Source organism: Burkholderia sp. LFS061 (assembly GCF_047978125.1).
Classification (GTDB): Bacteria; Pseudomonadota; Gammaproteobacteria; order Burkholderiales; family Burkholderiaceae; genus Burkholderia; species Burkholderia pyrrocinia_C.
In genome coordinates this window covers 56,319-111,801 of the sequence record NZ_JBFPFS010000020.1, presented here as the reverse complement: position 1 = coordinate 111,801, position 55,483 = coordinate 56,319, and the positions used below count along the sequence as shown (strand labels likewise).

General features: G+C 67.7%; 53 protein-coding genes (2 of these 53 only partly in view). 37 read left to right on the top strand and 16 right to left on the bottom strand.

All coding sequences use genetic code 11. The annotated features are described in order from the left end of the window. Positions 1-179, top strand: partial view of a hypothetical protein gene (locus ACNQQL_RS19275; protein WP_347065118.1) — the 3' portion only. Its footprint begins 109 nt before the window's first position; only the last 179 of its 288 coding nucleotides appear in the window; the start codon falls outside the window, past its left edge; its stop codon occupies positions 177-179. A gap of 41 nt (positions 180-220) precedes the next feature. Here ACNQQL_RS19275 and ACNQQL_RS19270 read toward each other — a convergent pair whose 3' ends face one another. Further along, on the bottom strand, positions 221-859 hold the full coding sequence (locus ACNQQL_RS19270; RefSeq protein WP_072442127.1) for a LysE family translocator: 639 nt from the start codon (positions 857-859) through the stop codon (positions 221-223). A 152-nt stretch (positions 860-1,011) separates the two neighbouring features. On the opposite strand from ACNQQL_RS19270, the gene ACNQQL_RS19265 reads away from it, so the two are divergent. After that, a complete protein-coding gene (locus tag ACNQQL_RS19265; protein WP_347065117.1) occupies positions 1,012-1,677 on the top strand; it encodes a hypothetical protein in 666 nt (221 codons plus the stop codon). Between the two features lie 227 nt (positions 1,678-1,904). Beyond that, a complete protein-coding gene (locus tag ACNQQL_RS19260; RefSeq protein ID WP_347065116.1) occupies positions 1,905-3,284 on the top strand; it encodes an FAD-containing oxidoreductase in 1,380 nt (459 codons plus the stop codon). A gap of 240 nt (positions 3,285-3,524) precedes the next feature. Here ACNQQL_RS19260 and ACNQQL_RS19255 read toward each other — a convergent pair whose 3' ends face one another. Continuing rightward, positions 3,525-4,418 carry an SDR family oxidoreductase gene (locus ACNQQL_RS19255; protein WP_347065115.1) on the bottom strand — a complete coding sequence of 298 codons (894 nt, stop codon included), beginning with the start codon at positions 4,416-4,418 and terminating at the stop codon, positions 3,525-3,527. 95 nt (positions 4,419-4,513) lie between these two features. Between ACNQQL_RS19255 and ACNQQL_RS19250 the strand changes: the two genes are divergently transcribed. After that, a complete protein-coding gene (locus ACNQQL_RS19250; protein ID WP_347065114.1) occupies positions 4,514-5,371 on the top strand; it encodes a helix-turn-helix transcriptional regulator in 858 nt (285 codons plus the stop codon). Between the two features lie 286 nt (positions 5,372-5,657). On the opposite strand, the gene ACNQQL_RS19245 is transcribed toward ACNQQL_RS19250, so the two are convergent. Continuing rightward, complete coding sequence (locus tag ACNQQL_RS19245; RefSeq protein WP_347065113.1) at positions 5,658-7,919, bottom strand: EAL domain-containing protein; 2,262 nt, start codon at positions 7,917-7,919, stop codon at positions 5,658-5,660. A 1,259-nt stretch (positions 7,920-9,178) separates the two neighbouring features. Here ACNQQL_RS19245 and ACNQQL_RS19240 point away from each other — a divergent pair. The 3 genes from ACNQQL_RS19240 to ACNQQL_RS19230 all read left to right on the top strand — a co-directional run bounded on the left by ACNQQL_RS19240 (position 9,179) and on the right by ACNQQL_RS19230 (position 12,778). Beyond that, positions 9,179-11,434, top strand: coding sequence for a glycosyltransferase (locus ACNQQL_RS19240; RefSeq protein WP_347065112.1), 2,256 nt, complete (start codon positions 9,179-9,181; stop codon positions 11,432-11,434). Further along, positions 11,355-12,074, top strand: coding sequence for a cellulose biosynthesis protein BcsS (bcsS, locus tag ACNQQL_RS19235; protein WP_347065111.1), 720 nt, complete (start codon positions 11,355-11,357; stop codon positions 12,072-12,074). The genes ACNQQL_RS19240 and bcsS overlap by 80 nt, the downstream gene beginning before the upstream one ends. A 245-nt stretch (positions 12,075-12,319) precedes the next feature. Then, positions 12,320-12,778: a hypothetical protein gene (locus ACNQQL_RS19230; protein WP_347065110.1), complete on the top strand. Its 459-nt coding sequence runs from the start codon at positions 12,320-12,322 to the stop codon at positions 12,776-12,778. Positions 12,779-12,947: 169 nt separating this feature from the next. On the opposite strand, the gene ACNQQL_RS19225 is transcribed toward ACNQQL_RS19230, so the two are convergent. Together ACNQQL_RS19225 and ACNQQL_RS19220 are read right to left on the bottom strand one after the other, a co-directional pair. Next, positions 12,948-13,331: a hypothetical protein gene (locus ACNQQL_RS19225; protein WP_072442138.1), complete on the bottom strand. Its 384-nt coding sequence runs from the start codon at positions 13,329-13,331 to the stop codon at positions 12,948-12,950. Positions 13,332-13,676: 345 nt separating this feature from the next. Continuing rightward, a complete protein-coding gene (locus ACNQQL_RS19220) occupies positions 13,677-14,567 on the bottom strand; it encodes an IclR family transcriptional regulator (protein ID WP_310131256.1) in 891 nt (296 codons plus the stop codon). Between the two features lie 294 nt (positions 14,568-14,861). Here ACNQQL_RS19220 and ACNQQL_RS19215 point away from each other — a divergent pair, with 294 nt between their 5' ends. From ACNQQL_RS19215 to ACNQQL_RS19180, 8 genes are all read left to right on the top strand, one after another. Then, positions 14,862-15,944: an ABC transporter ATP-binding protein gene (locus ACNQQL_RS19215; RefSeq protein ID WP_047901618.1), complete on the top strand. Its 1,083-nt coding sequence runs from the start codon at positions 14,862-14,864 to the stop codon at positions 15,942-15,944. Beyond that, on the top strand, positions 15,945-16,895 hold the full coding sequence (locus ACNQQL_RS19210; RefSeq protein WP_347065109.1) for an ABC transporter permease: 951 nt from the start codon (positions 15,945-15,947) through the stop codon (positions 16,893-16,895). Next, on the top strand, positions 16,892-17,686 hold the full coding sequence (locus tag ACNQQL_RS19205; protein WP_347065108.1) for an ABC transporter permease: 795 nt from the start codon (positions 16,892-16,894) through the stop codon (positions 17,684-17,686). Before ACNQQL_RS19210 ends, ACNQQL_RS19205 begins: the two co-directional genes overlap by 4 nt. Beyond that, positions 17,686-18,033 carry a (2Fe-2S)-binding protein gene (locus ACNQQL_RS19200; RefSeq protein ID WP_347065107.1) on the top strand — a complete coding sequence of 116 codons (348 nt, stop codon included), beginning with the start codon at positions 17,686-17,688 and terminating at the stop codon, positions 18,031-18,033. Before ACNQQL_RS19205 ends, ACNQQL_RS19200 begins: the two co-directional genes overlap by 1 nt. Next, a complete protein-coding gene (locus ACNQQL_RS19195) occupies positions 18,030-19,463 on the top strand; it encodes an NAD(P)/FAD-dependent oxidoreductase (RefSeq protein ID WP_347065106.1) in 1,434 nt (477 codons plus the stop codon). Before ACNQQL_RS19200 ends, ACNQQL_RS19195 begins: the two co-directional genes overlap by 4 nt. Then, positions 19,456-20,607, top strand: coding sequence for an FAD-binding oxidoreductase (locus tag ACNQQL_RS19190; protein ID WP_347065105.1), 1,152 nt, complete (start codon positions 19,456-19,458; stop codon positions 20,605-20,607). Before ACNQQL_RS19195 ends, ACNQQL_RS19190 begins: the two co-directional genes overlap by 8 nt. Beyond that, entirely contained in the window at positions 20,604-21,650 is a 1,047-nt protein-coding gene (locus ACNQQL_RS19185) for an ABC transporter substrate-binding protein (protein WP_347065104.1), read from the top strand. The genes ACNQQL_RS19190 and ACNQQL_RS19185 overlap by 4 nt, the downstream gene beginning before the upstream one ends. Before the next feature lie 166 nt (positions 21,651-21,816). Next, positions 21,817-23,160 (top strand): MFS transporter, encoded by a 1,344-nt coding sequence (locus ACNQQL_RS19180; protein ID WP_347065103.1) that lies wholly within the window; start codon positions 21,817-21,819, stop codon positions 23,158-23,160. Positions 23,161-23,282: 122 nt separating this feature from the next. Here the strand turns inward: ACNQQL_RS19180 and ACNQQL_RS19175 are convergent, their stop codons facing one another. Then, positions 23,283-24,293, bottom strand: a complete 1,011-nt coding sequence (locus ACNQQL_RS19175) for a 3-hydroxybutyryl-CoA dehydrogenase (RefSeq protein ID WP_347065102.1) — start codon at positions 24,291-24,293, stop codon at positions 23,283-23,285. Then, entirely contained in the window at positions 24,290-25,396 is a 1,107-nt protein-coding gene (locus ACNQQL_RS19170; RefSeq protein ID WP_347065101.1) for an NAD/NADP-dependent octopine/nopaline dehydrogenase family protein, read from the bottom strand. The genes ACNQQL_RS19175 and ACNQQL_RS19170 overlap by 4 nt, the downstream gene beginning before the upstream one ends. 149 nt (positions 25,397-25,545) lie before the next feature. Here ACNQQL_RS19170 and ACNQQL_RS19165 point away from each other — a divergent pair, with 149 nt between their 5' ends. Further along, on the top strand, positions 25,546-26,520 hold the full coding sequence (locus ACNQQL_RS19165; protein ID WP_263343818.1) for an AraC family transcriptional regulator: 975 nt from the start codon (positions 25,546-25,548) through the stop codon (positions 26,518-26,520). After that, on the top strand, positions 26,517-27,554 hold the full coding sequence (locus ACNQQL_RS19160; protein WP_347065100.1) for a LysR family transcriptional regulator: 1,038 nt from the start codon (positions 26,517-26,519) through the stop codon (positions 27,552-27,554). The genes ACNQQL_RS19165 and ACNQQL_RS19160 overlap by 4 nt, the downstream gene beginning before the upstream one ends. A gap of 41 nt (positions 27,555-27,595) precedes the next feature. Here ACNQQL_RS19160 and ACNQQL_RS19155 read toward each other — a convergent pair whose 3' ends face one another. Continuing rightward, the gene (locus ACNQQL_RS19155; RefSeq protein ID WP_347065099.1) at positions 27,596-28,714 is read right to left on the bottom strand and encodes a porin; all 1,119 of its coding nucleotides are present in this window, start codon (positions 28,712-28,714) and stop codon (positions 27,596-27,598) included. A 410-nt stretch (positions 28,715-29,124) separates the two neighbouring features. Between ACNQQL_RS19155 and ACNQQL_RS19150 the strand changes: the two genes are divergently transcribed. Continuing rightward, complete coding sequence (locus ACNQQL_RS19150; protein WP_347065098.1) at positions 29,125-30,522, top strand: MFS transporter; 1,398 nt, start codon at positions 29,125-29,127, stop codon at positions 30,520-30,522. A 267-nt stretch (positions 30,523-30,789) separates the two neighbouring features. Beyond that, positions 30,790-31,782: a PDR/VanB family oxidoreductase gene (locus ACNQQL_RS19145; protein WP_347065097.1), complete on the top strand. Its 993-nt coding sequence runs from the start codon at positions 30,790-30,792 to the stop codon at positions 31,780-31,782. 37 nt (positions 31,783-31,819) lie between these two features. Here ACNQQL_RS19145 and ACNQQL_RS19140 read toward each other — a convergent pair whose 3' ends face one another. After that, positions 31,820-32,740: a LysR family transcriptional regulator gene (locus tag ACNQQL_RS19140; RefSeq protein ID WP_347065096.1), complete on the bottom strand. Its 921-nt coding sequence runs from the start codon at positions 32,738-32,740 to the stop codon at positions 31,820-31,822. A gap of 139 nt (positions 32,741-32,879) precedes the next feature. Between ACNQQL_RS19140 and ACNQQL_RS19135 the strand changes: the two genes are divergently transcribed. The 3 genes from ACNQQL_RS19135 (at position 32,880) to ACNQQL_RS19125 (ending at position 35,115) form a co-directional block, all read left to right on the top strand. Then, positions 32,880-34,163 carry an aromatic ring-hydroxylating oxygenase subunit alpha gene (locus tag ACNQQL_RS19135; RefSeq protein ID WP_174420711.1) on the top strand — a complete coding sequence of 428 codons (1,284 nt, stop codon included), beginning with the start codon at positions 32,880-32,882 and terminating at the stop codon, positions 34,161-34,163. Then, positions 34,160-34,663 carry an aromatic-ring-hydroxylating dioxygenase subunit beta gene (locus tag ACNQQL_RS19130; protein ID WP_347065095.1) on the top strand — a complete coding sequence of 168 codons (504 nt, stop codon included), beginning with the start codon at positions 34,160-34,162 and terminating at the stop codon, positions 34,661-34,663. The genes ACNQQL_RS19135 and ACNQQL_RS19130 overlap by 4 nt, the downstream gene beginning before the upstream one ends. Positions 34,664-34,728: 65 nt before the next feature. Continuing rightward, positions 34,729-35,115 carry a 2-hydroxymuconate tautomerase family protein gene (locus ACNQQL_RS19125; protein ID WP_347065094.1) on the top strand — a complete coding sequence of 129 codons (387 nt, stop codon included), beginning with the start codon at positions 34,729-34,731 and terminating at the stop codon, positions 35,113-35,115. Between the two features lie 83 nt (positions 35,116-35,198). On the opposite strand, the gene ACNQQL_RS19120 is transcribed toward ACNQQL_RS19125, so the two are convergent. Continuing rightward, on the bottom strand, positions 35,199-36,752 hold the full coding sequence (locus tag ACNQQL_RS19120; RefSeq protein ID WP_347065093.1) for a sensor histidine kinase: 1,554 nt from the start codon (positions 36,750-36,752) through the stop codon (positions 35,199-35,201). Between the two features lie 174 nt (positions 36,753-36,926). Between ACNQQL_RS19120 and ACNQQL_RS19115 the strand changes: the two genes are divergently transcribed. The 5 genes from ACNQQL_RS19115 to ACNQQL_RS19095 all read left to right on the top strand — a co-directional run bounded on the left by ACNQQL_RS19115 (position 36,927) and on the right by ACNQQL_RS19095 (position 41,088). Continuing rightward, the gene (locus tag ACNQQL_RS19115) at positions 36,927-38,120 is read left to right on the top strand and encodes an acyl-CoA dehydrogenase family protein (protein ID WP_347065092.1); all 1,194 of its coding nucleotides are present in this window, start codon (positions 36,927-36,929) and stop codon (positions 38,118-38,120) included. A gap of 102 nt (positions 38,121-38,222) precedes the next feature. After that, complete coding sequence (locus ACNQQL_RS19110; RefSeq protein ID WP_011660268.1) at positions 38,223-38,600, top strand: hypothetical protein; 378 nt, start codon at positions 38,223-38,225, stop codon at positions 38,598-38,600. A 7-nt stretch (positions 38,601-38,607) separates the two neighbouring features. Then, positions 38,608-39,129 (top strand): nuclear transport factor 2 family protein, encoded by a 522-nt coding sequence (locus ACNQQL_RS19105; RefSeq protein WP_347065091.1) that lies wholly within the window; start codon positions 38,608-38,610, stop codon positions 39,127-39,129. Between the two features lie 31 nt (positions 39,130-39,160). Continuing rightward, on the top strand, positions 39,161-40,285 hold the full coding sequence (locus tag ACNQQL_RS19100; RefSeq protein WP_347065090.1) for an amidase: 1,125 nt from the start codon (positions 39,161-39,163) through the stop codon (positions 40,283-40,285). 59 nt (positions 40,286-40,344) lie between these two features. Beyond that, positions 40,345-41,088, top strand: coding sequence for an SDR family NAD(P)-dependent oxidoreductase (locus ACNQQL_RS19095; RefSeq protein WP_347065089.1), 744 nt, complete (start codon positions 40,345-40,347; stop codon positions 41,086-41,088). A 67-nt stretch (positions 41,089-41,155) separates the two neighbouring features. Here the strand turns inward: ACNQQL_RS19095 and ACNQQL_RS19090 are convergent, their stop codons facing one another. Continuing rightward, positions 41,156-41,788 carry a response regulator transcription factor gene (locus ACNQQL_RS19090; RefSeq protein ID WP_347065088.1) on the bottom strand — a complete coding sequence of 211 codons (633 nt, stop codon included), beginning with the start codon at positions 41,786-41,788 and terminating at the stop codon, positions 41,156-41,158. 351 nt (positions 41,789-42,139) lie between these two features. Here ACNQQL_RS19090 and hpaC point away from each other — a divergent pair, with 351 nt between their 5' ends. Next, positions 42,140-42,703: a 4-hydroxyphenylacetate 3-monooxygenase, reductase component gene (gene hpaC / locus ACNQQL_RS19085; protein WP_347065087.1), complete on the top strand. Its 564-nt coding sequence runs from the start codon at positions 42,140-42,142 to the stop codon at positions 42,701-42,703. A gap of 11 nt (positions 42,704-42,714) precedes the next feature. Here hpaC and ACNQQL_RS19080 read toward each other — a convergent pair whose 3' ends face one another. After that, complete coding sequence (locus tag ACNQQL_RS19080) at positions 42,715-43,965, bottom strand: YbfB/YjiJ family MFS transporter (protein WP_347065086.1); 1,251 nt, start codon at positions 43,963-43,965, stop codon at positions 42,715-42,717. A gap of 276 nt (positions 43,966-44,241) precedes the next feature. Further along, positions 44,242-44,787, bottom strand: coding sequence for an RBBP9/YdeN family alpha/beta hydrolase (locus tag ACNQQL_RS19075; RefSeq protein ID WP_347065122.1), 546 nt, complete (start codon positions 44,785-44,787; stop codon positions 44,242-44,244). 117 nt (positions 44,788-44,904) lie between these two features. On the opposite strand from ACNQQL_RS19075, the gene ACNQQL_RS19070 reads away from it, so the two are divergent. The 3 genes from ACNQQL_RS19070 to ACNQQL_RS19060 all read left to right on the top strand — a co-directional run bounded on the left by ACNQQL_RS19070 (position 44,905) and on the right by ACNQQL_RS19060 (position 46,742). After that, positions 44,905-45,360, top strand: a complete 456-nt coding sequence (locus ACNQQL_RS19070) for an Lrp/AsnC family transcriptional regulator (RefSeq protein ID WP_072442157.1) — start codon at positions 44,905-44,907, stop codon at positions 45,358-45,360. A gap of 247 nt (positions 45,361-45,607) precedes the next feature. After that, positions 45,608-45,730: a hypothetical protein gene (locus ACNQQL_RS19065; protein ID WP_006479692.1), complete on the top strand. Its 123-nt coding sequence runs from the start codon at positions 45,608-45,610 to the stop codon at positions 45,728-45,730. Between the two features lie 58 nt (positions 45,731-45,788). After that, a complete protein-coding gene (locus ACNQQL_RS19060; protein WP_347065085.1) occupies positions 45,789-46,742 on the top strand; it encodes a leucyl aminopeptidase in 954 nt (317 codons plus the stop codon). A gap of 16 nt (positions 46,743-46,758) precedes the next feature. Here ACNQQL_RS19060 and ACNQQL_RS19055 read toward each other — a convergent pair whose 3' ends face one another. Then, positions 46,759-47,268 (bottom strand): N-acetyltransferase, encoded by a 510-nt coding sequence (locus ACNQQL_RS19055; protein WP_347065084.1) that lies wholly within the window; start codon positions 47,266-47,268, stop codon positions 46,759-46,761. 125 nt (positions 47,269-47,393) lie between these two features. Beyond that, entirely contained in the window at positions 47,394-48,425 is a 1,032-nt protein-coding gene (locus ACNQQL_RS19050) for an AraC family transcriptional regulator (RefSeq protein WP_347065083.1), read from the bottom strand. Between the two features lie 145 nt (positions 48,426-48,570). Between ACNQQL_RS19050 and ACNQQL_RS19045 the strand changes: the two genes are divergently transcribed. The 6 genes from ACNQQL_RS19045 (at position 48,571) to ACNQQL_RS19020 (ending at position 54,734) form a co-directional block, all read left to right on the top strand. Next, positions 48,571-48,753 (top strand): hypothetical protein, encoded by a 183-nt coding sequence (locus ACNQQL_RS19045; protein ID WP_347065082.1) that lies wholly within the window; start codon positions 48,571-48,573, stop codon positions 48,751-48,753. Between the two features lie 26 nt (positions 48,754-48,779). After that, entirely contained in the window at positions 48,780-50,495 is a 1,716-nt protein-coding gene (locus ACNQQL_RS19040; RefSeq protein ID WP_347065081.1) for a choline dehydrogenase, read from the top strand. Next, the gene (locus tag ACNQQL_RS19035) at positions 50,482-52,932 is read left to right on the top strand and encodes an alpha/beta hydrolase fold domain-containing protein (RefSeq protein ID WP_347065080.1); all 2,451 of its coding nucleotides are present in this window, start codon (positions 50,482-50,484) and stop codon (positions 52,930-52,932) included. Before ACNQQL_RS19040 ends, ACNQQL_RS19035 begins: the two co-directional genes overlap by 14 nt. A gap of 217 nt (positions 52,933-53,149) precedes the next feature. Next, entirely contained in the window at positions 53,150-53,704 is a 555-nt protein-coding gene (locus tag ACNQQL_RS19030) for a protein tyrosine phosphatase (protein WP_347065079.1), read from the top strand. Between the two features lie 371 nt (positions 53,705-54,075). Then, complete coding sequence (locus ACNQQL_RS19025) at positions 54,076-54,408, top strand: type II toxin-antitoxin system RelE/ParE family toxin (RefSeq protein ID WP_347065078.1); 333 nt, start codon at positions 54,076-54,078, stop codon at positions 54,406-54,408. Then, the gene (locus ACNQQL_RS19020; RefSeq protein ID WP_072442165.1) at positions 54,405-54,734 is read left to right on the top strand and encodes an addiction module antidote protein; all 330 of its coding nucleotides are present in this window, start codon (positions 54,405-54,407) and stop codon (positions 54,732-54,734) included. The genes ACNQQL_RS19025 and ACNQQL_RS19020 overlap by 4 nt, the downstream gene beginning before the upstream one ends. 26 nt (positions 54,735-54,760) lie before the next feature. On the opposite strand, the gene ACNQQL_RS19015 is transcribed toward ACNQQL_RS19020, so the two are convergent. Next, positions 54,761-55,483 carry the 3' end of a VTT domain-containing protein gene (locus ACNQQL_RS19015; RefSeq protein WP_347065077.1) on the bottom strand. The gene runs 1,296 nt beyond the window's last position, so 723 of the gene's 2,019 nt are visible here — the last part of the coding sequence; the start codon falls outside the window, past its right edge; it ends in the stop codon at positions 54,761-54,763.

Below are 55,483 nucleotides of genomic sequence, written 5' to 3'. Positions count from 1 at the left end.
CGTCGCGCAAGGCTCCGCGGGCGGTGGCAGGTGGCCGGAACCACCGTCGTCGGCGGCTCGGCGAGCCGCCGGGATCGGAGCGCCGGGCGCATCGCCCGGTGTGTCATGAGGAAGAAGAACGCGTTTCCGGAAGCGTGGTGCGCGGTTCGGGCAGTTCGCTCCGGCGGCCGACCAAATGAATGGCCGGCCACCATGCGATGCAGACCAAGGGTGGAAGCCGTCAGATCCCCGCTTTCGGTGCATTCAGGATCAGCCGCAGCCCGAGCAGCGTGATCGCGCCGGCCGCGATGCGGTCGACCCATTTCTTCGCGCGCAGGTAGAGCTCGCGCGGCCGGCGCGTGGAAAAGCACAGCGCGACGATCGTGTACCAGCCGAACTCGACGCCGAACACGAGCGGCGGCAGCGCGAGGTAGCACCACAGCGGCGGATGCTGGGGGAGCAGCGCCGCGAAGATGCTGCCGTACCAGATCGCCGTCTTCGGGTTGCTGAGCTGGGTCGTGAGGCCCGTCCAGAACGACTTGCGCGCGCTGCCGCCGGCCACGGCCTGCGGATCGTCCATCGCGATCGGCCGGTCGGCGCCGCGCCAGATCTTCGACGCCATGTAGATCAGGTACGCGCCGCCCGCGATCTTCAGGCCCACGTACAGCCATTCGACGGCCTGCAGCAGCGTATAGAGTCCGGCCAGCGCGACGCCGCCGAACACGATGCCGCCCATGCCCATGCCGAGCGCGGTGGCGAGCCCGTCGCGGCGCGACAGTCCGATCGAATTGCGGGCAACCAGCACGAAGCTCGGGCCCGGAATCATCGCGCCTAGCCACAGCGCGGCCAGGATCGCAAGTACGGCAGCCGATGCGGTCATCGAAGTCTCCTTGGTCAGCGACGCCGATGCGCCGGCGCCTGCGTGTCGTTTCCGACGGTCGAGCTGCCGATTCTGGCACGCTTCGCGCGTGACCGAAAGCGGCCGCGCGCTGCTATGCTGGCCCTCTTTCCCGCCATCCCGCGCCGACGCCCATGATCGAGATCCGCGCCGCCCGTTATCCCGACGATGCCCGTGTCGTCGTTCGCCTTCAATCCAGTGCCGGGCACCGGGTTTTCCGGGCGGGATCCGCGATCGGCACGACAACACGCCGGGCCCTCGTCCCGCTGCTCGCCGCACTCTCGTTCAACGCATGGGCCGGCGACCTGCCGAAGTCGATCGCCACGCAACTGCCGCCCGGCTACCAGCCGCTGCTCGCGCAAGCCGGGCCCGATCTCGGCAACGGGCTGCACAGCTTTCTGGTCGTCGTGCATCGCTCGACCGACACGCGCGAGCAGCCGTCGCCGCGCCCGCTGCTGATCTACGAGGAACAGCCCGACCACACGTTCCGGCTCGCCGCGCGCAACGACCAGGTCGTCCTGCGCGCGAACGAAGGCGGCCAGTGCGATCCGTTCGAGTTCGCCGACGACGGCCTCTCCGTAAAAGGCCGCTATTTCACCGTGCAGAACCTCGTCGCATGCGGGCAGCACTGGAGCGACTACGTGACGTTCCGCTACGACCCGCGCACGCACGGCTGGGTATTTTCAAACCGGATCGTCACAGATTCGTTTCCGCTCGAAGACAAGCCCGACCGCGTCACCGTCACGCGCGCCGACTCGCACCGGCCGATCACGTTCGGTCAATGGAAACGCAAGGACTGAAGCGACCGGCGCAACGCGCTGCGACCCGTTGCGCCGCGCGCCGGCCGCCTCGTACCCGCACCGGCGCGTGGCCCGTCTGTCGCGCTCCCTGCGTCGCCCGCCCTTCCGGTGCTCGCGAGCGCACGCCAACAGGACTACCATAAGGCGCTCGCCGTCGCGCGACCGTGCGCCGCCGCACGCGGCTCGCCCGCACGCCTTCCCTCGTTGCACCCACGCAGGAGGACGTCATGACGCAACACTTCGATGCAATCGTCATCGGCACCGGGCAAGCCGGCCCGCCGCTCGCCGCGCGGCTGTCCGCCGCCGGGATGAAAGTCGCGATCGTCGAACGCGGCCGCTTCGGCGGCACCTGCGTGAACACCGGCTGCATTCCGACCAAGACGCTGATCGCGAGCGCATACGCCGCACAACTCGCTCGGCGCGCCGCCGAATACGGCGTGTCGGTCGGCGGCGCCGTCACCGTCGACATGAAAGCCGTGAAGGCGCGCAAGGACCAGATCTCCGGCCGCTCGAACCATGGCGTCGAACAATGGGTGCGCGGCCTCGCGAACACGACCGTGTTTCAGGGTCATGCCCGATTCGAGCGCGCCGACGCGGTGCGCGTGGGCGACGAACTGCTCGAAGCGGAACGCATCTTCATCAACGTCGGCGGACGCGCGCAGGTGCCGGCGATGCCGGGCCTCGACTCGGTGCCATACCTCACCAACTCGACGATGATGGACGTCGACTTCCTGCCCGAGCATCTCGTGATCGTCGGCGGCAGCTACGTCGGGCTCGAATTCGGCCAGATGTACCGCCGCTTCGGGTCGAAGGTCACGATCGTCGAGAAGGGCTCGCGCCTGATCCGCCGCGAGGACGACGATGTATCTCAAGCCGTACGCGAGATCCTCGAAAACGAAGGGATCGACGTGCAGCTCGACGCGAACTGCCTGAGCGCGCGGCGCGACGGCGACGGCATCGCGGTCGGCCTCGACTGCGCCGGCGGCGGCCGCGAGGTCGAGGGCTCGCATCTGCTGCTCGCGGTCGGGCGCGTGCCGAACACCGACGATCTCGGGCTCGACCGTGCGGGTGTCGAGACGGACGCGCGCGGCTATATCGACGTCGACGAGCAGTTGCGCACGAACGTGCCCGGCATCTGGGCGCTCGGCGATTGCAACGGGCGCGGCGCGTTCACGCACACGGCGTACAACGACTACGAGATCGTCGCGGCCAACCTGCTCGACGCCGATCCGCGCAAGGTGTCCGACCGCATCGCGGCTTACGCGATGTATATCGATCCGCCGCTCGGCCGCGTCGGCATGACGCTCGCGGAAGCGAAGCAGACGGGCCGCAGGCTGCTCGTCGGCACGCGCCCGATGACGCGCGTCGGCCGTGCGGTCGAAAAAGGCGAAAGCCAGGGTTTCATGAAAGTGATCGTCGACGCGGACAGCCACGCGATCCTCGGCGCGTCGATCCTCGGCGTGACGGGCGACGAGGTCGTGCACGGGATGCTCGACGTGATGGCCGCGGGCGCGCCGTACACGACGATCAGCCGCGCGATGCACATCCACCCGACCGTGTCGGAACTCGTGCCGACGCTGCTGCAGGATCTGCATCCGGTCGAATGACGTGCGGCGCCGAAGGACCGGCTGCGCTTCGGCATCGCGGCCGCGCTCGCGAAGACGGTCGTCATTCCGGCGCGGCCCGACTTCCGGCAGCCCAGTCGCAGATCCAACTCGACGCAAGCGAGCGTCCGCCCCGATCGGCGAAGGCATCGACTGCGTCGTGCGGATCGGCACGCTGAAGAATTCGAGCATGGCCGCGCGCACGATCGGCGCCGTACCGACGGTCACGTGCGCGTCGCCCGCTCAGATTTCGAAATATCGCGGCCGGTCGATATCGGCAATCAGCCCCGGCTGCGTCGGCGCCCAGTCGAGCCATGCACGCGTGCGCTCGCTGGTTGCGGGCGCATCCATCCCCGCGAACATCGCGAACCAGCCGAAGTGCTCGCCCGCTTCCGCCGCCGATTTCGCGACGACCGGCACGTTCAGCCGCCGGCCGATCACCTCAGCGATCTCGCGCATCGGCACCCCCGTATCGTCGACCGCGTGATAACGCGCGCCGGCCGCGCCGCGCTCGATCGCGAGCCGGTACACGCGTGCCGCGTCGAGCCGGTGCACGGCCGGCCAGCGATTGCCGCCATCGCCGAGATAGGCCGATGCGCCCTTCTCCCGCGCGACCGCGATCAGGTGCGGCACGAACGCGTGATCGCCGTCGCCGTGCACGGACGGCGGCAGGCGCACGACCGACGCATGCACGCCACGCGCTTCGAGCGCGACCGCAGTGGCTTCGGATGCGCGCGGATAGGCCGCCGAAACCGGCACGTGCGGATCGTCCTCGGTCGCTGCGCGGCCGGGCGCGACGAGCGCCAGGCCCGACGTGACGACGAGTGGCCGCGCCGAGCCCGCGAGCACCGCACCGATTGTCTCGATCGCGCGGCGGTCGAGTTCGCAGTTCTGCGCAAAGCGCGAAAAGTCGTGATTGAATCCCGTGTGGATCACGGCATCGGCGGCCTCGGCGCCGCGCGTCAGGCTGTCGAGATCCTCCAGCGATCCGCGATGGACATCGGCGCCTGCGGCTGCAACCGACGCGGCGGCCGCATCGGACCGTGCAAGCCCGAGCACCGAATGGCCGGCGGCAACGAGTTCGGCAACGACGGCTGAGCCGACGAATCCCGATGCTCCAGTGACAAAGACACGCATGTTCAGCACCTCCGGATGGAATGGAGGATTACTATCTGTCGACGGCCGCTCGCGGTGAAGACGTGACGGTTTACCGGTAAACGAACTAACAGGCTATGGCAGACGCACCCGACAACCTGCTCGGCGCGTACCTTCGGGATCGCCGCGAGAAACTCGACCCGGCCGCGCTCGGCCTGCCCGTCGCGCGCCGCCGCACACCGGGCTTGCGGCGCGAGGAAGTCGCGCAGCGCGCGCACGTGAGCGCCGCGTGGTACACGTGGCTCGAACAGGGGCGCGGCGGTGCGCCGTCAGCCGACGTGCTGGACCGGCTCGCGAATGCGCTGATGCTGAACGACGCCGAACGCGAGCACCTGTTCCTGATCGGCGTCGGCCATCCGCCCGAAGTGCGCTACCACGCGACCGACAGCGTGACGCCCCGCCTGCAGCACGTGCTCGATTCGCTCGAAGCGAGCCCCGCGATCGTGCGCTCGGCGACGTGGGACGTCGTCGCATGGAACGACGCGGCGGCAGCGACGCTGACCGACTATGCGACGCTGCCGCCGGAGCGACGCAACATCCTGCGGCTGATCTTCGTCGATCAGCGCGTGCGCGATGCGCAGTCGAACTGGAAACAGGTCGCGCGGTTCGCCGTGGGCGCGTTTCGCGCCGACGGCGCGCGCGGCGGCGCAACGCAAACCGTGCAGGCCTTCGTCGACGAAATGCGTGCGACGAGTGCGGAGTTCGATGCACTGTGGCGCGACCACGATATCCGCGCGCACGAAGAAGGTACCAAGGAGATTCGCCATCCGGCCGTCGGGCGGATCGCGCTCGAATACTCGGCGTTCGCGGTAAACGGCCGGCCCGACCTGACGCTCGTGATTTTCACGCCGGAAACGGCCGCCGATCGCGCGCGCATCCGGACGCTGGTCGCGGCGCGCGAACAAGCCGGCACGGAACACGCATCGGCCGCGTAACGATCCCCCGCCACCCCGCCGCAATCCGCACTTGCGGTGGCCGGTAGCGGCCGGCGGAAAACGCGAAAAGGTGTCGCGCATCAACGCGCGACGCCCCTGCTTCGTTTCCGGCAATCGGGGCGTCGATGCAAGAAATTCTTCGCGGATTGCCGCGGATGTCGCTTGACGACCCGAATCGGCCAAACCAGCCAGTCGGCTCCGGCACCATTGATGCGCTATGCGTGTCGGCTTTCGATTTTCGTCAACGGTTACCCGTGCGGAACGTGCAGCCGCGACAATCGAACGCCTACCCTTCCGGACAAGGCGCCGCGCATGGCGCGATGTGGCCTTGGCGCAGGAGTTCGCTGGCGCGAGCGGCCCCCACCGCTTCGCTGAAACGGAAGCCTTGCGCGCTCGTCGCCCGATTCGTCGCAGCCAGTAGCGCACGCTGTTGCTCGGTCTCCACGCCTTGGGCAATGACGCCGATCCCGATACTGTGCGCAAAGGTGACGATGGCACGTATCGTCGCCGCACTCTCGGGATCGCTGGTCGACCGGTGGATGAGGGATCGCGCGATCTTGAGATGGTTCACGCGATACGCCTTGACATACTCAAATGACGCGTAATTGCTACCGAAATCATCAATGGCAAGCTTCGCGCCGAGCGCATGCAACTGCGGGAGTATGTCGCTTTGTGCCCACGACAGCCTGGCCAGAGTCGCCTCGGTCACGTCGAATTCCAGATCGGAGGGGGCAAGACGCCACTTCGCGGCCGCTTCAGCGACATCGCGCACGAACGTTTGAGCACTCCAGAGCTCGAACAGAGACAGATTGATCGCGATCATCAGCGGGGCCACCCCCTCGTCGCGCCACGCCCTCATTTGCCGGCACGCCTGATCCAGCACCCAGCGCCCAAGCGCTGCCATGGTGCCGTCCCTCTCGGCGATCGGAATGAACACACCGGGGGCAATGAGGCCCCGCGTCGGGTGATGCCAGCGAACCAGCCCTTCCATTCCGAGAATGTTTCCGGAGGACAACTCGACCTCGGGTTGGTACTGGAGTTCCAGCTCGCCGCGATCCATCGCTCCTCTCAAGTCGTCGGCGAGTGCGACACGTTCGCGTACTTCCTGGTCGAGTTCGTCAGAATGAAAGCGGTACCGGTTGCCGCCCTGATGCTTCGCGCGCTGGAGCGCCAAATCGGCCTGCATCAGCATGGCGTCCGCTCCACTGTCGCCCTGGACGTACGCACGGATGCCGATGCTCGCCGAAATCCGCACATCGTTGCCATCAAGCAGATAGGGAGCCGACAGCGCCGCCTGGAGCTTCGCAGCCAGTGCCCCGGCGTCCGCCGGCTCGACCATCTCGCCCTGCAGCACGGCAAACGCATCGCCGCCCATCCGGGCAACCAGGTCGCTTTCCCGAGCGCAATTCCCGAGACGCTCCGCCACCTCCCGAAGCAACCGGTCGCCGATCGGATAACCCAGTCTGTCGTTGACCAGCCTGAAGCGGTCGAGAGCGACAAACAAGATCGCAAACGGCATGGTGCCATGTCGGGCTGCAGCGAAAGCCTGGCGCACCCGCGCGAGGAAGCCGGCCCGATTCGCCAATCCCGTGAGCGCATCGGTGTGAGCGAGCCGCGCGATCTTTTCCTCCGCTGCCTTGCGCTCGGCAATGTCGATGATGATCCCTTCGACTTCGATCAGCCGTCCATCCTTGTCGCGGACCGGAACATAGCGATTCTCGACACAACGGTAAGCGCCGTCGCCAGTGCGCAAGCGGAACTCGATCGAAACGCCTTCGGTGTCCTTGTCCAGTACTCGCGCCAGTGCCGCATCGACTTTGGCCTGGTCGTCCGGCGCGACAAGCTCGTTGGCCCAGACTGGCGAAGCGAGCAAGGTAGCTCGGTCGTGGCCGAACCTGGCGATGTCATGCGATATGTAGATGAGCGGAAACGACGGCACGCCGCGCAGACGGTAAAGGATGACCGGACTGTTCTGGACGATGATGTTGGCTTCGGCAAGCGCATCGATTCTTTCCTCGACGACCTCTTCCAGGTCGCTCGTCTTGAAGGCCGCCTCTTTCGTCATCTGCCACTTCGTGGTCAGCACGCTCGCCGTCTGACGGACCTCGATGTTGTTCAATGGCTTCTTGAGAATGAGCAGCCGGTCGTCTGCGCCCAGGCGCCTGGCCAGGGTGCCCCAAGGGGGATCGGAATGCGGGCTGCATAGGGCAAACTGCAGCTTCGGATCCACTTGCCAGAGTCGCTCGATGGTCTGAAAGCAGTCCCAACCGTGCAGCATGTGCGTGTCGACAAAGGCCATCGCATAGGGTTTGTTCTCCGCCAGCGCACGCACGACCCGCTCCAGCGCTTCCCGACCCTGATAGGCGGAATCGATCTGAAACGCCGCGCGACCGGCTGGAACCTCGCCGAACAACGGCGCCTGGGTTGCGGCCAGCGCAGTTTCGCCGTCCAGTGGGCGAGCGAGAATCTTGCGGAAATTCTGGTGCGCCGCAACGTTGTCGTTGATCACGAGGACGCGACGATTGACCGGATCGCTCTGCGCGCTCACGCAGGAGCCTTGACGGTGCCAGTGGTGGGGCCAGGGCAACGATCCCGCCTTTGCAGGCGTCGTCGCGCCGTGTCTGCCGGAGCGCACGCCCCTGGGCAGCCAGTGCGGTTCCATGTAAGCCCCGGCGTGAGGCCCAGACCGTGCCTCCCCCTGTCCGTGGTGAAGCCTAGATTGAAAACGCATGCCAGGTTCTCCCCGCAATCCCGCTAACGGTTGCCGCTGAATCGAACGGATCTCAAGTGTTGCGCCGACAAAAAGTGCGCCGAACACGTATAGGGACGCATCGATCCCGCCCAGCGCGATCGCATTCGTATCGAGCCGATCGGCGGCGTGGGGTCGCTCGAAGCCTCCACGGTGACGGGTCGAGCCGCAGATACACGATTGCTTAGGACAGTTGGACGATTCCGGCCGCTCCACGCTTGCAGCGATGTTGGTTCGATGCGTCAACGTCGACTCACCGCGCTACCCTCTATGTCGGGCCGTGCATGTGTTGGCACCAAACTCAGCCCCAAAGATTGGCCCAATTTCGTCAGACGATCGAAGTATAGTCGCGCGCATCGATCTGACAAACTTCAGTGACCGGGAATCTCATTCGCGCTTGATGGCGAATCGAGGGTCGGACGCGGCATGGTCAGGTTGCGGGAGGGGTTGCGCCCACTCGGATCAGCCGCTGGCCAGCATTCGAGCCCTTGACTTCGTCGACTACCAGGTCCGCTGAATTACACATTCGGCAACAACGCGACGCTTTGGAATCCTTGATACCGAAATGTCGGCCGAATGTTCGCCGACGCCGGCACGCCGGCCTATACTTCATATCGATAGATGAATGCCAGCGATACCAGAGCGTCCGGCTACGCGCGCTGGCGTGAGCAGCTGATCGCCTGACTGCGGTCCTGGAACCCTCCCCCGCCGGTCTTCGCGAAATCAATGAGAATTTTGAGGAGCGCATGAGCGCGTTATCGTCGCCGACGAGCGCCCCCGGGCCGTCGGGCTCGTGACCACGGCTCATGTCTGCTTGCTCCTCGAGGCCTTGGCGCTGGTCCTCACCGGTCCGTTTTTCCTTCAAGATACCGCCCTCAAATTCGAGAGTTCCGCGTTTCGTGGAATGGCGATCGTGGCAGCCGCGCTGGAGGCCGTTTCGCGGCATATGTGACGTGGCGTATTACCGGTCATCCAGCGGAGCCCCCGTTGCACTATATGACGCTTGGTTTTCTCTCCTGCCGGGAATGATGTTGAACCCGACACGATGGGGGCACTACATGAACAATTTGACCCTTGAAAAACCGCCGCTCCATATCACCGTCATAGCGATTGCTTACGTGATCTGCGGACTGTGGTACTTCAGCTGGCGCCTGACAGCCATCAACTGGCATCTACCGTTTTTTTCGATCCCGCTCTACGGCGCAGAACTATTCGGTTTCGTCACGGGCTTGCTGTACCTCTTGATGACCTACCGGTTAGCCGTACGGTCGGTACCAGCCCCGCTACGCGATGCTACCGTCGACGTGTTCGTGCCGACGTATAACGAGTCGATCGAACTGGTTCGCCGCACGTTGCAGGCAGCACTCAATATCGAATATCCGCACCGGACCTGGTTGCTTGACGACGGCCATCGCGAGGAAATGCTGATGCTGGCACGCGAACTCGGCTGCGACTACCTTGCGCGAAGTGAAAACAGTTACGCGAAGGCCGGCAATCTGAACAATGCCCTCAAACACAGCCATGGCGAATTCATCGCGATCTTCGACGCGGACCATGCAGCGCGCAAGGACTTCCTCGACAAGACGCTGGGCTACTTTGCAGATCCGATGGTGGCGTTCGTACAGACACCGCAGGACTTCTACAACGTCGATTCATTCAACCATCGCATGGGAGGGCGTCGCGTCTGGAACGAGCAGTCGCTCTTCTTCAAGGTTATCCAGCGCGGCAAGGATACGTGGAATTCGACCTTCTTCTGCGGTAGCTGCGCGCTGCTACGCCGCAGCGCGCTGGAAGCGATCGGCGGCTTTGCGACCGAGACGGTCACCGAAGATATCCACACGTCGATCAAGCTGCACAAGCAGGGATATCGGTCGGTGTATCAGCCGGAATCGCTTGCATTCGGCCTGGCCCCGCATAGCATTGAAACCTACCTGCAACAGCGGATTCGTTGGGGCATGGGCGGTATGCAGGTACTTCGGCGCGAACGCATTCTTTCCAGCCCTGGGCTGACGTTGGCGCAGCGACTGAACTACTTTGCGTCGATGCTCGTTTACTTCGAAGGATGGCAAAAGCTCGTCTTCTTCATTACTTCGCCCGCGGTCTTCTTCTTTGGCATCCTGCCAATCAGTGCGCCGGTGAGCGAATTTCTGATCTATTTCTTGATGTACTACGCGCTTTCGTCGCTGATGTACACGGAACTGGCACGGGGCTACGGCGCGCTGTTTCTGAGTGAGCAGTACGGCATGGTGCGCTTCTTCTCATTCATGTTGACGACCGTTGGCCTGTTTCGCAGGACGATCGGTTTCTCGGTCACCAGCAAGGAATTATCGCTTGCAGGCCGCGCCTGGCTCTGGCTATTGCCGTCGCTGATCGTTGCAGGACTGACCGCGTCGAGCATTCCGTTCGGCCTCTACCGGATGTATCACGGCACGTTACCGGTGGGCGCCGGCATCGCGAACACCGTATGGGCGTGTGCCACGATCGCAGCCGCGAGTGTCATTGCATGGTTCAGTCATCGCCGGGCGCAGAACCGGCGCACCGAATATCGTTTCCCATTGCATATGCCGATGATGCTGACGCTGGACGGCAGGTCGTTTCTAGGCCTGTCGGAGGATCTTTCGGCAAGCGGCGCGCTTTACCACGGAGAAGTTCCCTCCCGGTTGTCGCCTGAAAGCTGCCCTGAGGTCGAGATCCACCTGCCGAACCTCGTCGTACGTACCAAGGCGAGTGTTACGTTCGTCGGAGACGATCGCGGCATCGCCCATTCCGATCGAACGATCGGATTGCGCTTTAGCTGGGCCTCGGCGGACCTGAGTCGCCCGCTTGAGACGTTCCTGTTTGGCAGCAGTTTGCAATTCGAACAGGGCGGCGTGACCGACCAGCGGACAACCCTGTTGACGCGTCTCGCGCGCGGCACCCCCATCAATACGAGCGTACTGGGTGCGGGTAGTCATTGGGCACCGGGATTCTTGAACCAGTCCCGCGACACTCATCCGGTACCCGTTACCGTCGTGTCGGCGGTACGCGATACGGGCGACATGGGGTGGATCCTCAGCAACGGCGAACTCGACACGAGCCTCGATGTGTTTTTGCACCAGCGCCGGGCGGGCAGCGAAACGACGCAGCGCCTCTCATTGAGTTTGAGCGGAAGCCTGGATACGCCTACCGGGCAAATGCATCTATACAACGTCACGTCGCGTCATGCGCTGACGCTGCATAATCTCGGGAACGAAAATGACGAAGATCTCGCCGATCAATCGAGCAATGCCTCGCCGGCTGGCGCTTGCAATCGTCGCTTGCGCCCTGCCATTTAGCCCGTCGGCGCTCGCAGGACAGCCGTTGATATTTGCCGGCGCATCGATCGCCGAGCAAGGTGAACGCAACGAATACATCGGCGTCACGGCCCCATTTTTTTCCAGTCGCTTCCTGACCCAGCGGCTCGCGATCAGCGACTATTACTATCAGTACGGCACGGACGGAACGACCGTCAAGGTCAGGGGGCAGGCAGCCGAGGTAGCCCTGGGCGCGCAGGCGGCCTGGCAACGCGGATGGGTTGAAGCTTCGACCGGCCCACGGTTTCGCCATAACCGTGTGACGCCACCCGGTGCTAACGCACGTGCCGACGGCAGCCAGTGGGGGCTCGCGCTTGGTTTGCAGGGCGAGCAGCGTTTCGGTGAGGATTGGGCTTTTAACGGGATTGGTTCTTACACGATCGGGCCGGCATCATATTGGGGCCGAGCCCGCTTTCTGCATCGAACGTTTGGCGATGCGTGGGCCGGTGTCGAAGTAATCAAGCACGGCGACCCCGACTATCGGGCCACGCAAGGCGGCCTTGTACTAACGGGCATCAAGATTGGCGATAAGTTCGACATTGGATTCTATGCCGGAGTGAAGAAGACGAGCGGCCAGCCGCGTTCCTTTTATGGCGGCATCGAACTGACCAAGGGATTCTGATCCTGCGCTCCGCAGCGTATGGGTGCTTGCGACCAAGAAATCCGACAAGCCTTTGCGGATCAACGAGATTAGGGAGCGTCGCCGGAACATTTCGAACTCAGGCCGATTCGCCCAACGCTTTCCCACGACAAGCAAATGCCACACAAGACGCAAGTGCGTGTAGATTAGAACGTCGCTGCGACCCGCCACCGTGTCTTCGCATAGGTCGCCATCCGAATCAGTCCTGAAGTTGCACGGGAGCCGGCATGAACACGAAGCACAGCAAGAAAGGGCATCTCGAAGCCGCGGCGTCACACCACGAGCAGGCCGCGCGACATCACCGCGAGGCGTCGCGGCATTTCGAGGAAGGCAAGGACTTTGCCCATGCCGCACATCAGGCGATGATGGCCCATGGTCACACGTTGCATGCAATCGATCAGGCGCACGACGCCGGCGCGCACGGCGCCAATACGCCACCCACAACGCCATCGTCGATCGGCGCGGGCGCAAGTGCCGCGGACGTGGCAAAACTTCATGCCGCGGCCGTCGAGCTTCACACGCAAGCGGCGCAACACATGCGCCACGCCGTCAAACTCTTCGAGCAGGATCGGAGCGCGGCCACCCACGACGCACAGCTGGCGCTCGCCCTCGCACTGCGTGCGTTGTCCCATGGCAACGAAGCAGCCAGGCTATTCGTCAAGCTCGCTGTCAGTGCGGCTGCGTGAAACGAGGTGGGTTACCTCTCGTTGGGGTTTCGCGGGGTATTCAGCGTGACTCGCTGCCCGGTTGCGCACGCCGCCGGGCACCAGGTTGTCGCGCGGACCCACGGTCGTGGGCCTCCCGTACCGATCCGCGCATGGCCAGGTATCGCGCAATCGAGCGTGCCGCTCGCGACTAGGCCGTTCGTTCCAGCAGATCCGTTGCGAAAGACTTCGCGTGCGCTACGGCCTCTTGCGGGTCCGGGAACACACCGAGCTGCTCCCAGTGCTCTTCGGCCGCGTACGTTCCTTTCACGCCGAGTGCCCGCTGAACGCGCAATTGCGCGGCGTATCTGCCGTCCTCCAGTGGTCGGGCCGTCGCAATGACCTTGTGCGGAAGATCGGATCTTTCAGGTTGTACCAACTCGACAGGACCGCCAGCAACGCCAATATCCTTCAACTCGTTCCTGGCGTTGCAGTCCGGGCAGTAGAAGCACCACCCTTCGTCCTCGTGTTTGGACCTGACCTGCCCGCGAGCCAGTACGGCACGACATTCAACGTTTTCGCAGATGAACGGCATAGCAGTCTCCGGAGTTGTTTGAGAGAAATCCTAGCATGTCCGCGGACGGCCAACCATCGGCATTGTTGCGTTGCCCGACGCTGACGAAACCCTCACGCGCAAGGTCGCGAGGTCGCCCCTTCCACCGACCATCGTCATGCACGCATCGGCCGCATTCGCGAAGCACGTCACGCGATACGCCGGCATGTTCATCGGCATCATGTGCGGGCGGAACCGATCGACGAGGATGATGTCGGCCGGCGCTTCCCGGCTTCGAGCGGACCGACTTCGCGATCGATCGACAGCGCCTTCGCCGCATCGATCAGCCCGGGCACCGGGCAGCGCCCGATGATCGACGTGACGCGGCTATACGGTTTTCCCGGATAACCCGTGCATCGGCCGCCGCAGCGCGGCGTCGAACGGGTTGGTGCGCGGCCCGATCGCGTCGGCCTGGCGCCGCAGCAGTTCGACGACCATCGGCATCCGGTCGTCGCCGAGCCGCGACGCGAGCGTGCCGACGCTCAGCGCGCCGACCGGGTAACCGGTGCGATCGAGGATCGGCACCGCGACGCCGGCCATCCCGTCGAGCACACCGCTGTTGCGGCCCGCGTAGCCGAGTTGCCGCACGCGTTCGATCTCGGTACGCAGGTACACCTCGTCGAGCACACCGTAGCCGCGGATACGCGGCACGTTGAAGCGGATCACTTCCTCGCGCTCGGCTTCGGGCAGGAACGCGAGGATCGCGAGGCTGCCCTGCCCGACGCCGAGCGCGATACGCCCGCCGATGTCGCCGGTAAACGAGCGGATCGGGAACGGCCCTTCGCACAGGTCGAGACACACCGCGTCGAAGCCGCTCTTCACGAGCAGGAAGATCGTCTCGCCGAGGCTCGCGCACAGCCGCAGCAGCGCGGGACGGCACAGCGTACGCATGCTGCTCGGGTTGCCGGCCAGCGCGGCGAGCGCGAAGAAATCGACGCTCAGCCGGTACAGCTTCGACTGCTCGTCCTGCTCGACCATCCCTTCGGCGATCAGCGATTGCAGGATCCGGTGCGCGGTGCCCTGCGTGAGGCCGACGGCCTTCGCGAGATGCGTGACGCGCACGCCGTCCTGCTGCATGCCGGCCAGCGCACGCAGGATCGCGAACGCACGCTGCAGCATGCCGGTACCCGGCACGCCGGCCGGATCGGCTTCGTCGTCGGCGCCGGGCGCGCGCGCGGCGGGCGTGCCGGGCATTCCGGACGAAAGGGGTTCCTGCATGCCGGCTCTCCTCGACGATTTCATTGAACGGAATACGGTAACCGCCATTGTCGTCCGGCCGAAATTCCACTGGCATCCGGGTGTGTACGGGATTGACGCGTCCGTTTCGCGGCCCGGCCACCCTTCATTCATCGGAACGATTTGCGCGCGATACGTCGATCCGTTCCGTTCAACGGAATTTTTTCGAAATTCATCCCGTTCAGCAGAATTCGAAATTGACGCTCCGAAATATGGCTGGCTAGAGTCCGCGTCATCGGCGCACCGGCTATGCGGTGTGCGAACCCGGAGCTCCCCATGTCGTTTCTCACGCTTACGGATCTGACGAAAACCTTCGGCGAACTCACCGCCGTCGCCGACGTCAACCTGTCGGTCGAACAAGGCGAATTCGTGTCGCTGCTCGGGCCGTCGGGCTGCGGCAAGACCACCACGCTGCAGATGATCGCCGGCTTCGTCGACGTCACGCGCGGCCGCATCGCGCTCGACGGGCAGGACATCACGCACCTGAAGCCGAACCGCCGCGGGCTGGGCATCGTGTTCCAGAGCTATGCGCTGTTTCCGCACATGAGCGTCGCGGAGAACGTCGGCTTCGGCCTCGACATGCGCGGCGTCGACAAGGCCGAGCGCGCGGAGCGCATCCGCGCGGCGCTCGCGCTCGTGCGCCTCGATACGCTCGCGCACCGCTTTCCGCGCGAGCTGTCGGGCGGCCAGCGGCAGCGCGTCGCGATCGCGCGTGCGGTCGTGATCGAGCCGCCGGTGCTGCTGCTCGACGAACCGATGTCGAACCTCGACGCGAAGCTGCGCGAGGACATGCAGTTCGAACTGCGCGCGATCCAGCGCAAGATCGGCACGACGACGATCATGGTCACGCACGATCAATCGGAAGCACTGTCGATCAGCGATCGCGTGGTCGTGATGGAAGCCGGCCGCGTCACGCAGATCGACACGCCGTACCAGGCCTACGAGCGCCCCGAGAACCGCTTCGTATCGCAGTTCATCGGCAAGGCGAACCTGCTGCCCGGCACGGTCGTCGCGCACGACGGCGACGCGATCCGCATCGACCTCGGGCACGACCTCGCCGAAACCGGGCGCACCGCGCACCTGCCGCCGCGCGAGCGCGACATGCGCGTCGGCGATGCGGTGTCGGTCTGCATCCGTCCCGAGAAGCTGCGGCTGTGCGCGCCCGATGCGGGCCGCTTCGCCGCGACCGTCACGAGCCGCTTCTTCCTCGGCAGCCAGTGGCTGTACCGCGTCGACAGCGCGCTCGGCGAAGTGCTCGTGTGCTGCCAGAACGAAGGCGCGGAGCCGCTCGCGGAAGGCGCGCCGGTCGGCATCGACTGGCACAGCGACGCGGTGCGCGTGATGCGTCGGGAGGCCTGAATGCGACAGCCTTCCCGCCCGCTGTCCGCCGACGCCGCGCCGGCCCTCGCCGTCGCACGCCGTGCGCCGCGTACGTCGGTGCGCGCAACGTGGCGCGCGCATGCGCCGCTGTGGCTGATGTGCGCGCCCGCGTTGGTGCTGTTCGCCGCGCTCGTGCTCGTGCCGCTCGCGATGACGTTCGTGCTGACGTTCTACCGCTACGACCCGGCCACCGGGCCGATCGCCGCGCTCCAGTTCGGCAACTACGCGGAAGTGCTCGGCTCGTCGTACTTCCACACGATCTTCGCGCGCACGTTCGGCATCGCCGCGCTGACGACCGCGATCTGCGTCGCGATCGGCACGCCGGAAGCGTACGTGCTGTCGAAGATGCGCGACCCGTGGCGCTCGCTGTTCCTGCTCGCGATCCTCGCGCCGCTGCTCGTGTCGGTGGTCGTGCGCGCGTTCGGCTGGAGCATGCTGCTGAACACGAGCGGGCTCGTGAACCAGGCGCTCGGGCTCGCCGGCCTCGGGCCGTACAAGCTCGAATACACGACCTTCGCGATCGTGATCGCACTGGTGCACGTGATGCTGCCGTTCATGGTGATTCCGGTGTGGACCGCGCTGCAGCGGCTCGATCCGCAGACCGAGCACGCGGCGCTGTCGCTCGGCGCGTCGCCGTTCACGACGCTGCGCCGCATCGTGCTGCCGCAGCTGATGCCGGGCGTGCTGTCGGGCAGCCTGATGGTGTTCGGGCTGTCGGCGAGCGCGTTCGCGATCCCCGGCCTGCTCGGCGGGCGCCGGCTGAAAGTCGCGGCCACGGCCGTCTACGACGAATTCCTCGGCTCGCTGAACTGGCCGCTCGGCGCGACGATCGCGGTGCTGCTGCTGGTCGCGAACCTCGTCGTGATGCTCACCTACTACCGCGTGCTCGAACGCCGCTACGCACGCAGCCTCGGAGGCGCATCACGATGAGAAAGAACGGCCCCTTCGCCCTCGCGTTCCACACGCTCGTGATGCTGTTCGTGCTCGCGCCGCTCGCGATCGTCGTGCTGGTCGCGTTCACGCCCGACGAAACGCTGACGCTGCCGACCCACGGGCTGTCGCTGCGCTGGTTCCGCGCGATCCTCGACTATCCCGACTTCGTCACCGCGTTCTTCAACAGCCTGAAGCTCGCGTTCGCGTCGGCAACGCTGTCGCTCGTGATCGGTTTGCCGGCGGGCCTTGCGATCGGCCGCGCGGCGTTTCCCGGCCGCGCGTTCCTGAACGGGCTACTGCTGTCGCCGCTGGTGATCCCCGGCCTCGTGCTCGGCATCGCGCTGCTGCGCTTCTTCGCGCTGATCGGCGCGACCGGCTCGTTCGCGTGGCTCGTGCTCGCGCACATGATCGTCATCACGCCGTTCGTGATGCGGCTCGTGCTCGCGTCCGTCGCGGGCCTCGACCGCAGCATCGAGCAGGCCGCGTGCTCGCTCGGCGCGGACCCGTGGACGACGTTCCGCCGCATCACGCTGCCGATGATCGTGCCCGGCATCACGGGCGGCTGGCTGCTCGCGTTCATCAACAGCTTCGACGAACTGACGATGTCGATCTTCGTCACGTCGCCGCAGACGGTCACGCTGCCCGTGCGCATGTACATGTATGCGACCGAATCGATCGACCCGATGATGGCGTCGGTGTCGGCGCTCGTCATCTTCATCACCGCCGGCGCGATGCTGCTGCTCGATCGCGTGTACGGCCTGAACCGCATCCTGATTGGTCAACACTGATGTCGACTCCCGTTTCCCGCTCCAAAAACGATCCGGCCGACGACGCGCAGTTCGTGCGCGTCGCCGAACGCGAGCGCGCCGCCGTTGCGTTCACGCTCGACGGCCGCCCCGCGCACGCGCTTGCCGGCGACACCGTGCTCACCGCGATCCTCGTCGCGCAGCGCCGCGTGCGCGTCAGCGAATTCAGCGGCCAGCCGCGCGCGGGCTTCTGCCTGATCGGCGCATGCCAGGACTGCTGGGTGCGCACCGAGGCCGGCGCGCGCATGCGCGCGTGCTCGACGCCGATCGTCGAAGGCATGCGGATTCTCACCGCCGTTCAATCGGCCGCGACCGGAGACACGCAATGAGCGACGCACTGCAACCGGTCATTGTCGGCGCGGGGCCGGCCGGCGTGCGTGCGGCCGAGGCACTGGTCGACGCGGGGCTGCGCCCTGTCGTGATCGACGAGAACGCGCGCTGGGGCGGGCAGATCTATCGTCAACCGCCGGCCGACGGCGGCTTCGCGCGCGGCAAGCACGCGCTGTACGGATTCGAAGCCGGGAAAGCCGATGCCGTGCACCGGACGATGGCCGCGCTGCTGCCGCACGTCGACTACCGGCCGAACACGCTCGCGTGGGCATGCAGCGCGGGCCGCGTCGATACGCTGCAGGACGGCCATGAAGTCACCGTGCCGTACTCGCACCTGATCGTCGCAAGCGGCGCGACCGACCGCATGCTGCCCGTGCCGGGCTGGACGCTCGCGGGCGTCTATACGCTCGGCGGCGCGCAGGTCGCGCTGAAGGCGCAGGGCTGCGCGATCGGCCGGCGTATCGTGTTTGCGGGCACCGGGCCGTTGCTGTATCTCGTCGCGTACCAGTATGCGAAGGCCGGCGCGCAAGTCGCGGCCGTGCTCGACACGAGCCCGCTGCGCCGCCAGGCCGCCGCCGCGCCCGCGCTGCTGCGCATGCCGTCGACCTTCGCGAAAGGGCTCTATTACATCGGCTGGCTGCGCGCGCATGGCGTCGCGATCGAAACGGGTATCACGCTCGAACGCGTGCTCGGCGAACAACATGTAACGGGGCTCGCGTGGCGCGCGGCCGGTGACGATGCGCGGCCGCGCGTGCTCGATTGCGACGCGCTCGGCCTCGGCTTCGGCCTGCGTTCGGAAACGCAGCTCGCCGATCTCGCCGGCTGCCGGTTCGGGTTCGATCCGGTCAACCGCGCATGGCTGCCCGAGCGCGACGCGGCCGGCCGCACGTCGGTGCGCGGCATTTACGTCGCGGGCGACGGTGCGGGCATCGCGGGCGCCGACGCGGCCGAAGCGTCGGGCCGGCGCGCGGCGCTTGCGTTGCTCGACGATGCCGACATTGCATTGCCATCGCCATCCGGCAAGCCTGACGCGGCGACACTCGAACGCACGCTCGCCCGCATTGGCACATTCCGCGCGGGCCTCGAAGCGGCATTCGCGCCGCCCGTCGAGCAGGCCGCGCGCTGCCCCGACGACACGATCGTGTGCCGCTGCGAGGAGATCGACGCGGGCACGCTGCGCCGCTGCATCCGTGGCGGCGCAGCGACCGAACTCAACCGGCTGAAGGCGCTGACGCGCGTCGGGATGGGCCGCTGCCAGGGCCGCATGTGCGGCGACGCGGCCGCGCTCGTTCTGTCCGCCGAAACCGGCCGGCCGCTCGCCGAGGTCGGCCGGTTGCGCGCGCAACCGCCCGTGAAGCCGTTCCCGATCTCGGCCGCGCTCGCCGGTGACGACGTCGCGGCAATTCCCGACGAGGCGCGCGATGAGTGATGCCCGTCATTACGACGTCGCGATCGTCGGCGGCGGCCTCGTCGGCGCATCGGCAGCGCTTGCGCTGACGCGGCGCGGCCTGCGCGTCGGGCTGTTCGAGCGGCGCGACTGCGGCGCTCAGGCGAGCGGCGTGAACTACGGCGGCGTGCGCTGCCAGGGCCGCCCCGCCGAGCAATTGCCGCTCGCGCTGCGCGCGCGGCGCATCTGGGACCGCCTGCCCGAGCTGATCGGCATCGACGGCGAATTCGTCGTGTCGGGCCACTTGCGGCTCGCACGCAGCGACGCCGATCTCGACGCGCTCGACGCGTACGCCGTGCTTGCCGGCGAGCACGGCCTGCCGCTGCAGGTGATGCGCGGCGACGCGTTCCGCCGTCGTTATCCGTGGCTCGGCCGCGCGGCGCTCGGCGGCTCGCTGTGCGAGACCGACGGCCATGCGAACCCGCGCCTCGTGTCGCCCGCGTTCGCGCGCGCGGCCCGCGCGGCGGGCGCGGACGTGTTCGAGCACACGCCGGTCGACGACGTCCGGCACGACGGCACGCGTTTCCACTTTCAAGCGGGCGGCCGCGCATGCACCGCGACGTGGCTGATCAATTCGGCCGGCGCATGGGCGAACACGATCGCCGAGCGCTTCGGCGAAGCCGTGCCGATGGAGCCGATCTACCCGAACATGTGGGTGACCGAACCGCTGCCGCCGTTCATCGCGCACAACCTCGGCGTGTACGGCGGCGGCGTGTACGCGCGGCAGGTCGCGCGTGGCAATTGCGTGATCGGCGGCGGCCGCGGCCGCGGCGACGGCGAATTCGGCCAGCCTTCGGTCGACACGACGCGCGCGGTGATGCGCGACGCGTGCGCGCTGCTGCCCGCGCTGCGCGACGCGCTGCTGATCCGCACGTGGAGCGGCGTCGAAGGCTGCACGCCCGACCACAACCCGATCATCGGCGCGAGCCGCACGACGCCGAACCTGCTGCATGCATTCGGTTTTTCCGGCGGCGGATTCCTGCTCGCGCCCGGTGTCGGCGACGTGCTCGCCGATCTCGTCACGAACGGCGAAACCGCCACGCCACTCGATGCATTCTCGATCGGCCGCTTCTTCCGTCAAGCCGCGCCGACCGCCCCTTTCCCCCAAGAGGAGACCTCTCGATGAAACTGCTCGGTACGATCGCGGCCGCCGCCGCACTCTGCATCGCGGGCGCCAGCGCCCCCGCGTTCGCGCAAACGAAGACGATCTACATCGGCATGAACGGCGGGCCGATGGAAAAGGCCTATACGAGCCAGGTGCTACCCGAGTTCGAGAAGGCGAACAACGTGAAGGTCGTCGTCGTGCCCGGCACGTCGTCGGACGTGCTCGCGAAGCTGCTCGCGAACCGCAACAAGCCGCAGATCCACGTCGCATTCCTCGACGACGGCGTGATGGCGCGCGCGGTCAGCCTCGGCGTGTGCCAGAAGCTCGACGACTCGCCGGTGCTGAAGGAGCTGTACCCGTTCGCGCGGATGAAGGACGACGTCGGCGCGGGCGTGCAGCTCGGCATGACCGGCATCGCGTACAACAAGAAGCTGTTCGCGGAGAAAGGCTGGGCGCCGCCGACGTCGTGGATGGATTTCGCCGATCCGAAATTCAAGGGCAAGGTCGTGTTCCAGTCGGCGTCGAGCAGCACGTTCGGGCTGCACGGCTTCCTCGCGATCAACCGGCTGCTCGGCGGCAGCGAGCAGAACGTCGAGCCCGGCTTCAGCAAGTGGGCGAGCACGGTCGGGCCGAACGTCGTCGAGTACATCCCGAACTCGGCGAAGATCTCCGAGATGGTGCAGACCGGCGAGGCCGGCCTGTTCCCGCTCACGCCGACGGGTGTCGGCGACCTGCAGGACAAGGGCATTCCGGTCGCGTATGCGAACCCGAAGGAAGGCCCGGTGCTGCTGCTCGTCGACCTGTGCGTGGTCGCGAACAATCCCGATCCGCAGCTTGCGCAGAAGCTCGCGCAGTTCCTGCTGTCCGCGCCCGCGCAGACGAAGGCCGCCGAGGCCGGCAAGCAGATCCCGACCAACCGTCTCGCCAAGATGCCCGCCGGGATGCAGCAGAGCCTCGGCAATGTCGACGATCTGGTGCGCAAGGTGACGGTGGTCGACTGGGCCGCGATCAACGCGCGCCGCGCGCAGTGGGATACGCGCTGGAACCGGCAGATCGAGCGGTGACGGCGTGCCGGGCGCGGGCACGGCCGCGCGCCCGGCGCGACCATCATTTGCGGGAGTGATGACACTCCCCTTTTTCTGCGGATTTGACCGGGAAGGCGGTGCCGACAACACTAGCCCGCAGTGCTGCAAAGACGGCACGCGCCCGCCTCCCCCTTCAGAGTCCGCCATGTACCCGACCGACACCGTGCAGTCCCCGAGCGCCGCCCGGCCGCTCGCCGACCGGCAGCTTCGCCGGATCGTCATTGCCTCCGTCGCCGGCAACGCGATGGAATGGTATGACTTTTTCGTGTACGGCACGGCCGCGGCGCTCGTGTTCGGCCACGTGTTCTTCCCGCCCGGCGCGTCGCCGCTCGCGGGCAGCCTCGCCGCGTTCGCGGCGTTCGCGCTGGGTTTCGTCGCGCGGCCGCTCGGCGGGATCGTGTTCGGCCACGTCGGCGATCGTTACGGGCGCAAGGCATCGCTCGTCTGGACGCTGCTGATCATGGGCGCGTCGACCTTCGCGATCGGCCTGTTGCCGACCTACGCGCAGGTCGGCCTGTGGGCGCCCGCGGCGCTCGTCGTGCTGCGACTGCTGCAAGGCATCGCGTCCGGCGGCGAATGGGGCGGCGGCGTGCTGATGATCAGCGAGAACGCGCCGCCCGAGCAGCGCGGTTATTACGCGGCGTGGAGCCAGCTCGGCGTGGGCGGCGGCTTCGTGCTGTCGTCGGCCGCGTTTCTCGCCGCGCAGGCGCTGCCCGATGACGCGTTCCGCACGTGGGGCTGGCGGCTGCCGTTCCTCGCGAGCATCGCCATCTTCGCGATCGGCATCTATATCCGCCGCCATCTGCCGGAAAGCCGCGACTTCGAGCAGGCCGGCAAGCGCGGCGCGCGCACGCATCTGCCGATCGTCGAATGCATCCGCCGCCACCCGAAGGAAATCCTGCTCGCGATGGGGCTGCGCGTGGCCGAGAACGGCGGCGCGTACATCTTCCTCGCGTTCTCGCTCGTCTACGGCAAATACGTCGGCATTCCGAACGGCGTGATGCTGACCGGCGTGATGATCGCGATGATCGTCGAGATGGGCGCGATGCTCGCATGGGGCCGGCTGTCCGACCGGATCGGCCGCAAGCCCGTGTACCTGATCGGCGCGCTGAGCCTCGTCGCGTGCGCGTTTCCGTTCTTCTGGCTGCTCGACACGCGTGCGACGCCGCTCGTATGGTTGGCGCTGACGGTCGGTACGGCCGTCAGCCACGGCGCGATGATCGGCACGCTGCCCGCGCTCGTCGGCGAACTGTTCAGCACCGAGGTGCGCTACTCGGGCGTCGCGCTCGGGCACGAGGTCGCATCGATCTTCGCAGGCGGGATGTCGCCGCTGATCGCAACCGCGCTGCTCGCGCGCTATCACGCGTCGTGGCCGGTGTCGCTGTTCCTCGTCGCGCTCGGCCTCGTCACCGTCGCGACGCTGTGCGTCATGCGCGAAACGCGGATCGTGAGGGCCGCTCCCGTTGCCGCCTCTACCGACACGGCGTGACCATGATGCTTCGATCCGCGCAAGCGGGCCGACCCGCACCGGCGGGCGGTAAACACGGTGGCGGCCGGCACGGCCGTTCCCGGCACGTGCCACCGCTCGCGCTTACCACCCCGACGCGCCGCCTATTTGCCGCCCTCCCGACGCGCACCGTCGAATGCCGGCGCGAGCCCGAGGTGGTCGAGCAGCCGTGCGAATTCGCCGAGCCTCTGCCGCATGTACGCGGGCACATCCACGTTCGCATAGTCGTGGAACCCGGCCCCCGTACGCACGCCGTCGCGTCCGGCCTCCATGTTGCGCACGACGCTCGCGGCCGGCGCGAAGCGCGGGCCGATCTCGCCGGCCAGGTACTTCGACGCGTAATACAGGATGTCGCAGCCGCCCCAGTCGATGAATTCGAGCAACCCGAGCACCGCGAAACGCGGGCCGAAGCCGGTGCGAATCGCCGTGTCGATGTCCTGCGCGCTCGCGACGCCTTCCTCGACCATCCGCGCGGCCTCGTTCATCGCGAGCGCCTGGATACGCGGCACGATATAGCCGGGCGCCGGCCCGCAGATCACCGGCTTCTTGCCGACGCGTTCGAGCAGCGCGGCGAGCCGGTCGACCACCAACTGATCGGTTGCATCGCTGCGGCTGATCTCGACGAGCGGCATCAGCAGCGCGGGGTTCAGCCAGTGCGCGTTCAGCATCCGTGCCGGATGCGCGACATGGCGCTGCAACTCGGTGACGACGAACGTCGACGTCGTCGACGCGATCGTTGCGCGCGCATCGACATGCTCGCCGAGCCAGCGCAGCGCGTCGGCCTTCGCGTCGAGCACTTCGGGCAGCGCCTCGAACACGATATCCGCGCGGCGCACGGCATCCGCCGCGCCGTCCCGCGCAACGAGCGCGATGCGCGCGACGACGGCGTCGGCTTGCACGGCATCGATGCGGCCAAGCGCGACCTGCGCGTGCAGCGGCCGCGCGATCTCGTCGTGCGTGCGATTCTCGAATGCGCGCCATCCGGCCGCATCGCGCGGCTTGAAGTCGACCAGTGTCACGTCGAGGCCCGCGTACGCGAACACGAGCGCGATCCCCTGCCCCATGCGTCCCGCGCCGAGCACATGCATGCGCGTCACATCGGCTGCCGCGCTCATGCCGCGTACCCCGCGTCGAGCAGCACACGCATCGCGTCGGTCGACAACGCCGCGAGCCCGAGCCGCTCGAGCGTGCGCCCTTCCGCATACAGATCGCCCACCGCGACCGCGCTCGCGATGCTCAGCAGCCCCTGCGCGACGGGCGTCGGCACGCCGGCCCAGCTTCCGCACGATACGATGAAGGACAACCCGAGCCGGGTGTCCTCGAGCATGTAGCGATGCGTGCGCAGATCGATCTTCTCGCGCCAGTCGCCGCTATCGGTCAGCTTCCCGTGCGCGCCGCGCCCGTACATCCATTCGTCGCCTTCGGCCGCGTAGTGGTCCGCGAGCGGGAAATGCGGCGCGCGGTAGCCGAGCGCTTCGCGCACCGCGATACGTTCGGCGTCGAGCGCATTCGTCACGCGACGGATCGCCGGCTGCGTGCCTTCGTTGTGGATGTCCCATGCGTCGAAGTGTTCGAGCGGCCCGGCGTTCATCAGGATCAGCGGCGGATGGATTACGGGCCCCGCGTTCATCAGCGCGCCGGACAACGCATCCTCGACCGGCTCGACCGACGGATAGCCCGCGCGCAGCACGTCGAACGCCCAGCCGGCCGCATTCGCGGGGAACACGCCGGTCGGCAGCCGCGTCGCATACGCGCTGATCACGACATCGTTGTCGCCGTGCTTGCGCACCAGGTACGGCAACGTGCCCGTCTCGGCGAACGCGACCCGCGAACGGTTGCCGGCATCGGCCGCCGCACGCGCGAACACGAAGCTGCCGAACGTGCCGGGCGGCATAAACACGACCTGGCCGTCCTCCAGCAACGGCGCGACCCGCGCGGCGAGCGCATCGTGCGACGTGGCCGGCAGCGGCACCACGACGAGCCGTGCGCCCCGCAGCGCGGCTTCGAGATCGTCGGTCAGGCGGATCGCGCCTGGCGCATCACCGAGCGGCACGTACCGCTTGCCGCGATAGTCGGTCACGTTCAACGTGCCGAGTTCGCGCAGCCGCGCGTGCGGTTCTCGGTCGCGCCGCCACCACGTCACGTCGTGCCCCTTCTCGAACAGGTCGATGGCCGCCGCATGGCAGCCGTGGCCGCCGCCCAGTACACATACCTTCATTGTCGTCTCCGGTTGATCGAGTGTTTCCGAGACTACGCGGCCGCCCCCGCCGCGTCGCTTCAAAACGCGCAACGACGCGCCGGTTCGCGCAACGCAATCGCGGCGCTGCACATGAAGCCGCGCCAACGCATCCGATACGAGGTCCATGAATGGACATTGCCCTTTCCCGCCATGCGCCGAACCGGCTCGGCACGCTGCAGGCGCCCGACGAAGTCGAACGCGCGGTCGCGCACCGGCTCGGGCCGCACCGGATGGCCGCGCGCGGCCGCGATCCGTTTCGCGCGGAGTTGTACGAAGTGCCGCTGCATCACGGCGCGCTGCTCGAACTCTGCTACGGCCGCGAAACGCGCATCGACTTCGGCGGCGACGCCGATCACTTCCTGTTCAGGCTGACGCTCGCCGGTGCCTGCGAGCTGCAGGCCGGCAGCGTCGTCGCGCGCGCCGGCCCAGGCGAGCTGACCGTGTCGTCGCCCGCGCTCGCGAGCCGCCTGAGCACGAGCCCCGATTGCCGCAACCTCGTGCTGCGGCTCGAACGCGGCGCGCTCGAACGCAAGCTGCAGGACATGCTGCACGCGACGCTGACGCGCCCGCTGCAGTTCGAACTCGCGGCCGGCGGCACCGGCGCGGGCGCCGCGCTCGTGCTGCCGACGTTCGAATACCTGTGCCGGCTCGGCGCGCAACCGGGCATCGGTACGGCCGCGACAACCTTCGGCGCCGATCTCACCGCGTGGCTGATGTCGCTGCTGCTCACGCACCTGCCGCACTCGTACAGCGACACGCTCGCCCGCGGCACGCCGCCGCTGCCCGCGCATGTGCGCCGCGCGTGCGACCACGTCGACGCGCATCTCGGCGAACCGCTCGCGCTCGCCGCGCTGGCGGCCGTCGCCGGCGTCGCACCGCGCACGCTGCAGCACGCGTTCCGCGCGTTCCTGCACACCACGCCGGCCGCGTACGTGCGGGAGCGCCGGCTCGCCGCCGTGCACGCGGCGCTGCAACGCGGCGACGCGCGCAGCGTGACCGACGTGCTGATCGCGCACGGCATCCATGGCTTCGGCCATTTCGCAAAGGCGTATGCGCGACGTTACGGCCATGCGCCTTCCGTCACCGCGAGGAAACCACGATGATGCATCCCGCAACCGGCCGCCCCGCAGCCCCGGCTCGCGCCGACCCCGTGCCGCACGACGGCGACGCGCCCGACGGCCTGCGCGTGCAGGATCTCGATCTCAACCTGCTGAAGACGTTTCGCGCGGTCTACGAGGAGCGGCACGTCGGCCGCGCGGCGCTGCGGCTCGGCGTCACGCAGCCGTCCGTCAGCTACGCGCTCGGCCGGCTGCGGCTGATGTTCCGCGACGCGCTGTTCGTGCGTACCGGCACCGGCGTCGAGCCGACGCCGCGCGCGCAACGGCTCGCGCTATCGGTCGACAAGGCGCTTGCGATCCTGCAGGACGTGCTCGACGAAGGCTCGCGCTTCGCGCCCGACAGCACGCAGCGCGTGTTTCGCCTGCACATGAGCGATTTCGCGGCGAGCGCGTTCCTGCCGACGCTGCTCGCAGAATTCGACCGGCGTGCGCCGGGCGCCGTGATCGAGACGCTGCACGTCGACGAATGCCAGCTCAACGTCGCGCTCGAATCGGGGCGCATCGATTTCGCGCTCGGTCATTTCGCCGACGCGTCGAGCCACTTCCAGCGCGCCGCGCTGCTGCACGAGCGCTGCGTGCTGCTGATGCCGCGCCGCACCGCGCAGCGCGTCGTTCTGCCCGACGATTTCGTGCTCGACGGCACAGCGCCCGACGCGCTGCGCTTCGTCGCGGTCACGTCGCATCCGCAGTCGATGCATTTGCTCGAACGGCACGGGCTGATGCCGCGCGTACGCGCGGCGCTGCCCGATTTCATGGTGGTACCCGCGCTGCTGCAGGACGGCGATTACGCGCTGATCCTGCCCGAGACGATCGCGATCACGTTCGCGGCGCGGCAGCCGTGCGTGCTGTACGAAATCGCCGGCGCCTGCGAATGGCCCGTCAACGCGTACTGGCACCGGCGCTTCGATGCGGACCCCGGCCATCGCTGGCTGCGCGCGTTGCTGCTCGAACTGTTCAAGATCGGCCAGCAGGCGCCGTTCGACGCATGGCTCGCGCCGCAGCCGCCGGCCTGCGCATGACGACACACGCCGGCGCGGGCCGGCCGGCGTGGCCGGAGCGATCAGAACGACGTGAGGATGCCCGCGACGATCGAACTGGCGGTCGCGCCCGGCTTGGCGACCGCGACGCCGCCGCCCGCCGCGCCGTTGACGACGAAGCGCGCATGCGCACCGTTGCGCACCATCGCGGCGCCCGTGTACAGCACCGTGCGCTTCGACAGCGGATAGTCGAAGCGGATGCCGTACGAATCGGCGTTGCCTTCGCTGTCCGCGACCTTCCGGTAATGGCCGACGCTCAGCAGCAGCGACCCGCGCCCGATCGGCACCGTCGCGCTCAGTTCCATGATGTCGCTGTGCGGATACGCGCTCTGGCTGTCGATCGCGGTCGCGACGTCGGGCCCGCCGCGATGCCGCAGGTACAGCGCGGCGACCTTCACGACGTTGAAGTCGTACGAAATCGCACCGACCGTGTAGTTGCCGTTCGCGGCCGGGCTCGTGTCGCCGAGCGTGGACGCGGCAACCGGGCTGAACTTCTGCTGCATGTAGTCGACATCCACCGACAAACCGCCGCGCGCGTAGTTGAGGCCCGCGCCGTAGGTATCGCCCAGCGTCGCCGGCTGGCCGGCCGCGCCGTTGGTGCCGCGCGCGGCCATCGCGCGCAGCATGAAGCCCGCATAGCGCGGCGACGTATAGCGCATCGAGTTGCGCACGCGCAGGAACGCGGGCCCGACGAAGTTGTTCGTCGCGTTGCCCCATGCGAGCCCCGCACCGAGGCCGGGCAGGCTGTATGTGACGAGCGTCGTGTGCACGATCGTGTAGAGCTCGCCGAACTGCACGCCGCCGAACGGCCCCGTGATGCCGACCCACGCTTCGCGGCCGAACAGCGCGCTGCTGTTCGACAGCGCGCCGCTCGCCGCGTTGAAGCCGTCCTCGAGCTTGAAGATCGTCGCGTAGCCACCGCCGAGATTCTCGACGCCCTTCAGCCCCCACTGCGTCGCGAACAGGTTGCCGCTGCCCATGCGCGTCACGTGGTTCGGTCCGGCGTTCGCGTATTCGATCGCGGTGTCGATGCGGCCGTAGAGCGTCACGCTCGATTGCGCGAACGCAGGAAGCGCGATGCAGGCGAGCAGCGCCGCAAGCGATACGGCAAGCCGGTCGGCCCGCCCGTTCGGATGGTTCATGTTCGTCGTTCCGTAGAAATGCCGGCGCCTGTCGACATCGCGCCGCGTGGTGTGAAGCGCGTTCGCCGCAAGCGACCAACGCTGCCAATGAAAAACGGGCCGAGTCTAGGAACGACAATTTCGGACGTCGACGCAATGCGATCTATATCGCTTATAGATGCGCCGCATGATGCGCGCGCGCCCCGCCGAACATGCGCTGCGCGGCGGCCCGCGCGCACGGCCCTGGTGTTTTCTTTATCCGGGTCGGTAGATGCCCGTGTGGCGCGGCTGTCACTCCGGCTATGGCGGCCGAATTTGGCCGACTACGCTGCGTCTCCGATCGTGTCACCCGCACGCTTTCGCGCCGCGACGGCGCCCGGCCCGCAAGGCCGCTGCCGCGCATTTCCACCGCCCGCTCCTGGAGAATCCGCATGTCCGCATTCACGGCCCGCGCTGCCGACGGCAAGCGCTATACGTACGAATGGTATGTCGTCGTCATCTGCATGCTCGCGTACGTCTTTTCGTTCGTCGACCGTCAGGTCCTCGTGCTGATGATCGAACCGATCAAGCGCGACCTGCACCTTTCCGATACGCAGTTCAGCCTGCTGAACGGCTTCGCGTTCTCGCTGTTCTATGCGGTGATGGGGCTGCCCGTCGCGTATCTCGCCGACCGCTACGCGCGCCCGCGGATCATCTCGATCGGCATCGCGCTGTGGAGCGTCGCGACCGCCGCGTGCGGGCTCAGCCAGCATTTCGTGCAGATGTTCATCGCGCGGATGGGCGTCGGCGTCGGCGAGGCCGCGCTGTCGCCCGGCGCGTATTCGATGCTCGCCGACTACTTCCCGAAGGAGAAGCTCGGGCGCGCGATCGCCGTGTATTCGCTCGGCTCGTTCATCGGCGGCGGCGTCGCGTTCCTGATCGGCGGCTACGTGATCGCACTGCTCAAGCATGCGAGCGCGTTCACGCTGCCGGTCGTCGGGCAGGTGCATGCGTGGCAGGTCACGTTCCTGATCGTCGGGCTGCCGGGGCTCCTCGTCGCGCTGCTGTTCGCCGCGACCGTGCGCGACCCGCAGCGCAAGGGGCTCGCGCAGGATCGCTCGGGCGCCGTGCGGCGCGTGTCGATGCGCGATTCGCTGCGCTTCGTCGGCACGCACCGCGCGACCTTCACGTGCCACTACCTCGGCTTCTCGTTCTACGCGATGACGCTGTACTGCCTGCTGAGCTGGACGCCCGCGTTCTATATCCGCCGCTTCGGGATGACGGCCGTCGAAGCCGGCTACACGCTCGGCATCGTGCTGCTGGTCGCGAACACGGCCGGCGTGTTCTGCGGCGGCTGGCTCAACGACTGGCTGCTGCGCCGCGGCCGCGGCGATGCGCCGATGCGCGCCGGCGCGATCGGCGCCGCGTGCATGGTGATCCCCGCGACGCTGTTCACGCAGCTCGATCACCTGCCGTCATCGCTCGCGATGCTCGTCGTCGCGATGTTCTTCGCATCGTTCCCGATGCCGACGTCGACCGCCGCGATGCAGACGCTCGCGCCGAACCAGATGCGCGCGCAGATCTCCGCGCTGTTCCTGCTCGTGTCGAACCTGATCGCGCTCGGGATCGGCACGACCGTCGTCGCGCTGTTCACCGATCGCGTGTTCGGCGCGCCGGCGGCGGTCGGCCATTCGATGTCGATCGTCAACGTCGCGGCGGCCACGCTCGCCGCGCTGCTGCTCGCCGCCGGGTGCCGGCACTATCGCCGCAGCCTCGATCGCGAACGCGGTCATGCATTGGCGGAGGCGCCGCAGGCGGCCGTTGCCGGTGAAGCGATCGCTGCGCGCTGATCGTTGATCGCCGACGCTGATCTCCGACCGCTGATCGCTGACCACAACCGGAAATCGGCGGCTGGCGGCTGGCGGCTGGCAACCAGCAACCAGCAACCAGCAACCAGCAACCAGCAACCAGCAACCAGCAACCAGCAATTATTTACCCCACTGATTCCGGCATCGCTTTTTAATCGATTTGATTTATGCGACGCCCATCCCTATTCTCGATCGCATGACGGCACGGTATCTGCCGCGCCGCCTTCCTTTTACCCCACGGAATTTTTCATGCAAGCGAACCGCCACCAGGTCCGGATCGACGCGCTGATCGACGCGGCGCAGGACATCCGCTGTTTCCGGATTTCGCGCGTCGACGGCCAGCCGTTCGACGCGTACGAACCGGGCGCCCATATCGACGTCACCGCGCCGTCCGGCATCACGCGGCAATACTCGCTGTGCGGCAACCCCGACGAGCGCGGCAGCTACCTGTTCGCGGTGAAAAAGGAAGCGCAGTCGCGCGGCGGCTCGCGTTCGCTGCACGACGACGTGACGGTTGGCGCAGAGCTGACGATCGGCGCGCCGCGCAACCTGTTTCGTCTGACGGACGACGCGAGCGAACACGTGCTGATCGCGGCCGGCATCGGCATCACGCCGCTGCTGTCGATGGCGTATGCGCTGCACAAGCGCGGCGCGCGCTACCGGCTGCATTACTTCGCGCGCAGCCGCGAGCACGCGGCATTCGTCGACGAACTGTTGGCCGAGCCGTTCGCATCGCACGTGACGTTCCACTACGGCGTCGAGCCCGATGCGCTCGCGACCGAACTCCGCCGCTGCGTCGAATCGATCGATGTGCGTGCGCATGTGTACACGTGCGGCCCGGGGCCGTTCATGGATGCGGTCGTCGCGGCAGCTGCGACGCGCATTCCCGAGGATTCGATTCATCTCGAACGCTTCGCGGCAGCCGCCGCAACCGCCGATGCGAATGCCGATGCCAACGCGAGCACCGGCCCGGCCGACGGCTTCGAAGTGCGCCTTCAGCGCAGCGGGCAATCGGTGCGCGTCACACCGGACACGTCGATCGTCGACGCGCTCGCGCGGATCGGTATCGAGGTCGACACGTCATGCGGCGAAGGCGTGTGCGGCACCTGCATGGTGCCCGTCATCGACGGCGAGCCCGATCATCGCGACCACTGCCTCAGCAAGGCCGAACGCGCGAGCAACACGGTGATCTGCTGCTGCGTGTCGCGCGCGCGCTCGGCGGTGCTGGTTCTCGATCTCTGACGCGCGCACGCGGCACCCGCCGCAGGCGGCCCGGCCGTCACGCGTCGTCGAAACGCTCGACGATCTCGGCCAGCAGCGCGCGCATCCACGCGTTGCCTTCGTCCTCATGGAAGTGCTCGTGCCAGTGCATCGTCACCGGCGCGGGCGGCAGCGTCACGGGCAGCTCGTAAAGCCGAAACGCGTTGTCGCGGTTCAGGATCTGTGCGAGCCGCTTCGGCAGCGTCGCATAAAGATCCGTAACAGACAGCACGCTCGGCAGCGCGACGAAGTGCGGCACTTCGAGCGCGATGTTGCGGCCCACGCCCTGCGCGCGCAATGCGTCGTCGAGCGCGTGGTGGCTGTGCTCGACCGATTTCACGTTGACGTGCGCGGCACTCACGAACTGTTCCAGACTCAGCGCGGTGCCGGCCGGCAACCCGCGCCGGCGGCCCGTCATGCACACGTAGGTTTCCTCGAACAGCACCTGATGGCGCGTGCGCGGCATCAGTTCCGGCAGGTTGCCGATCGCGAAATCCAGCCGGCTCGCGCGCAGCGCTTCCTCGATCTCCTCCACCGGCATCGGCTGCACGCTCAGCGTCGCGCGCGGCGCGCGCTCGCGCAGCGCCTGGCAGATCGCCGGCAGGTACGCCATCTCGCCCGCGTCCGACAGCGACAGCCGGAACGTGCGCGTGCTGGTGGCCGGATCGAAGCGCTCCGCGTAGCGCAGCGCCGCGCGCACCATGTCGAGCGCCTTGCCGACGATGCCCGCGAGTTCGAGCGCGACGGGCGTCGGCTGCATGCCCGAACGCGTGCGCACGAACAGCGGATCGTCGAACAGCGTGCGCAGCCGGCCGAGCGAATAGCTGACGGCCGGCTGCGACAGCGCGAGCCGCTCGCCGGCCTTCGTCAGGCTGCGTTCCTCGACGATCGCCTGGAACACACGCAACAGGTTCAGATCGAGATGATCGACCGACGTCATCGTAGCCTCCATCATTTGCCGTATTTATTGACTCGACAATTTTAGATCAATTTGACGGATATATAGCGGAAGACGAGACTGGGCATTCGAACCCGCGCCCCGCGCGGCCCGATTTCGCGACTCTTTCCCCACGACAACGATGAGCGACATTCCCTACCAGACGATCGACACCCGCGCGTTGCACGGCCTCGCGCAGCCCGACCGCATCGCGCCCGCGATGTATCACGATCCCGCGCTGTTCGAAGCCGAGCTCGACCGCATCTTCTACCGCACCTGGATCTGGGTTGCGCACGAGAGCGAACTGCCGCAGCTCGGCGACTTCGTCACGACGACGATCGGCCGCCAGCCGGTGATCGTCGTGCGCGACAAGACCGGCGAGATCAACGTGCTGCAGAACCGCTGCCGCCATCGCGGCGCGACCGTGTGCGAATCGCACAAGGGCAACGCGAAGGGCTTCACGTGCCCGTATCACAGCTGGTCGTACGCGCTCGACGGCACGCTGCGCGCGCTGCCGTATGGCGACGGCTACGAAGGCGTGTGCGAGAAAGGCGACCTGCCGCTCGTGAAGCTGCGTGTCGGCGTGTACCAGGGGCTGATCTTCGCGAGCTTCAACGACGACATCGAACCGCTCGAGGATTTCCTCGGCGGCGCGAAGCCGTGGATCGACCTGTTCATGAAGCAGGGCGCCGGCTACCCGATCAAGGCGAACGGCGAGCACAAGTTCAAGTTCAAGGGCAACTGGAAGATCCAGCTCGAGAACACGACCGACCTCTATCACTTCCCGGTCGTGCACAAGTCGTGGATGAAGTCGATCGACGACGAGACTGCCGCGGCGATCACGAGCTTCATGACGAGCGAGGATGCGTTCTGCCGCGGGCTCGGCAACGGCCACAGCCTCGCGGTGTTGATGCCCGAGCTGATCGATCTCGACGAGGACGACGGCGCGCCGCTGCCCGAGCGCTTCGCGCCGCTCGCGGCGAAGCTCGCCGAGCGCCACGCGCCGGACGAAGTGCGCCGCATCGTGCGTTCGCTGATGGGCGTCGGCTTCAACCTGAACCTGTTCCCGAACCTCGCGCTTTCGATGGCGTTCTTCCGCGTGCTGCGGCCGATCTCCGCGAACGAAACCGAGATCCGCCACGTCGCGCTCGCGATGGACGGCGGCCCCGACGAAGCGAACCGCGAGCGGCTGCGCATCCACGAGCACTTCCAGGGCCCGTTCGGCTTCGGCAGCCCCGACGACGCGGAAGCGTGGGAGCGCGTGCAACGCGGCGCGCATGCGGGCCCCGACGTGCCGATCCTCGTGAACCGCGGGCTGAACCGCGAGACGACCGCCGCGAACGGCGAAAAGACCGCCCATGCGACCGACGAGACCGGCATGCGCGAGGCCTACCAGCAATGGCGCAAGATGATGGAGCAGCAATGATGGACGACCGCAACGCCCTTTTCTCGCAGCAGACCTTCGCCCGCGCGGTCGAATTCGTGTGGCGCGAAGCCGAGATGCTCGATCGCCGCGACTATCGCGCGTGGCTCGACCTGTGGGATCCGGCCGGCCACTACGTGGTGCCGATCGATCCCGACGCGACCGATTTCGCGGCGACGCTGAACTACGTGTTCGACGACCAGGACATGCGCGAGAAGCGCGTGCAGCGGATGGTGTCCGGTTACTCGGCGTCGGCGACCGACGCCGCGCGCACGGTGCGCACCGTGTCGCGCTTCACGCTGGAGAGCGGCGGCGCCGACACCGTCGAGCTGAAATCCGCGCAGGTCGTCGTCGCGTACAAGCGCGGCGTCGCGACGCTGTTCGCGGCCGACCTCACGCACAAGCTGCACGTCGATGTCGAAGGCGAGATGCGGATCGCCGAGAAGATCGTGCGCCTGATCGACTCGACCGAAGCGCTCAGCGCGATCGGCTTCCTGCTGTAAGCCCTGGCCGGTTCGCCGCTGCAAGTGCAACGGTGAACCGGCAACCTTCACCTTTCCGGACGACCATGCCCACACTCGAAGTTTTCCTGCCGGCCGGCCATGACGACGCCCGCAAGGTCGAACTGATCGCGCGGCTGACCGGCGCGACCGTCGACGCGATCGGCGCGCCGATCGAATCCGTGCGCGTGCTGCTCACCGAATTGCCCGCGACGCACATCGGTCTCGGCGGCCGCAGTGCCGCGGACGGCGCGCCGCCGTCGCTGCCCGTGATCGTCGCGATCCTGATCGCCGGCCGCACCGATGAACAAAAACGCGCGCTGATCGCCGCGTTGTCCGATGCCGGCGCGAACGTGCTCGACGCGCCGCTGCAGGCGACGCGCGTGATCATCAAGGACATTCCGAACACCGACTTCGGCATCGGCGGGCAAACCGCGCGGGCGCTGGGGCGCTGACGATGGGGCGGGCGTCGCTACGTCGGGCGTCGCTACGTCGGGCCTCAATACGCCGGGCCTCGCCACACCGCGCGTCGCAGCCGCTACGTGTACTCACCGGCGAGCGGCAGCGTCACGCGGCAATCGAGCCCCCCCCCATTGGCCGGGCTCGCGCCGATCCTGCCGCCGTGGCGCGTGACGATGCTCTTGCACAGCGACAGCCCGATCCCGTTACCGCCCGCCTTCGACGACGAGAAGCCGTCGAACAGCCGGTCATGCGCGCCTTCCGCGATGCCCGGGCCGTTGTCGATCGCACGCAGCTCGGCGTACCCGTCCACGTTCGCGGTGCCGAGCGTCAGCGTGCGCGGCACGCGCTCGCAGCCGGCGAACGCTTCGATCGCGTTGAACGCGAGATTGAGAATCACCTGCCCGATCAGCACGCGCTCGCAGCGAATCGGCAACGGCGTATCGGCCTGCATGATCGCGACCGTCACGCCGGCCTCCTTCGCGCGCAGCTCGATGAAATACGCGACATCGGCCAGGATGTCGCGCAGATCCGAAACCGCGACGACCGTCTCGCGCTTCACGATGAATTCGCGCACGCTCTTGATGATCAGCGCCGCATGCTCGGCCTGCCGATCCGCGCTGCGCAGCCCCCAGATCGCGTCGTCGACGGCGCCGCCGCCGTTCAGCCGCCGCACCGCGCCCTCGATGAAGTTGCGCACCGCCGCGAGCGGCTGGCTCAGCTCGTGCGCGATCACCGTCGCCATCTCGCCCATCGCGTTGTAGCGGCCCGCGTATTCGAGCATCCGCGCTTCGGCGCGCCGCGCGTCCTCGATCGCGACTTCGTCGCTGACGTCGCGGAACTGCACGAGCAGCCCGACGAGGTCGCCTTCAATCTCGACCTGCCGGCACGTGATGCGCAGCCAGCACGTCGAACCGTCGCGCCGCACGATCCGGTAGCGCTGCGGCTCCGACGGACACGTCGACGGCGCATCGCGCAACTGCGCGACGAGCCGGTCGCGATCGGCCTCGGTGCAGTAGTCGAGCACCTCGCCGAGCGCTTCGTCGGGCGCGAGCCCGAGCACGCGGCGCCCCGATTCGCTGATGAACTGCGCGCCGCCCTGCGGCGACACGACCGCGACGCCTTCGTCGAGATCCTGCATGAACTCGCGCAGCCGCGCCTCGTAGCGGCGCAATTGCTGACGGATCGCTTCTTCCGCGCTGATGTCGCGGAACTGCACCATCACGACATCGTGCCCGCGCAGCGGCACGTAGGTGGCGATCGCCTCCGACAGCATGTCGACGCCCGTGCGCGACCGGTAGCACCACTCGTACACCTGCGGCCCGTCGACCATCGCGCGGTCCATCGCGCCCACGCCGATCTCGCGCCGGTATTTCGGTTCGGGGCGCGTCATGTCCGGCGCCTTCAGCGGCAGCAGTTCCTCGACGGAAAAGCCGAGCGCGATGCACGCGGCGCGGTTGGCCCACACGATCGCCTTGGTCTGCGCGTCGTGCAGCAGCACGCAGGTGGTGAGCGCATCGAGCAGCCGGTGGAAATCGTCTTCGTCGGGAAAACTCATGATCGGATTCGAATGAAGGCGCGCGGCATCGCGCGGCCGGAAATCCAACATAGCACCGGCGCGCGGCGATCGCATCTGAAGATTTCTTTAGTCCGGCACGGAACCTCACCAGTCGCGCGGCCCAACGCACCAATTGCTGCGTGTTTTCGGCGTTTCTAGACTGGCTGCATCGTCATGCCGCGCGTTGAAATGCCGCACAGCACGCATGCCGCCCCGCAATCGAACCCCATCCGCCCCCAGGAGCCAGCCATGCCCCAAGCCGCCCTCGCCATCGAACCTGCGCCGACCTCGCCACCCGTGGCGGGCGACCCGGCCGGGCGGCTGTCGCCGTTCGACGCCGTGATCGAGACCGTCGCCGCGCGACGCGAAGAATTCGACCGCCTGTCGCACGTGCCGCGCGACGTGATCGCGCTGTTCAAGCAGGCCGGCATCTATCGCGCGGGCACGCCGCGCCGCTTCGGCGGCGATGCGCTCGCGCCGACCGCGTTCCTCGACATGATCGAACGGATCGCGACCGCAGACGGTTCGGCCGCGTGGGTCGCGAGCTTCGGCTCCGCGAACGTCTATCTCGCCGCGCTGCCGCTCGAAACCCAGGCCGAGCTGTACGCGAGCGGCCCCGACCAGGTGTTCGCGGGCGGCCTGTTCCCGGTGCAGCCGGCGCAGCCCGCGCCGGGCGGCTGGCGCGTGAACGGCACGTGGAAATTTGCGAGCGGCTGCAAAGGCGCCGACTGGCTCGGCGTCGGCATCGTCGTGCCGGGCGCGCAGGACGCCGCGCCGAACAAGCCGCGCACGGCCGTATTCCGCGCCGCCGACGTCGAGATCGTCGAGAACTGGAGCGTGGTCGGCATGCAGGGCACCGGCAGCCACGACCTGCGCATCGACGACCGTTTCGTGCCCGAAGCGTGGACCTTCGTGCGCGGCGGCGAGCCGACCGTCGACGAGCCGCTGTACCGCTATCCGACCGTCGCGTATGCGGCGCAGGTGCTGGCCGTCGTCAACCTCGGCCTTGCGCGCGCGGCGCTCGACGTCGTGAACCGCATGTCGGGCGGACGCCAGACGACGACCGGCGCGCCGCGCCTCGCCGATCGCGCGTATTTCCGCATCGAGCTTGCGAAAGCAGAGGCGCAACTGCGCTCGACGCGCGCGTTCTTCTACAACGCGACCGACACGGTCTGGCAATCGATCCTCGCGGGCAACCCGGTGACGCCCGACCAAGTCAGCCTGCTGCGGCTCGCGGCCACGCAGATCGCGCGCGAAGGCGCGAGCGTCGTCGAACGCGCATACCGGCTCGGCGGCACGGCCGCGATCTACCGGTCGCATCCGCTGCAGCGGCTGCTGCGCGACGCGATGGTCGTCACGCAGCACGCGTTTCTCGCCGAAGGCAACTTCGACGGCGCCGGCGCGGTGTTTACCGGCGTCACGCCGTTTCCCGGCTATCTGTAACCCGCATCGACTGAAGCTTTTTTTGAATGTGCATGAAGCCGATGCCGAAGCGCCGTCGCCGGCTAGCTCATGCATTCGACCGATTCCTCTGGAGAACCTGACATGTCCGATTCGAATCCGCTGCCGCTGCGCGTGCTGTTCTGCTGCGGCGTGTCGCAAAACTTCTTCGACCTGCCGCGCGAGAAGATCGGCGAAGTGTGGCAGGCGTACGGCGCGATGCTCGCGGCCGTCGAAGCGATGCCGGGCGTGCGCGTGCTCGGCGTGATGGACGACGATCGCCTCGTGGTCGGCCAGGCCGACGGCGCGCCGTGGACGTTCTACATCATGGCCGACGTCGCCGATTTCGATACGACGGTCGCCGTGTGCAACCTGTATCGCACGACGCCCGTCGGCGAATACAACCTGTGGCGCTACGGCAAGATCGAGGCGCGGGTCGGCCGCGCGCTGACCGTGCCACCCGCCGCGCGGCCCGCGTCGTGAGGCAACGATGACCGCCCCGTCACCCGGCCTGATCGATGCACTCGCGCAGCGTGTCGCGGCGCTCGACGCCGAGCGCGCGGTGCGCGCGACGATCACGCGCTACATGGCGCTGTGCGACGTGCCCGAGGATGCCGGCGACGGCCCGCCGCTCGCCGGCCTGTTCACGGCAGATGCCGTGTGGGAAGGCATCGGCCCGCAGTACGCGCGCAAGTTCGGCCGCCTCGAAGGTACGGCTGCGATCGTCGCGATGTTGCGCCGCTATCTGCCGCCCGATCCGCACTTCTCGGCGAACCTGCATTTCCTGACGTCGGAATCGATCGCGGTCGGCACCGAGAACGCAAGCGCACGCGGCCGCTGGATCATGCTGCAGGCATCGCGCTACGCGGACGGCACGGCCGAACTGATCGCTGCGCGACTGACCGTCGATTTCTCGCCGGCCTCCGACGGCTCCACCTGGCTGATCCGCCATTTCCGCACCGAGCGCGTGCTCGACGGCCCGTGGCCGCTCGCCGCCGCGCCACGGGCCTGATGTCTCCCACCGCTTCTTCAGGACACCGACCATGACAGGCTTCATCGACACCTTCACGCTCGGCGGCCCGGGCCCGACGATCGCGATCAAGGACACGATCGACATCGCCGGCCACCCGACCCGCGCGGCAAGCCGCGCACTCGCCGATGCGCCGCCCGCAGCGGAACACGCGGACGTGGTCTGCCTGCTGCTCGACGCGGGCTGGCAGATCGCCGGCAAGGCGAACATGCACGAACTCGCGTTCGGCATGACCGGCATCAACGACTACACGGGCACGCCCGTCAATCCGCAGGACACATCGCGCATTCCGGGCGGCTCGTCGAGCGGCTCCGCATCGCTCGTCGGGCTCGGCTCGGTCGACGCGGCGCTCGGCACCGACACGGGCGGCTCGATTCGCGGGCCAGCCGCGTGCTGCGGCGTGGTCGGGCTGAAGCCGACGTTCGGCCGCGTGTCGCGGCGCGGTGTAGCGCCCGTCGACACCACGCTCGATTGCGTCGGGCCATTCGCACGCGATATCCGCACGCTGGCCGCGGTGATGGCCGCAATCGCGCCGGGCTTCGATCGTGCGCGTGCGGCGGCATCGTCGGCGAACTGCACGATCGCGCAAATCACCGTCGACGCCGATCCGGCGATCGCGGCCGCGCTCGATGCGGCGCTACGCGCGTCGGGCCTGCGCTCGCATGCGATCGTGCTCGACGAGATGCCGGCCGCGTTCGCCGCGGGGCTCGCCGTGATCAACGCGGAAACGTCGAGCGCGTTCGGCCATCTGGTCGCAACGGCCAAGCTCGGCGCCGATCTCGATGCGCGGCTGCGCACGGCCGCGACGACGACGCCTGCGGCACTCGCCGAAGCCGAAGCGGTCCGCTTGCGCTTCACCGCGCAGGTCGACGCCGCGCTCGAACACGCCGACGTGCTGGTCCTGCCGACGCTGCCCGCGCTGCCGATCACGCTGCAGCAGGCGCGCGACGGCGTATCGGTCATCGCGATGTCGTCGTTGATCCGGCCGTTCAACCTGAGCGGCCATCCGGCGCTGAGCATGCCGCTGCCGCTGGCCGGTTCGCCGCTGAAGGCCGGCTTGCAGATCGTCGGACGCAAGGGCACGGACGAACGGGTATGCGCGATCGCGGCACACTTCGAAGCGGCACTCGCCGCATGAACCACGATGCGGGCGCGGCGACAACAAGCGCGCGCCCGCGAACCAGGGAATCACGCACCATGTCAGAGCGAATCGTCCTCGTCACCGGCGCCGCGCGCGGGCTCGGCGCCGTCATCGCCGAACGCTTTCATGCGGCCGGCTACCGCGTCGCACTGGCCGATATCGCCGCCGATGCGATTCATGCGCATGCGCGCGAACTCGACCCGAGCGGCGAACGCGCGATCGCATTGCCGCTCGACGTCACGTCGAAGCGCGATTTCGAAGCGGCGCGCGATGCGCTCGTCGCACGCTGGGGCACGATCGACGTGCTCGTCAACAACGCGGGCGCATCGAAGGTCGTGCCGGCGATGGAGATCACGGCCAAGCAGTTCGACCAGGTGATCGACGTGAACCTGCGCAGCGTGCTGTTCGGCTGCCAGGTGTTCGGCCAGTACTTCGCGGCGCGCGGCGCGGGCCGGATCGTCAACATCGCGTCGCTCGCCGGGCAGAACGGCGGCTCCGCGACGGGCGCGCACTACGCGGCCGCGAAAGGCGGCACGCTGACGCTGACCAAGGTGTTCGCGCGCGATCTCGCTTCGCAGGGCGTGACCGTCAACGCGATCTCGCCTGGCCCGCTCGATTTGCCGATCGTGTATGAAAGCGTCGCGCCGGAGAAACTGCGCCAGGTACTCGCGAGCCTGCCGGGCGGCAAGCTCGGATCGGCCGGCTTCGTTGCGGACGCGGCCGTGCTGCTCGCGTCGGGCGACGCGCATTTCGCGAACGGCGCGTGCTGGGATATCAACGGCGGGTTGTACATGCGCTGAGCATCGGTACGCATCGATCGCGCGGCACCTCCGGGTGCGGCTGCGTCCGCGTGCATACCGACCGGTGTCAGCGCGACGCCCCACCGTCGTCACCCCACACGACCATCACGTCGCGCACGAGCGCGGCGATCGAGGTCGCGCCGAGCTTCTCCTTGATGCTCGCGCGATGCACGTCGACGGTCTTCACGCTGATCGACAGGTCCGACGCGATCTGCTTGCTGCCCTTGCCGTCGACCACGCCGCGCAACACTTCCTTCTCGCGCGCGGTCAGCGCATCGAGCCGCTGGCGCAACTCGCGATGGCGCTGGCCGACCGCATGCCGCTGCTGCGCGAGCCGCAGCGCGCGCTGCACGCGCTCGAGCATCTGCTGCGAGTTGTACGGCTTCTCGACGAAATCGATCGCGCCGTTCTGCAGCGCACGCACGGACATCGGGATATCGCCGTGCCCGCTGACGAAGATCACCGGCAGCGTCGCGCCGCGCGCGTTCAGTTCCGCCTGCACGTCGAAGCCGCTTTTCTCCGGCATCCGCACGTCGAGCACCAGGCACGCGGGCAGGTTCACGTCGAAGCGCGCGAGAAAGTCGGCGGCGTTCGCGAACCCTTCGGACGCGATGCCGACCGATTCGAGCAACCACGCGAGCGACGTGCGCATGCCGCTGTCGTCGTCGACGATGTATACGATCGGTGCGGGTGACGTCATCGCGGGTGTCTCGCAAAATATAGGTAGGGTATCGCACGCGCCGCGCATGGGGCCGGTTGCCGGCTCGTCGCGAGCGTCGTTCGCTGGGGGTGTGCGGTACATCATAACGAGCCGAAAACCCGCTGAACACCCTTTTACGTGCCGCACGAATGCACAATCGCGCTTTTTTCGCGCAGCGCGCCGCGCATCTAGGTAGAACCTTCAGACGCGTTGGCGAGAACGCCATCTTCATCGTCAATCGTGCGAATGGTCGTCCGCATTTTCGCGACGTACGCTTGGGTCATCGTCGACGATCGAACGCTGCACCGGCAGCGCCGCACGATCGCCGCCTTCGTCCACCCGGGAGCGCCCATGTCCGCCACATCCTCCACGATCTCCGCGCCCGCTGGCGCGCGACCTGCATGCGTCGAACCGACCGACGCGCAGAAAGCGTTCCGGCAAGCGATGGCCCACCTCGGCGCGGCCGTCAACGTGATCACCACCGCAGGGCCGCACGGCCGCTGCGGGATCACCGCGAGCGCCGTGTGCTCCGTCACGGACGCGCCGCCGACGCTGCTCGTGTGCCTGAACCGGTCGAGCGCGATGCACGCAACCTTCGAGCGCAACCGCCATGTCTGCATCAACGTGCTGCCGGCCGAGCACGAACTGCTCGCGCGGCATTTCGCGGGGCTCACCGACCTGCCGATGGAGCAGCGCTTCGAGCTGCCCGTTTGGGATCGCGGCGAGCAGGACGTACCCGTGCTGCGCGACGCGCTCGCGAGCCTGCAGGGCACGATCGCCGAGATGAAGGAAGTCGGCTCACATTCGGTGATGTTCATCGAGGCGACGTCGATCCGCGTGCGCGACGACGGCGACAGCCTCATCTACTTCAGCCGCGCATTCCATCGCGTGTCGCGCACGGCGTGCGCGCGTTGACCTTCGCCTGACTACGCGGCAGCCCGCAACGCACGCTGCCCGGCCGCGAGCGCGGCGCCCGCGAACAACGTCAGCGCCGAATACACGAGCCCGCGCGCGAGCCCCGCGCTGTCCGACACCCAGCCGATCGCGACAGGCCCGGCAATCTGACCGAACGCGAAGACCGTCGTGAACGCGCTGATCCCTTTCGCCCAGCCGTCGGGCGGCAGGTTGTGCCGCACGAACGCGGTGGTCGATGCAACAGCCGACAGGAACGTCGCGCCGAACAGCACGCCCGATGCGAACGCGGCGGCCGGATGCACGAACATCGCGGGCATCAGCGTCGCGATGCCGAGCAGCGCGTTGAGCACGGCCAGCGCCTGGCCGCCGCGCATCCGGTCGAGCAAGCGCGACCACAATCGCGCCGAGACGACGGTCGCGACGCCGAGCATCACGTAGAACGCCGATACCACCGTGCCGCTCATTCCCGCGCCGCGCAGCAGCGCGACGATGAACGTCATGTAGCCGATATAGCCGACGCCGAACAGGCCGTAGCCGGCCAGCGCGAGCGCGAAGCGGGCGGGGCTCGCGGTGACGGCCGGTGCTGTTCCGTCGCGCGGCGTGGCTGGTGCCGCATGCGCGCGCTCGATGCGACGCGCGGCCGACACGGCCACCGCCGAGAACAGCACGCAGGCAATCGCGAGCGCGAACCATGCGGGCTGCCAGCCGTGCGCGCCCTGCGTAAGCGTGGCCGGCACGAGTAGCGACGACGCGACGATGCCCCACCCCGTGCCGCCGTAATAGAGACCGAGCAGCAGCCCCGCATCACGCGGCGACGCCGATGCGAGCCGCGCGGCCAGCACGCCGCCGCTGATGAAGATCAACGCGCTGCCGACGCCGGTCGCGAGCCGCTGCACGAGCAGCGTGTGCATGTCCGACGTGAATCCGCACGCGGCCATCAGCAACGCGGTCAGCGCACAGCCGGCCGCGAGCAGCGTGCCCGCGCGCCGGCGCCGCGACAGCAACGGAAACGCGAGTGCGCCGATCAGGTAGCCCGCCGCGTTTGCCGTGTTCAACGCGCCGGCCTGCGCGAACGTCCAGCCGAGATCCGCCTTCATCGGCGGCAGCAGCAGCGCATACGAAAAGCGTGCAAGGCCGAGCGCGATCGCACTGCCGAGCGACAGGCAGATCGCGAGCCGCCACGCGGCCATGCGGTCGGGGTCGGTTGCGTCGGCGTCCGGCCGCGACGGGCCGGCACGCTCCGGTTGCAGCGCCGTGGGCATCAGGTCGTCTCCATTGTCGTTCGAGGCCGGGACGTGCGCACCCGCAACGCCGACGTGACGTCGCGAACGTCAGTCGCTGCGTCGTCGACGCGGAATCCGCCGCCGGGCATGCGTCAATCCCGATTACCGAGGCTGACGGCGCCGTCGAGCGATCATACTTGACCGCTCGTCCCGACGGCGTGCCGCGGCGACCGGAATCCCGCGACGATCGCGACCGCTTCCGGTTCTTCCATACGGCAACGAAAAGCGCGGGAGCGCGCCAGCCGCTTGCGTGCGCTATCCACCCAATCCGGCCGTAAAGGCCGTGAGCAGCGCGCCGCCTTCGCGCCATTCCCCCAGCCCCGCGTCCGCGTTCAGATGGCCACGCACGCCGAGCAGAAGCGGCGTCGCACCGTACGCGCTTGCCCATGCAACCCCTCGCCCCGACGGGTCGTACGGGTCATCCGAACTGGCGATCGCAACAACCGGCAGGCCGTCGAAATCACCGGTCGGCAAATTCGCAAACGCCTTTGCGGCGACCGGAAAGCGCGGGCCGCCCGGGTCGGGCACCGCGACGAGAAACGCGCCGCGCACGCTGCGCGTCGAAGCGGCATGCCAATGCGCGAACAACAAGCAACCGAGCGAATGACAAATCACCAGCGGCGGTGCCGCGGCTTTCGCGACGGCCTCGTCCAACGCCGCAATCCAGTCGCTCAGGTCGGGCGCGTCCCACGAAGCCGGAGTCATGCGCGTGGCGCCGGGAAGCGTCGCCTCCCAATGACTCTGCCAGTGATCCGCGCCCGAGTTTCCGATACCCGGCACGATGACAATCGCTTGTTCCATCCCCGCCTCCATGAACACAGGAGTTCGCAGTCTGACGGGCCGGAAACACGCGCGGAATGGCAAGTCATCGGTTATTGAGACAAAATGCCGATGACTTAACGGAACAGGAGGGCGGCAATGTCGAACGGAGAACTCGATCGTCTGGATATCGCCATCCTCGAAGCCCTGCAGGAAAACGCGCGAATGCCGCTCTCCGAAGTGGGCCGGCAGATCGGACTGTCGCAGCCCGCGACTTCGGAGCGCGTCAAACGCCTGGAAGAGCGGGGCATCATCACGGGCTACGGCGCGCGGATCGATCCGGCGGCACTGGGGCTGGGGATGATGGCCATCATCCGGCTGAGAACGACGCACGAACACATCAAGCCCGCCCTGAGCGCATTCGCCGACATGCCGCATGTGATCGAAGTCCACCGCATGACCGGCGAGGATTGCTTCCTGCTGAAGGTACGGGTGCCGACACCGGAGCAACTGGAAACCATCGTCGACGCGATTGCCCGCTTTGGCGCAGTCACGACTTCGCTGGTACTCCGGTCTGAACCGGTCAAGCCGCTCGGGAAAGCGCTGCTCGGTTGATGCGGGTCACAGCCTCGCTCGGCGCCCGCGCGATTCGCGAGATCTGCTTCCTGCGCCGCGCCGGATCGCGCATGCTCGATGTTTAGCACCGCTCGGCTAAAAACCTTGCAGTGCATTGCCTTCCTCAATTCATCAGACTAATATCGACGCCACTCGCCCGGCATTCACGAAATTCCGGATGAGGAGCGGCGATCTTTTAGCCGCGCTTTCATGTTGAATCACTCATGTTCACCACAGGAGAATTGACATGCAGGAAACCCAGCAGATCGAATTGCTTGACTGGATGCAGGAAGACACGCACCCCGAGGCCGTCGACATGATGGTCGAGGACGCCGTGGTGCCGTTCGGCACCGCGCTCTGGCCGGTCTGAGCGGGCCACCCGTTCTGGCGGAAGGGCCGCGGCCCTTCCGCCGCTTCCGGAGACACGCATGCTGAACCTGCACCGCGCACTCGGCTTTCACCCCGCGCTGCGCGACAAGCTTGCGCGCGGCGATATGGGAAAACTGCTGGTCGGCCATGACACCCGCAACCGCGACATCGCGTTGCGCGCGTTTTCCGCCCTGCCCGATTCGCTCGACGCGACCACCCTCTGCCTCGAAACCACCCCGCCCGCCGACATCGCCGCCGCGCTCGATCGCGCCGACCTGTTCGTGCTGCTGTACGACTCGTCGTGCCTGCCGACGCCGTCGCCGAGCGGGCCGCCGTTCCTCGCCGCGATCCGCCCCGCGATCGTCGAGCACTGGAGCAAGTCGGTACTGTTCAAGGATTACGGCCCGCATCTCGACGAGGCGTTCGCCGAATCGCTCGACGACATCGCCGCACGCAACGGCCGGCTGATCGACGCGGCCGCGCGCGCATCGCAGATCCGCTTCATCGACGAAGCCGGCAACACGCTGACCGGCTCGCTCGCGCCGGACCAGAAATGGACGAGCGTGGACGGAATGGGCAATCTCGACGTCGTGCCCGGCGAGATCGCGACGCACGTCACCGACCTGAACGGCTCGGTCGTGTTCAGCGGCACGTTTCTCGGCACCGTGCCGTTCGCGATCAAATACAAGGTGGTCGAGCGGCTCGCGACGCTGCATGTCGAAGGCAGCACGATCGTCGATTTCGACAGCGACGACGCGGGCTTCCGGCGCGACTTCTCGACCTATCTCGACCGGCACGCGAATCACCGGCGGATCGAGGAATTCGGCATCGGCACCAACCTCGGGATCCGCGGGCTGTACGGCCGCAATGCAGGATTCGAGGAACGCCATCCGGGCCTGCATCTCGGGCTCGGCGGCGGCGAAAACGGCAGCCACCACCTCGACCTGATCTTCGCGCGCGGCACGCTCGCGCTCGACGAGCGGATCGTGTTCGACGGCGCATTCGCCGTCTGACGAAGCGGCTGCGTGTTCAGGCTTCGGCGGCCGCCGCGTCGCCGAGCCATTTGAACATCACGAAGCAATCGACGAACCCGAGCCGCGCGTGACGGTACGCGCGCGGCAGGCGGCCGACGATCTCGAATCCCAGCTTCTGCCACAGCGCGACCGCGACCTCGTTCGTCGCGACCACCGAGTTGAACTGCATCGCGAGAAAACCGCGCTCGCGCGCGACCTGCTGCGAGTGCTCGCACATCAGGCGCGCGACGCCGCGGCCGCGCGCGGCCTCGCTCACCATGTAGCCGCAGTTGCACACGTGATTGCCGGGCCCGGCCGCGTTCGCCTTCAGGTAGTACGAACCGAGCACCACGCCGTCCTCTTCGGCGATCCACGTGCAGAGCGGCGCGTCGACCCACAGTGCACGCGCCGCTTCGGGCGTCGGCGCGGGATCGAATGCATAGGTTTCCTGAGCGGCGACGATGGCGCGGTAGGTCGGCCAGAAGCGCGGAAAATCGTCCTCGGTCATCGGGCGAAGCGTGATCATGCGGTTTCTCTCGTGAAGTGATTGTCGACTGGAATGCACACGCGAATACAAACGATATCGCAACGACACAAGCAACGCCGCGTATCGCCCGCTTCCGCGGAAAAGCAAAAGGTCGTGCCGAAAACTCATGGCCGCTCCGCGTCGCACAGCGCCGCGTTGCGATACGCGCCCGGCGGCACGCCGTACCAGCGCTTGAACGCCTGCGAGAAACTCGACAGGTCGCTGAAGCCGAGACGCTCGGCCACTTCCGCGAGCGACAGGCACGCATCGCCGAGCAGCGTCTCGGCCATCGCGCCGCGCGCCTGCGCGAGCAGCGCACGGAATGTCGTTCCTTCTTCCTGCAGCCGGCGCTTGAGCGTGCGCGGGCTCGTGTTCATCAGCCGCGCCATGTCCTCGAGCGAAAACGGCGCGGCACCGGGCGTCGCGCTCAGGTACTGGCGCACCATCTCCGACGTCCCCACGCGCGCGCGCCGCGCTTCGACGAGCTGGCCGCACATCTGCTCGCACATCGACACCGTCAGCGGATTCGCGTGCGGCAGCGGCCGGTCGAGAAATGCGCGGTCGAACGCGAGGCTGTTCGCGCGAGCCGAGAAAGCCGGCTCGATCCCGGCGATGTGCGGCACGGCGAGCGTCGGCGTACGCGCGGCCTGCAGCGTGAAGCGCGACAACGCGAAATCGCCGCCGCCGATTTCCTGCAGCAGCACGGCCGCGGCCGTCATGTCGCGTTCGACGAGGAACCGGCTCAGGCCGCCGTCGAGTTCCGGCGCGCCGAAGTTGAGCACGCCCGCCTCCAGCTCCTCGCGGTACGTGATGACGGTGAACGCATACGTGAGCGGCAGGAAGCGCATCGCCAGCGCGAGCGCGTCGCGTGCGGTCGCACTGGCGATCAGCCCGTAGCCCCATACGCCGTAAGCGGAGAAGTGGTAACGACGGCCGACCTCGAAACCGAGGCCCTGCGCGCGACCGAGCGCCCGCAGCAGGTTGCCGGTCAGCCGCAGTTCCTGCGCGGCCGTCACCTCGACTTTCGGATCGTCGAGCTGCGCGTTCCCGAGCCCCGTGCCGGCCAGCAGTTTCGCGTTCGGCACGCCGCGTTCGTCGCCGAAATCGACCAGCAGCCGGGCGCTGGCCGGACTCCGGGTGAAATCCCAGAAGCTCATGCGGAGAAACCCTCGAAGCGCCGATTTGGCCCAAATACTAAAACAATTGTCCCGAAGCAGCATTGGTGTTTTCCCATGCGGCCAGCACCATCGGCGTCATCCAGTCGTCGTCCGAACGACGCCATCGCCCCCCGGAGGAGACACCATGCGACCGAGTCGCCCGACCGATCCCGCCGCCCGTTTCGAACGCCGGTGCGAAGCGTTCACCGACACCCCCGCCTCGCCGCGCGCGATCCGCGTGTTGCCTCCCGATTGCCTGTGCGCGCAGTTCGATGCGCACGACACGGCAATCGTGCCGTGCGAGCGCGTGCCGACGCGCATCGCTTGACCCATCGACCATCAGGAGACGATTTCATGAGCAAGACTTTCGACTACATCGTCGTCGGCGGCGGTTCGGGCGGCTGCGTCGTTGCAGGGCGACTGACCGAAGACCCGGCAGTGACCGTCTGCGTGCTCGAGGCCGGCGGCCGCGGCGACAGCACGATCGTCAACGTGCCGACCGGCGCGGTCGCGATGATGCCGACCCGCTTGAACAACTGGGCGTTCGACACGGTGCCTCAACCGGGGCTCGACGGACGCATCGGCTACCAGCCGCGCGGCAAGGTGCTGGGCGGCTCGTCCGCGATCAACGCGATGGTCTACATCCGCGGCCATCGCGTCGACTACGACGGCTGGGCCGCGCTCGGCAACGAGGGATGGGCGTACGACGACGTGCTGCCGTACTTCCGGCTCAGCGAACACAACGAGCGCTTCGACGATGCGTGGCACGGCCGCGACGGCCCGCTGTGGGTCAGCGACCTGCGTACCGGCAACCCGTTCCATGCGCGCTATCTGGAAGCCGCGCAACAGGCCGGCCTGCCGCTCACCGACGATTTCAACGGCGCGCAGCAGGAAGGCATCGGCATCTACCAGGTCACGCAGAAGCACGGCGAACGATGGAGCGCGGCGCGCGCGTACCTGCTGCCGCACGTCGGCCGCCGCGACAACCTGACGGTCGAGACGCACGCGCAGGTGCTGCGCATCCTGTTCGACGGGACACGTGCGATCGGCGTCGACGTGCGGCAGCACGGCGAAATCCGCACATTGCGCGCGCGGCGCGAAGTCGTGCTCGCGGCCGGCGCGCTGCAAACGCCGCAATTGCTGATGCTGTCGGGCGTCGGCCCGGGCCGCGAACTTCAAGGGCTCGGCATTCCGGTACATGCCGACCTGCCCGGCGTCGGCCGCAACCTGCAGGATCATCCGGATTTCATCCTCGGCTACCGCACGCGCGGTGTCGACACGATGGGCGTATCGGCACGCGGCGGCCTGCGCATGCTGCGCGAGCTCGCGCGCTTTCGCCGCGAACGGCGCGGGATGCTGACGTCGAATTTCGCGGAAGGCGGCGGCTTCCTGAAGACGCGCGCCGGCCTCGACGCGCCGGACATCCAGCTGCACTTCGTCGTCGCGCTCGTCGACGATCATGCTCGCAAGCTGCATGCCGGCCATGGTCTGTCGTGCCACGTGTGCCTGCTGCGGCCGCGCAGCCGCGGCTCGGTCACGCTCGACAGCGTCGATCCGCTCGCGGCGCCGCGCATCGATCCCGCGTTCTTCGACGATCCGCGCGACCTCGACGACATGGTCGCGGGCTTCCGGATCACGCGCCGGCTAATGGAAGCGCCCGCGCTCGCCAGCTGGATCACGCGCGACCTGTTCACCGCGAACGTCACGTCCGACGACGAAATCCGCGACGTGCTGCGCCGGCGCACCGACACCGTGTATCACCCGGTCGGCACGTGCCGGATGGGCCACGACGCGCTCGCCGTCGTCGATCCGCAACTGCGCGTGCGTGGCCTGCAGGGGCTGCGCATCGTCGATGCGTCGGTGATGCCGACGCTGATCGGCGGCAACACCAATGCGCCGACGATCATGATCGCCGAGAAGGCCGTCGACATGATTCGAGGCGTGCGCCGCACATCTGTGCAGCCGCATGCCGAAACCGTCAGTACATCGATTGATCGCAACACCGTCGGTGCGTCGCGCGCCGCTCAAGATACCAACCAGCCGGAGGAAACCCGCCATGCTGTCGCCTGATGCTTCCCGCCCGACCGAACCCGCCGCGCCGCTTGCGGCGATCGTCATCGGCGCCGGCTTCGCCGGCATCGGCATGGCGATCGCGCTGCAACACGCCGGCATTCACGATTTCGTGATCGTCGAACGCTCGCACGACGTCGGCGGCGTGTGGCGCGACAACAGCTACCCGGGCGCCGCGTGCGACGTGCCCTCGCATCTGTACTCGTTCTCGTTCGAGCCCAATCCGTCGTGGTCGCGTGTGTTCGCGCCGCAGCCTGAAATCCATGCGTACCTGCAACATTGCGCGCGCAAGTACGGCCTCGCGCGCCATCTGCGCTTCGGCGCGGAAGTCGAGCGCGCGCGGTACGACGAAGCCCGTGCGCAGTGGCACGTAACGCTCGCCGACGGCACGACGCTGAGTGCGGCCGCACTGGTCAGCGGCACTGGCCAGTTGAGCCGCCCCGCGATGCCCGACCTGCCCGGCATCGACACGTTTCGCGGCCGCGCCTTCCATTCCGCGCACTGGGATCACGACTCTCCGCTCGCCGGCAAGCGCGTGGCCGTGGTCGGCACCGGCGCATCGGCGATCCAGTTCGTCCCGGCGATCGCAGGCGACGTGCAGCGTCTCGTCGTGTTCCAGCGCTCGCCGGCCTACGTGATGCCGCGCCCCGACCGCGCGTATCGCCCGTGGGAGCAGGCACTGTTTCGCCGGCTGCCGTGGGCGATGAAGCTGCACCGCGCGTCGATCTACCTGCGCTACGAATCGCGCGCGATCGCGTTCACGCGCCTGAACGGGCTGATGGATGTTGCGGTCGGCAGACCGTTTCGCAAACTGCTCGCGCGCGACGTGCCGGACGCCGCGCTGCGCGAACGGCTCACGCCCGACTACCCGATCGGCTGCAAGCGCATCCTGCTGTCGAGCGACTACCTCGCCGCGATGAGCCGCGACAACGTCGGGCTCGTCACGCAGCGGATCCGGCGCGTGACCGAGGACGGGATCGAGACCGTCGACGGCGTGCACCATCCGGTCGACGCGATCGTCTACGGCACGGGATTCGCGGCGACCGAGTTCCTGTCGCCGATGCGCATCACGGGCCGCGACGGGCTCGACCTGAACGACGCGTGGCGACGCGGCGCGCAGGCGTATCTCGGGCTCACCGTGCCCGGCTTTCCGAACTTCTTCATGCTGTACGGCCCGAACACCAACCTCGGCCACAACTCGATCGTCTACATGCTCGAAAGCCAGATCGCGCACGTGATGCGCTGCGTGCGCGCGATGCGGCGCGACGGCGCATCCGCGATCGACGTCGACGCGCGCCGCTACCGGCGCTACAACGTGCATGTGCAGCAGCGGCTCGAAGGTTCGGTATGGAGCAGTTGCAAGAGCTGGTACGTCGATGCCTCGGGGCACAACAGCACGAACTGGCCGGGCTTCACGCTGACCTACCGGTGGATCACGCGCTTCACCGGGCTGTCCGCGTACCGCTTCACGCATCCGTTGCCCGGTGCCGCCGCGCCGGCGCATGCCGTGGTGGTCACACCGCCCGCCGGCGGACTGGAGGCGCTGTCCGCCGCGTCGCTGCGCGGCTTCCTGCGGGTCGCGTTCCGGCCGCTGATCGGGCCGCCGTTCGGTGCGCGCATGCAACGCCGTGTCGTCGCGCTGCTGTCGCCGCTGATGCCCGGCACGGGCGGCACGCTGCGCTACCGTATGTCCGCCAACGGCGTGCCGATCGAAGTGGTCGCGCCGAAACGCGGCGATACGGGCGGCGCGATCCTCTATCTGCACGGCGGCGCGTTCTGCCTCGGCGGGCCGCATACGCATCGCGGCGTGACGACGCGGCTCGCGAACGAGGCCAGCCTGCCGGTGTGGGTACCCGATTACCGGCTCGCGCCCGAGCATCCTGGCCCTGCGGCGCTCGACGATGCGCTGGCCGCGTACGACGCGATGCGCACGCAGGGTTATGCGCCGCACCGGATCGTGATCGCCGGCGATTCGGCCGGCGGCGCGCTCGCGCTGGCGCTCGCCATCGCATTGCGCGAGCGCGGCGAGCCGGCTGCGGCCGCGCTGCTGCTGATCTCGCCCGTGACCGACCCCACGCTCGGCGGCGCAACGCTCACTTCGCGCCGTCGCGACGATCCGATGATCCGTCGCGGCTGGCTCGAACAGGGGCTGCGCTGGTATCACGGCGCCGGCTCGGCCGCCGCGCGCGGCCCGCTCGACACCGACCTGCGCGGCCTGCCGCCGATGCTGGTCCAGGCCGGCGATCAGGAGGTGCTGCTGTCGGATGCGCAGCGGCTCGCGAATCATGCGGCCGCGTGCGGCGTGCCGTGCCGGCTGGAGATTCATGCGGCGCGCTGGCACGTGTTTCATCTGCAGGCGTTTTACCTGAGGTCGGCGCGGGACGCATTGCGGACGCTGGCGGGGTTTGCATCGGAACGCGTCGCCGCGACGGCGTGACGATGAAACGGTAACGCGCGGCGATCGGGGCAGCGGTTCCCGCCTGCCCCGATCGCCGCAAGACGCATGCGCCGCCACCGTGCCCGCTTGCAACGAAGCGACACCGTCTTGTGAAAACCGATCGTTTATTTTTTTCCGTCGCACACGGCCGTCATGATCTCCCGCAAGCCTCGGCGCGATGCCGCGGCGACCTCACCCCACCCTGGCGGAGACACCAATGAAAAGAAACCACACCCTCAACGCGCTTGCGCTGCTCTGTTGCGTCGGCATCCAGTGCGCGGCGCCGGCATTCGCCGACGAGCCGAAGAAGGTCGCGTTCGTCGACACCGGCAACACCGGGCGCAGCGTGATGGCCGAAGCGATCGCGGGCCAGTTGATCGCGCAGCGCCACGCGCATGTCGCGGTGATTTCGCGCGCGGTCGACGAGGATCCGTACGACGAAAAGCCCGAGGAAAACGGCGTGATCCTGATGAAGCGGCGCGGTATCGACACGTCCGCGCACCGCTCGGTGCAACTGAACGCGAACGACATCAAGCATTCCGACGTGATCCTGACGATGACCGACAAGCACAAGGAAAAGGTGCTCGCGCTCTATCCGTCGGCGGCCGGCAAGGTGTTCACGCTCGCCGAATATGCGTCCGGAAAGCACGTCGACGTGCCTGACGCATGGGGCAAGCCGATGGACTTCTACGAATCGGTGACCGCGCAGCTCGACACGTACATCCCGGCCGCGCTCGACAAGGTCGCGACGGCCGCGCCGGCGAAGCAGTAATGCGGGAAGACCTGCCGGCATGCAAGGCGCACGACGCGCCGGCGCCGGCAGGTTTGCCGTTCACGTCATTCCCTCCCGACACCCCACACTCGGCGCGTACCTCGTCTTCGCGCCATCGACACCGGCCATTCGGCCGAATCGCCACCGTACGCACCGGATGAAAGAATGATCGTCGTTCGGGAAGCCGGCTTCGCTGCCTGAAACCCCGAACCATGAAGGCGCTGCATGCGCTCCGGCCGCGGCGCCGTTGCGTTGCATGCCGTCTCGATCCGACAACCGGCAACGCGTGCATCGCACCCCGTTCACACCACCTGTGGCAGCCCGCATGGCCGCCTCGTTCCCTTCACCATTTTTGTAGCTTATAAGTTACAATGCCATCCAAGTTCGAACTGCTTCGCTATCAGCGCGACGACGGTCGCGAGCCTTTCACCGAATGGCTGAACGCCGTGCGCGACAAGTTCGTCCAGGCGCGGATTCGCGAACGCCTGCGCCGTGTGCAGACAGGCAACTTCGGCGATTGCGAGCCTGTCGGCGAAGGCGTGATCGAACTGCGCATCCATGTCGGTGCCGGCTATCGCGTGTACTTCGGCCGGCACGGCGGTGCACTGGTGCTGCTGCTGTCCAGCGGCGACAAGGGCAGTCAACCCGACGACATCAGGCGTGCAAAGGAACACTGGTCGAACTGGAAACGGAGGCAAATGTGAGCAAGCTCAAAGGCGCGGTATCGCACCACGACGCGGAAGTCGCCGAACTCGGCGCCGATCGCGACCTCGCGGTGGCCTATCTGCGCGTCGCAATGGAATCGCTCGACGATCCCGACAACCGCGCGGCCGCCCTGCTCGCGCTGCGCACGGTCGCGGAAGCGTACGGCGGGCTCGGCGCCGTCGCGGCCGAAGCCGGCATCAGCCGCGAATCGCTGTATCGCACGCTGTCCCCCAACGGCAACCCGACGCTGAAAACCCTGCTCGCGGTGCTCAAGACGGTCGGCCTGCGCCTGTCCGTCGTCCCCGCGCAGCCGGCGCACGCGTAAGCGGCGCACACGGCCCGCCTGCCCGCTCACGGCCTGACCATCCACACCAGCAGCATCCCGGCCGGCGCGGCATTCATCCCCGCCGGCGGATGCTCGATCGTCGGCTCGACCGCCAGCGCCTGCGCGATCGCCGCCGCATCGTCGATCGGCGTCGTCCGCACGATCGTCATCAGCCGCGCCGGCTGGTGCAGCGTCTCGCGATACAGTGCGCCGTACCACAGCGGCCGCGTGCCGAGCGCATCCTGCAGCACGTACGGATAACGCCACAGCCGCAGCACGACACGGCTTTCAGGGTGGCCCGGATCGACGCGGACGAACACGCGGCGCGTGCTCTCGCCGTGCGTGTAGCGCGGCAGCACCGGCAGCGTGTCGACCGGCGCCTGCGGCAACAGCCAGCGCAGCGCGGTGGCAGGCGACCACGGCGTCGCGCGCTGCCAGCCGGCCTGCGCGAGATGGCGATCGAGCGTGTCCGACGTCGCGCTCCATTGCAGCGGCAGATATTCCTCGCGATCGCCGCCGATCTCGGTGCGCCGCGTCGGCACGCGCTGCCACCCGCCGCGCATCCACTGATCGACGGTCATCGCAACCACGTCGCCGACATGCGGGCGCGCCGCGCGGTCGAGCTGCCATTGCGCGGGAACCGTCCATACGCCGGCCGTCGCGAGCACCACGACCACCGCGACGAGCGCGCCCCTCGGCTGCACATGCTCGCGCACGCGCCAGTACGCATAAGCGCCGGCGAGCACCGC

What these genes read in the sequence shown, in the direction of transcription:
- ACNQQL_RS19080 (WP_347065086.1), bottom strand. Translation starts at nt 43,965, where the DNA reads ATGCCCACGGCGCTGCAACCGGAGCGTGCCGGCCCGTCGCGGCCGGAC.
- ACNQQL_RS19090 (WP_347065088.1), bottom strand. Translation starts at nt 41,788, where the DNA reads ATGACGTCACCCGCACCGATCGTATACATCGTCGACGACGACAGCGGC.
- ACNQQL_RS19120 (WP_347065093.1), bottom strand. Translation starts at nt 36,752, where the DNA reads ATGCGATCGCCGCGCGCCGGTGCTATGTTGGATTTCCGGCCGCGCGAT.
- ACNQQL_RS19075 (WP_347065122.1), bottom strand. Translation starts at nt 44,787, where the DNA reads ATGGAACAAGCGATTGTCATCGTGCCGGGTATCGGAAACTCGGGCGCG.
- ACNQQL_RS19130 (WP_347065095.1), top strand. Translation starts at nt 34,160, where the DNA reads ATGATGGACGACCGCAACGCCCTTTTCTCGCAGCAGACCTTCGCCCGC.
- ACNQQL_RS19055 (WP_347065084.1), bottom strand. Translation starts at nt 47,268, where the DNA reads ATGATCACGCTTCGCCCGATGACCGAGGACGATTTTCCGCGCTTCTGG.
- ACNQQL_RS19170 (WP_347065101.1), bottom strand. Translation starts at nt 25,396, where the DNA reads ATGAAGGTATGTGTACTGGGCGGCGGCCACGGCTGCCATGCGGCGGCC.
- ACNQQL_RS19145 (WP_347065097.1), top strand. Translation starts at nt 30,790, where the DNA reads ATGCAAGCGAACCGCCACCAGGTCCGGATCGACGCGCTGATCGACGCG.
- ACNQQL_RS19025 (WP_347065078.1), top strand. Translation starts at nt 54,076, where the DNA reads ATGCCATCCAAGTTCGAACTGCTTCGCTATCAGCGCGACGACGGTCGC.
- ACNQQL_RS19175 (WP_347065102.1), bottom strand. Translation starts at nt 24,293, where the DNA reads ATGAGCGCGGCAGCCGATGTGACGCGCATGCATGTGCTCGGCGCGGGA.
- ACNQQL_RS19250 (WP_347065114.1), top strand. Translation starts at nt 4,514, where the DNA reads ATGGCAGACGCACCCGACAACCTGCTCGGCGCGTACCTTCGGGATCGC.
- ACNQQL_RS19210 (WP_347065109.1), top strand. Translation starts at nt 15,945, where the DNA reads ATGCGACAGCCTTCCCGCCCGCTGTCCGCCGACGCCGCGCCGGCCCTC.
- ACNQQL_RS19240 (WP_347065112.1), top strand. Translation starts at nt 9,179, where the DNA reads ATGAACAATTTGACCCTTGAAAAACCGCCGCTCCATATCACCGTCATA.
- ACNQQL_RS19180 (WP_347065103.1), top strand. Translation starts at nt 21,817, where the DNA reads ATGTACCCGACCGACACCGTGCAGTCCCCGAGCGCCGCCCGGCCGCTC.
- ACNQQL_RS19185 (WP_347065104.1), top strand. Translation starts at nt 20,604, where the DNA reads ATGAAACTGCTCGGTACGATCGCGGCCGCCGCCGCACTCTGCATCGCG.
- ACNQQL_RS19070 (WP_072442157.1), top strand. Translation starts at nt 44,905, where the DNA reads ATGTCGAACGGAGAACTCGATCGTCTGGATATCGCCATCCTCGAAGCC.
- ACNQQL_RS19105 (WP_347065091.1), top strand. Translation starts at nt 38,608, where the DNA reads ATGACCGCCCCGTCACCCGGCCTGATCGATGCACTCGCGCAGCGTGTC.
- ACNQQL_RS19050 (WP_347065083.1), bottom strand. Translation starts at nt 48,425, where the DNA reads ATGAGCTTCTGGGATTTCACCCGGAGTCCGGCCAGCGCCCGGCTGCTG.
- ACNQQL_RS19165 (WP_263343818.1), top strand. Translation starts at nt 25,546, where the DNA reads ATGGACATTGCCCTTTCCCGCCATGCGCCGAACCGGCTCGGCACGCTG.
- ACNQQL_RS19225 (WP_072442138.1), bottom strand. Translation starts at nt 13,331, where the DNA reads ATGCCGTTCATCTGCGAAAACGTTGAATGTCGTGCCGTACTGGCTCGC.
- hpaC (WP_347065087.1), top strand. Translation starts at nt 42,140, where the DNA reads ATGTCCGCCACATCCTCCACGATCTCCGCGCCCGCTGGCGCGCGACCT.
- ACNQQL_RS19095 (WP_347065089.1), top strand. Translation starts at nt 40,345, where the DNA reads ATGTCAGAGCGAATCGTCCTCGTCACCGGCGCCGCGCGCGGGCTCGGC.
- ACNQQL_RS19215 (WP_047901618.1), top strand. Translation starts at nt 14,862, where the DNA reads ATGTCGTTTCTCACGCTTACGGATCTGACGAAAACCTTCGGCGAACTC.
- ACNQQL_RS19100 (WP_347065090.1), top strand. Translation starts at nt 39,161, where the DNA reads ATGACAGGCTTCATCGACACCTTCACGCTCGGCGGCCCGGGCCCGACG.
- ACNQQL_RS19125 (WP_347065094.1), top strand. Translation starts at nt 34,729, where the DNA reads ATGCCCACACTCGAAGTTTTCCTGCCGGCCGGCCATGACGACGCCCGC.
- ACNQQL_RS19030 (WP_347065079.1), top strand. Translation starts at nt 53,150, where the DNA reads ATGAAAAGAAACCACACCCTCAACGCGCTTGCGCTGCTCTGTTGCGTC.
- ACNQQL_RS19065 (WP_006479692.1), top strand. Translation starts at nt 45,608, where the DNA reads ATGCAGGAAACCCAGCAGATCGAATTGCTTGACTGGATGCAGGAAGAC.
- ACNQQL_RS19040 (WP_347065081.1), top strand. Translation starts at nt 48,780, where the DNA reads ATGAGCAAGACTTTCGACTACATCGTCGTCGGCGGCGGTTCGGGCGGC.
- ACNQQL_RS19155 (WP_347065099.1), bottom strand. Translation starts at nt 28,714, where the DNA reads ATGAACCATCCGAACGGGCGGGCCGACCGGCTTGCCGTATCGCTTGCG.
- ACNQQL_RS19205 (WP_347065108.1), top strand. Translation starts at nt 16,892, where the DNA reads ATGAGAAAGAACGGCCCCTTCGCCCTCGCGTTCCACACGCTCGTGATG.
- ACNQQL_RS19255 (WP_347065115.1), bottom strand. Translation starts at nt 4,418, where the DNA reads ATGCGTGTCTTTGTCACTGGAGCATCGGGATTCGTCGGCTCAGCCGTC.
- ACNQQL_RS19260 (WP_347065116.1), top strand. Translation starts at nt 1,905, where the DNA reads ATGACGCAACACTTCGATGCAATCGTCATCGGCACCGGGCAAGCCGGC.
- ACNQQL_RS19220 (WP_310131256.1), bottom strand. Translation starts at nt 14,567, where the DNA reads ATGCAGGAACCCCTTTCGTCCGGAATGCCCGGCACGCCCGCCGCGCGC.
- ACNQQL_RS19110 (WP_011660268.1), top strand. Translation starts at nt 38,223, where the DNA reads ATGTCCGATTCGAATCCGCTGCCGCTGCGCGTGCTGTTCTGCTGCGGC.
- ACNQQL_RS19115 (WP_347065092.1), top strand. Translation starts at nt 36,927, where the DNA reads ATGCCCCAAGCCGCCCTCGCCATCGAACCTGCGCCGACCTCGCCACCC.
- ACNQQL_RS19195 (WP_347065106.1), top strand. Translation starts at nt 18,030, where the DNA reads ATGAGCGACGCACTGCAACCGGTCATTGTCGGCGCGGGGCCGGCCGGC.
- ACNQQL_RS19140 (WP_347065096.1), bottom strand. Translation starts at nt 32,740, where the DNA reads ATGACGTCGGTCGATCATCTCGATCTGAACCTGTTGCGTGTGTTCCAG.
- ACNQQL_RS19150 (WP_347065098.1), top strand. Translation starts at nt 29,125, where the DNA reads ATGTCCGCATTCACGGCCCGCGCTGCCGACGGCAAGCGCTATACGTAC.
- ACNQQL_RS19270 (WP_072442127.1), bottom strand. Translation starts at nt 859, where the DNA reads ATGACCGCATCGGCTGCCGTACTTGCGATCCTGGCCGCGCTGTGGCTA.
- ACNQQL_RS19135 (WP_174420711.1), top strand. Translation starts at nt 32,880, where the DNA reads ATGAGCGACATTCCCTACCAGACGATCGACACCCGCGCGTTGCACGGC.
- ACNQQL_RS19035 (WP_347065080.1), top strand. Translation starts at nt 50,482, where the DNA reads ATGCTGTCGCCTGATGCTTCCCGCCCGACCGAACCCGCCGCGCCGCTT.
- ACNQQL_RS19200 (WP_347065107.1), top strand. Translation starts at nt 17,686, where the DNA reads ATGTCGACTCCCGTTTCCCGCTCCAAAAACGATCCGGCCGACGACGCG.
- ACNQQL_RS19160 (WP_347065100.1), top strand. Translation starts at nt 26,517, where the DNA reads ATGATGCATCCCGCAACCGGCCGCCCCGCAGCCCCGGCTCGCGCCGAC.
- ACNQQL_RS19190 (WP_347065105.1), top strand. Translation starts at nt 19,456, where the DNA reads ATGAGTGATGCCCGTCATTACGACGTCGCGATCGTCGGCGGCGGCCTC.
- ACNQQL_RS19230 (WP_347065110.1), top strand. Translation starts at nt 12,320, where the DNA reads ATGAACACGAAGCACAGCAAGAAAGGGCATCTCGAAGCCGCGGCGTCA.
- ACNQQL_RS19045 (WP_347065082.1), top strand. Translation starts at nt 48,571, where the DNA reads ATGCGACCGAGTCGCCCGACCGATCCCGCCGCCCGTTTCGAACGCCGG.
- bcsS (WP_347065111.1), top strand. Translation starts at nt 11,355, where the DNA reads ATGACGAAGATCTCGCCGATCAATCGAGCAATGCCTCGCCGGCTGGCG.
- ACNQQL_RS19265 (WP_347065117.1), top strand. Translation starts at nt 1,012, where the DNA reads ATGATCGAGATCCGCGCCGCCCGTTATCCCGACGATGCCCGTGTCGTC.
- ACNQQL_RS19060 (WP_347065085.1), top strand. Translation starts at nt 45,789, where the DNA reads ATGCTGAACCTGCACCGCGCACTCGGCTTTCACCCCGCGCTGCGCGAC.